Origin of the sequence: Caballeronia sp. BCC1704 (assembly GCF_902833455.1) — a bacterium.
Taxonomy (GTDB): Bacteria; Pseudomonadota; Gammaproteobacteria; order Burkholderiales; family Burkholderiaceae; genus Caballeronia.
In genome coordinates, this window is the sequence record NZ_CADFFT010000002.1 from 283,805 (window position 1) to 341,475 (window position 57,671).

At 63.7% G+C, this 57,671-nt stretch carries 47 protein-coding genes (1 of these 47 cut by a window edge); 26 read left to right on the forward strand and 21 right to left on the reverse strand.

What is annotated here, in order from left to right; all coding sequences use genetic code 11:
* From acnA to HWX53_RS11115, 7 genes are all read right to left on the reverse strand, one after another.
* A protein-coding gene (gene acnA, locus HWX53_RS11085) for an aconitate hydratase AcnA (RefSeq protein ID WP_175940898.1) crosses the window boundary here: on the reverse strand, nucleotides 1–2,652 show its 5' portion. 54 nt of this gene lie to the left of the window's left edge; 2,652 of the gene's 2,706 nt are visible here — the first part of the coding sequence; it begins with the start codon at nucleotides 2,650–2,652; its stop codon lies off the left edge, out of view.
* Nucleotides 2,653–2,721: 69 nt separating this feature from the next.
* The gene (locus tag HWX53_RS11090) at nucleotides 2,722–4,173 is read right to left on the reverse strand and encodes a bifunctional 2-methylcitrate dehydratase/aconitate hydratase (RefSeq protein WP_175940899.1); all 1,452 of its coding nucleotides are present in this window, start codon (nucleotides 4,171–4,173) and stop codon (nucleotides 2,722–2,724) included.
* 31 nt (nucleotides 4,174–4,204) lie between these two features.
* Nucleotides 4,205–4,726 (reverse strand): hypothetical protein, encoded by a 522-nt coding sequence (locus tag HWX53_RS11095; RefSeq protein ID WP_175940900.1) that lies wholly within the window; start codon nucleotides 4,724–4,726, stop codon nucleotides 4,205–4,207.
* A gap of 89 nt (nucleotides 4,727–4,815) precedes the next feature.
* On the reverse strand, nucleotides 4,816–5,988 hold the full coding sequence (prpC, locus tag HWX53_RS11100) for a 2-methylcitrate synthase (RefSeq protein ID WP_175940901.1): 1,173 nt from the start codon (nucleotides 5,986–5,988) through the stop codon (nucleotides 4,816–4,818).
* A gap of 110 nt (nucleotides 5,989–6,098) precedes the next feature.
* Nucleotides 6,099–7,091 carry an aldolase/citrate lyase family protein gene (locus tag HWX53_RS11105; RefSeq protein WP_175940902.1) on the reverse strand — a complete coding sequence of 331 codons (993 nt, stop codon included), beginning with the start codon at nucleotides 7,089–7,091 and terminating at the stop codon, nucleotides 6,099–6,101.
* A 161-nt stretch (nucleotides 7,092–7,252) separates the two neighbouring features.
* Nucleotides 7,253–8,239: a malate dehydrogenase gene (locus HWX53_RS11110; protein ID WP_175940903.1), complete on the reverse strand. Its 987-nt coding sequence runs from the start codon at nucleotides 8,237–8,239 to the stop codon at nucleotides 7,253–7,255.
* Complete coding sequence (locus HWX53_RS11115; RefSeq protein ID WP_175940904.1) at nucleotides 8,232–8,423, reverse strand: hypothetical protein; 192 nt, start codon at nucleotides 8,421–8,423, stop codon at nucleotides 8,232–8,234. The genes HWX53_RS11110 and HWX53_RS11115 overlap by 8 nt, the downstream gene beginning before the upstream one ends.
* A 406-nt stretch (nucleotides 8,424–8,829) precedes the next feature.
* Here HWX53_RS11115 and HWX53_RS11120 point away from each other — a divergent pair, with 406 nt between their 5' ends.
* The 24 genes from HWX53_RS11120 to purF all read left to right on the forward strand — a co-directional run bounded on the left by HWX53_RS11120 (nucleotide 8,830) and on the right by purF (nucleotide 32,158).
* Entirely contained in the window at nucleotides 8,830–9,636 is an 807-nt protein-coding gene (locus tag HWX53_RS11120; RefSeq protein WP_175940905.1) for a GntR family transcriptional regulator, read from the forward strand.
* A 172-nt stretch (nucleotides 9,637–9,808) separates the two neighbouring features.
* The gene (sdhC, locus tag HWX53_RS11125) at nucleotides 9,809–10,219 is read left to right on the forward strand and encodes a succinate dehydrogenase, cytochrome b556 subunit (protein WP_175940906.1); all 411 of its coding nucleotides are present in this window, start codon (nucleotides 9,809–9,811) and stop codon (nucleotides 10,217–10,219) included.
* A 1-nt stretch (nucleotide 10,220) separates the two neighbouring features.
* Nucleotides 10,221–10,589, forward strand: a complete 369-nt coding sequence (gene sdhD, locus HWX53_RS11130) for a succinate dehydrogenase, hydrophobic membrane anchor protein (protein WP_175940907.1) — start codon at nucleotides 10,221–10,223, stop codon at nucleotides 10,587–10,589.
* Between the two features lie 5 nt (nucleotides 10,590–10,594).
* A complete protein-coding gene (sdhA, locus tag HWX53_RS11135) occupies nucleotides 10,595–12,370 on the forward strand; it encodes a succinate dehydrogenase flavoprotein subunit (RefSeq protein ID WP_175940908.1) in 1,776 nt (591 codons plus the stop codon).
* A 21-nt stretch (nucleotides 12,371–12,391) separates the two neighbouring features.
* On the forward strand, nucleotides 12,392–13,093 hold the full coding sequence (locus HWX53_RS11140) for a succinate dehydrogenase iron-sulfur subunit (protein WP_175940909.1): 702 nt from the start codon (nucleotides 12,392–12,394) through the stop codon (nucleotides 13,091–13,093).
* A 14-nt stretch (nucleotides 13,094–13,107) separates the two neighbouring features.
* A complete protein-coding gene (locus HWX53_RS11145; protein WP_175940910.1) occupies nucleotides 13,108–13,389 on the forward strand; it encodes a succinate dehydrogenase assembly factor 2 in 282 nt (93 codons plus the stop codon).
* A gap of 164 nt (nucleotides 13,390–13,553) precedes the next feature.
* Complete coding sequence (gltA, locus tag HWX53_RS11150; protein ID WP_175940911.1) at nucleotides 13,554–14,855, forward strand: citrate synthase; 1,302 nt, start codon at nucleotides 13,554–13,556, stop codon at nucleotides 14,853–14,855.
* A gap of 95 nt (nucleotides 14,856–14,950) precedes the next feature.
* Nucleotides 14,951–15,163 (forward strand): type II toxin-antitoxin system VapB family antitoxin, encoded by a 213-nt coding sequence (locus HWX53_RS11155; protein ID WP_175942344.1) that lies wholly within the window; start codon nucleotides 14,951–14,953, stop codon nucleotides 15,161–15,163.
* Between the two features lie 245 nt (nucleotides 15,164–15,408).
* Nucleotides 15,409–16,818, forward strand: a complete 1,410-nt coding sequence (gene leuC / locus HWX53_RS11160; protein ID WP_175940912.1) for a 3-isopropylmalate dehydratase large subunit — start codon at nucleotides 15,409–15,411, stop codon at nucleotides 16,816–16,818.
* Nucleotides 16,819–16,842: 24 nt separating this feature from the next.
* On the forward strand, nucleotides 16,843–17,493 hold the full coding sequence (gene leuD / locus HWX53_RS11165) for a 3-isopropylmalate dehydratase small subunit (RefSeq protein ID WP_175940913.1): 651 nt from the start codon (nucleotides 16,843–16,845) through the stop codon (nucleotides 17,491–17,493).
* A 30-nt stretch (nucleotides 17,494–17,523) separates the two neighbouring features.
* Nucleotides 17,524–18,591 (forward strand): 3-isopropylmalate dehydrogenase, encoded by a 1,068-nt coding sequence (gene leuB, locus HWX53_RS11170; RefSeq protein WP_175940914.1) that lies wholly within the window; start codon nucleotides 17,524–17,526, stop codon nucleotides 18,589–18,591.
* Between the two features lie 32 nt (nucleotides 18,592–18,623).
* Nucleotides 18,624–18,884, forward strand: coding sequence for a hypothetical protein (locus HWX53_RS11175; RefSeq protein WP_175940915.1), 261 nt, complete (start codon nucleotides 18,624–18,626; stop codon nucleotides 18,882–18,884).
* An 81-nt stretch (nucleotides 18,885–18,965) separates the two neighbouring features.
* Entirely contained in the window at nucleotides 18,966–20,087 is a 1,122-nt protein-coding gene (gene asd / locus HWX53_RS11180; protein WP_175940916.1) for an aspartate-semialdehyde dehydrogenase, read from the forward strand.
* Between the two features lie 175 nt (nucleotides 20,088–20,262).
* A complete protein-coding gene (locus HWX53_RS11185; RefSeq protein ID WP_175940917.1) occupies nucleotides 20,263–22,308 on the forward strand; it encodes a FimV/HubP family polar landmark protein in 2,046 nt (681 codons plus the stop codon).
* A 1-nt stretch (nucleotide 22,309) separates the two neighbouring features.
* The gene (gene truA / locus HWX53_RS11190) at nucleotides 22,310–23,113 is read left to right on the forward strand and encodes a tRNA pseudouridine(38-40) synthase TruA (RefSeq protein WP_175940918.1); all 804 of its coding nucleotides are present in this window, start codon (nucleotides 22,310–22,312) and stop codon (nucleotides 23,111–23,113) included.
* Nucleotides 23,110–23,778, forward strand: coding sequence for a phosphoribosylanthranilate isomerase (locus tag HWX53_RS11195; RefSeq protein ID WP_175940919.1), 669 nt, complete (start codon nucleotides 23,110–23,112; stop codon nucleotides 23,776–23,778). Before truA ends, HWX53_RS11195 begins: the two co-directional genes overlap by 4 nt.
* A 46-nt stretch (nucleotides 23,779–23,824) precedes the next feature.
* The gene (trpB, locus tag HWX53_RS11200) at nucleotides 23,825–25,018 is read left to right on the forward strand and encodes a tryptophan synthase subunit beta (protein ID WP_175940920.1); all 1,194 of its coding nucleotides are present in this window, start codon (nucleotides 23,825–23,827) and stop codon (nucleotides 25,016–25,018) included.
* 7 nt (nucleotides 25,019–25,025) lie between these two features.
* Nucleotides 25,026–25,853 (forward strand): site-specific DNA-methyltransferase, encoded by an 828-nt coding sequence (locus tag HWX53_RS11205; protein WP_175940921.1) that lies wholly within the window; start codon nucleotides 25,026–25,028, stop codon nucleotides 25,851–25,853.
* A 73-nt stretch (nucleotides 25,854–25,926) separates the two neighbouring features.
* Nucleotides 25,927–26,730 (forward strand): tryptophan synthase subunit alpha, encoded by an 804-nt coding sequence (trpA, locus tag HWX53_RS11210; RefSeq protein ID WP_175940922.1) that lies wholly within the window; start codon nucleotides 25,927–25,929, stop codon nucleotides 26,728–26,730.
* A gap of 63 nt (nucleotides 26,731–26,793) precedes the next feature.
* The gene (accD, locus tag HWX53_RS11215; RefSeq protein ID WP_175940923.1) at nucleotides 26,794–27,666 is read left to right on the forward strand and encodes an acetyl-CoA carboxylase, carboxyltransferase subunit beta; all 873 of its coding nucleotides are present in this window, start codon (nucleotides 26,794–26,796) and stop codon (nucleotides 27,664–27,666) included.
* 78 nt (nucleotides 27,667–27,744) lie between these two features.
* Entirely contained in the window at nucleotides 27,745–29,055 is a 1,311-nt protein-coding gene (gene folC / locus HWX53_RS11220) for a bifunctional tetrahydrofolate synthase/dihydrofolate synthase (protein WP_175940924.1), read from the forward strand.
* A 39-nt stretch (nucleotides 29,056–29,094) separates the two neighbouring features.
* Nucleotides 29,095–29,931 (forward strand): SPOR domain-containing protein, encoded by an 837-nt coding sequence (locus HWX53_RS11225; RefSeq protein WP_175940925.1) that lies wholly within the window; start codon nucleotides 29,095–29,097, stop codon nucleotides 29,929–29,931.
* 12 nt (nucleotides 29,932–29,943) lie between these two features.
* A complete protein-coding gene (locus HWX53_RS11230) occupies nucleotides 29,944–30,477 on the forward strand; it encodes a CvpA family protein (RefSeq protein WP_175942346.1) in 534 nt (177 codons plus the stop codon).
* A gap of 133 nt (nucleotides 30,478–30,610) precedes the next feature.
* Entirely contained in the window at nucleotides 30,611–32,158 is a 1,548-nt protein-coding gene (gene purF, locus HWX53_RS11235) for an amidophosphoribosyltransferase (RefSeq protein ID WP_175940926.1), read from the forward strand.
* Between the two features lie 36 nt (nucleotides 32,159–32,194).
* On the opposite strand, the gene HWX53_RS11240 is transcribed toward purF, so the two are convergent.
* The 10 genes from HWX53_RS11240 to HWX53_RS11285 form a co-directional block, all read right to left on the reverse strand.
* Nucleotides 32,195–32,998, reverse strand: a complete 804-nt coding sequence (locus HWX53_RS11240) for an AraC family transcriptional regulator (RefSeq protein WP_175940927.1) — start codon at nucleotides 32,996–32,998, stop codon at nucleotides 32,195–32,197.
* A 9-nt stretch (nucleotides 32,999–33,007) separates the two neighbouring features.
* Nucleotides 33,008–33,349: an FKBP-type peptidyl-prolyl cis-trans isomerase gene (locus tag HWX53_RS11245; RefSeq protein ID WP_040049973.1), complete on the reverse strand. Its 342-nt coding sequence runs from the start codon at nucleotides 33,347–33,349 to the stop codon at nucleotides 33,008–33,010.
* A gap of 81 nt (nucleotides 33,350–33,430) precedes the next feature.
* Nucleotides 33,431–34,864, reverse strand: coding sequence for a hypothetical protein (locus HWX53_RS11250; RefSeq protein WP_244140074.1), 1,434 nt, complete (start codon nucleotides 34,862–34,864; stop codon nucleotides 33,431–33,433).
* 131 nt (nucleotides 34,865–34,995) lie between these two features.
* Nucleotides 34,996–37,272, reverse strand: coding sequence for a polysaccharide biosynthesis tyrosine autokinase (locus HWX53_RS11255; protein ID WP_244140075.1), 2,277 nt, complete (start codon nucleotides 37,270–37,272; stop codon nucleotides 34,996–34,998).
* A 494-nt stretch (nucleotides 37,273–37,766) separates the two neighbouring features.
* Nucleotides 37,767–38,831 carry a glycosyl hydrolase gene (locus HWX53_RS11260; RefSeq protein WP_175940929.1) on the reverse strand — a complete coding sequence of 355 codons (1,065 nt, stop codon included), beginning with the start codon at nucleotides 38,829–38,831 and terminating at the stop codon, nucleotides 37,767–37,769.
* A 23-nt stretch (nucleotides 38,832–38,854) separates the two neighbouring features.
* The gene (locus HWX53_RS11265) at nucleotides 38,855–40,045 is read right to left on the reverse strand and encodes a glycosyltransferase (RefSeq protein WP_175940930.1); all 1,191 of its coding nucleotides are present in this window, start codon (nucleotides 40,043–40,045) and stop codon (nucleotides 38,855–38,857) included.
* 43 nt (nucleotides 40,046–40,088) lie between these two features.
* Entirely contained in the window at nucleotides 40,089–41,168 is a 1,080-nt protein-coding gene (locus tag HWX53_RS11270) for a glycosyltransferase family 1 protein (RefSeq protein ID WP_175940931.1), read from the reverse strand.
* Nucleotides 41,169–41,178: 10 nt separating this feature from the next.
* Complete coding sequence (locus HWX53_RS11275) at nucleotides 41,179–42,330, reverse strand: glycosyltransferase (protein WP_175940932.1); 1,152 nt, start codon at nucleotides 42,328–42,330, stop codon at nucleotides 41,179–41,181.
* Between the two features lie 574 nt (nucleotides 42,331–42,904).
* A complete protein-coding gene (locus HWX53_RS11280; RefSeq protein ID WP_159835836.1) occupies nucleotides 42,905–43,084 on the reverse strand; it encodes a hypothetical protein in 180 nt (59 codons plus the stop codon).
* A gap of 264 nt (nucleotides 43,085–43,348) precedes the next feature.
* Nucleotides 43,349–44,614: a flippase gene (locus HWX53_RS11285; protein ID WP_175940933.1), complete on the reverse strand. Its 1,266-nt coding sequence runs from the start codon at nucleotides 44,612–44,614 to the stop codon at nucleotides 43,349–43,351.
* Nucleotides 44,615–45,246: 632 nt separating this feature from the next.
* Between HWX53_RS11285 and HWX53_RS11290 the strand changes: the two genes are divergently transcribed.
* Both HWX53_RS11290 and HWX53_RS11295 read left to right on the forward strand, forming a co-directional pair.
* On the forward strand, nucleotides 45,247–46,365 hold the full coding sequence (locus HWX53_RS11290; RefSeq protein ID WP_175940934.1) for a HAMP domain-containing sensor histidine kinase: 1,119 nt from the start codon (nucleotides 45,247–45,249) through the stop codon (nucleotides 46,363–46,365).
* A 61-nt stretch (nucleotides 46,366–46,426) separates the two neighbouring features.
* Nucleotides 46,427–47,788, forward strand: a complete 1,362-nt coding sequence (locus HWX53_RS11295; protein WP_175940935.1) for a hemolysin family protein — start codon at nucleotides 46,427–46,429, stop codon at nucleotides 47,786–47,788.
* Nucleotides 47,789–47,834: 46 nt separating this feature from the next.
* Here HWX53_RS11295 and treY read toward each other — a convergent pair whose 3' ends face one another.
* The 4 genes from treY to glgX all read right to left on the reverse strand — a co-directional run bounded on the left by treY (nucleotide 47,835) and on the right by glgX (nucleotide 57,199).
* On the reverse strand, nucleotides 47,835–50,783 hold the full coding sequence (gene treY, locus HWX53_RS11300; RefSeq protein ID WP_175940936.1) for a malto-oligosyltrehalose synthase: 2,949 nt from the start codon (nucleotides 50,781–50,783) through the stop codon (nucleotides 47,835–47,837).
* On the reverse strand, nucleotides 50,780–52,987 hold the full coding sequence (malQ, locus tag HWX53_RS11305) for a 4-alpha-glucanotransferase (protein WP_175940937.1): 2,208 nt from the start codon (nucleotides 52,985–52,987) through the stop codon (nucleotides 50,780–50,782). Before malQ ends, treY begins: the two co-directional genes overlap by 4 nt.
* Nucleotides 52,984–54,891, reverse strand: coding sequence for a malto-oligosyltrehalose trehalohydrolase (gene treZ / locus HWX53_RS11310; RefSeq protein WP_175940938.1), 1,908 nt, complete (start codon nucleotides 54,889–54,891; stop codon nucleotides 52,984–52,986). The genes malQ and treZ overlap by 4 nt, the downstream gene beginning before the upstream one ends.
* An 82-nt stretch (nucleotides 54,892–54,973) precedes the next feature.
* Complete coding sequence (glgX, locus tag HWX53_RS11315; RefSeq protein ID WP_175940939.1) at nucleotides 54,974–57,199, reverse strand: glycogen debranching protein GlgX; 2,226 nt, start codon at nucleotides 57,197–57,199, stop codon at nucleotides 54,974–54,976.
* Between the last annotated feature and the right edge of the window lie 472 nt (nucleotides 57,200–57,671).

Below are 57,671 nucleotides of genomic sequence, written 5' to 3' on the forward strand. Positions count from 1 at the left end.
GTAGTCCACTTCGATCGGCGTATCGATACGCAGCAGCACCGCCACGCGATCTTCCTTGCCGTCTTTGCGGTGAATCACCAGCGTCACTTCCTGCTGCGGCTTGAAGTCGTCGCCGAGGCCTTCGATGTCGTACGTCTCTTCGCCCGTGATGTTGAGCGACTGCACGCTGTCCGAGCCCTTGAACTGCAGCGGCAACACGCCCATGCCGACCAGGTTCGAACGATGGATCCGCTCGAAGCTGCGCGCCACCACGGCCTTCACGCCGAGCAGTTGCGTGCCCTTCGCCGCCCAGTCGCGCGACGAACCCGTGCCGTACTCCTCGCCCGCGAAGACGATGGTCGGCGTGCCTTCGTCGATGTACTTCATCGCGGCGTCGTAGATCGACAGCTGTTCGCCGCTCGGCTGGTGAATCGTCAGGCCGCCTTCCACGCGCGTGCCGTCCGCCTTCGGCGGGATCATCAGGTTCTTGATCCGCACGTTCGCGAACGTGCCGCGCATCATTACGTCGTGATTGCCGCGGCGCGAGCCGTAGCTGTTGAAGTCGGCCTTCTGCACGCCGTTGGCCTTCAGCCACACGCCCGCCGGCGACGTTTCCTTGATCGAACCCGCCGGGCTGATGTGGTCGGTCGTCACCGAATCGCCGAAGATGCCGAGCGCGCGCGCTTTCGTCACCGCGGGAATCGAATCGGCCGGCTTCATCGAGAAGTCATTGCCGAAGAAGGGCGGCTCCGCGATGTACGTCGACTTCGGCCAGTCATAGACCTGACCGGTTTCGCCCGCAATCTTGCTCCACAGATCACCTTCCTTCGTGAGCTGCGAGTAGTTCTGGCGGAACGTATCCGCGTCGAGTGCGAACTTGAGCAGCGCGTGCACTTCTTCGCTCGTCGGCCAGATATCGCCCAGGAACACGTCGCGGCCATCTTTGCCTTGGCCGACCGGCTCGGTCATCAGGTCGCGCGTGATGTTGCCGGCGATCGCATAGGCGACGACCAGCGGCGGCGATGCCAGGAAGTTCGCGCGGATGTTCGGGTGAATGCGCGCCTCGAAGTTGCGATTGCCCGACAGCACGGCCGCCGCGACGATATCGTTCTTCACGATCGCGTCGTTCAGTTCCGGCGTCAGGTCGCCCGCGTTGCCGATACACGTCGTGCAGCCGTAAGCGGCCAGCGTGAAGCCCAGCTGGTCGAGATACGGCAGCAGGTTCGTCTTCGTCAGATAGTCGGTGACGATGCGCGATCCCGGCGCGAGCGACGTCTTGATGTGCGGCGCCACCGTCAGGCCGGCTTCGACCGCCTTCTTTGCGAGCAGGCCAGCGGCGAGCAGCACGCTCGGGTTCGACGTGTTCGTGCACGAGGTGATGGCCGCGATCAGCACGTCGCCGTTCTTCACTTCGATGCCGTCTGCCGTCTTGTACGTGGCTTGCAGGTCTTCCGGCTTCTTCGCAAAGCCGTTTTCGCCGACCGGCTTCGAGAACAGGTCTGTGAACGTGCTCTTCACATTGCCGATCTCGATGCGGTCTTGCGGACGCTTCGGGCCTGCGAGCGACGGCGCGACGGTCGACAGATCGAGCGTCAGCGTCTTCGTGTATTCGATGTCGCCGGCCTTCGGCACGCCCCAGAGGTTCTGCGCCTTGAAGTAGTTTTCGAACGCCGAGATTTCTTCGTCGGTGCGACCCGTGCCGCGGAAGTAGTCGATGGTCTTCTCATCGACCGGGAAGAAGCCCATGGTCGCGCCGTATTCCGGCGCCATGTTGCCGATGGTCGCGCGGTCCGGCACTGCGATCGACGCCGTGCCTTCGCCGAAGAACTCGACGAACTTGCCGACGACCTTTTCCTTGCGCAGCATCTCGGTGATGGTCAGCACGAGGTCGGTGGCCGTGCAGCCCTCGCGCAGCTTGCCCTTCAGCTCGACGCCGACCACGTCCGGCGTCAGGAAGTACACCGGCTGACCGAGCATGCCCGCTTCCGCTTCAATGCCGCCCACGCCCCAGCCCACGACGCCGATGCCGTTGATCATCGTCGTGTGGCTGTCGGTGCCGACGAGCGTGTCCGGGTAATAGACGCCGTCCTTCTTGTGGACGCCGCGCGCGAGGTATTCGAGGTTCACCTGGTGCACGATGCCGACGCCCGGCGGCACGACCTTGAACGTGTCGAACGCCTGCATGCCCCACTTCATGAACTGGTAGCGCTCGTTGTTGCGCTGGAATTCCAGCTTCATGTTCAGGTCGAGCGCGTTCGGCTCGCGGAAGTGGTCGATCTGCACCGAGTGATCGACAACGAGATCCACCGGCACCAGCGGCTCGATCGCCTTCGGGTCCTTACCCGTGCGCTTCGCCACGCCGCGCATCGCGGCGATGTCGGCGAGCAGCGGCACGCCGGTGAAGTCCTGCAGCACCACGCGCGCGACGACGAACGGGATTTCATCGACGCGGGCCGCGTTCGGCTTCCAGTTCGCGAGCTGCTTGATGTGCTCCTCGCTGATCTTCTTTTCGTCGTAGTTGCGCAGCACGGATTCGAGCACGAGACGAATCGAAACCGGCAGGCGCTGAATGTCGACGTTCAGTGCTTTTCCGAGTTGCGGCAGCGAGTAGTACTTGCCTTTGCCGGAGCCGCTGTCGAATTCCTTGAGCGTGTTGTGGAGATTGTGGGCCATGGTTATTTTCCTAGGGCTAAACGAGGAAATAGCTTCGATGCAACGTTTCTGTATGACCGAGTCGATCGACTAAATCACGTACAGATCGACGTATTCATTGACCGGCATTGCTTCCAGCTTTGCCTGGTCCAGCGATACCGCGAGGATCGCCTGTTGTTGCCTGGTGGGAAAGCGCCGCGCGAGGTTCGTCTTGAACTTCTCGACGAGCAGCGGAATACCGTCCGCGCGGCGGCGCTTGTGTCCGATCGGATAGTCGACCGCGATTTCATCGAGCTTCGTGCCGTCGTTGAACTCGACAGTCAGCGCGTTCGCGATCGAACGTTTGTCCGGATCGAAATAATCCTTCGTGAATTGCGGGTCTTCCACGCATTCCATCTTCGCGCGCAATGTGTCGATGCGCGGGTCTTTCGCGACGACGTCTTCGTAATCGGCAGCGGTCAGACGGCCGAAAATCAGCGGCACGGCGATCATGTACTGAATGCAGTGATCGCGGTCAGCCGGATTATCGAGCGGGCCTTTCTTGTCGATGATGCGAATCGCCGCTTCGTGGGTCCGAATGGTGATCTTCGCGATGTCTTCGACGCCTTTGCCGACTTCCTTCAGCTTGTCGTGCAGCGTCATGGCCGCCTCCACCGCCGTTTGCGAATGGAATTCGGCCGGAAACGAAATCTTGAAGAGCACGTTCTCCATCACATACGAGCCATACGGACGCTGGAACTTGAACTCGTTGCCCTTGAAGAGGACATCGTAGAAGCCCCACGTCTTGGCGGTCAGCACGGACGGATAGCCCATTTCGCCGGTCTTCGCGATCAACGCGAGACGCACGGCGCGCGAAGTCGCGTCGCCCGCCGCCCACGACTTGCGCGAGCCGGTATTCGGCGCATGACGGTACGTGCGCAGCGAGTGCCCGTCCACGAAGGCGAGCGATACCGCGTTGATCAGTTCTTCGCGCGACAGGCCGATCATCTGCCCGACCACCGCCGTCGATGCGACCTTGACGAGCAGCACGTGATCGAGCCCGACCTTGTTGAACGAGTTTTCGAGCGCGATGCAGCCTTGAATCTCGTGCGCCTTGACCATCGCGATCAGGACGTCTTTCATCGTGAGCGGCTGCTTGCCGGTCGCGACGGCGTTGCGCGAGAGCCAGTCCGCGGTGGCGAGAATGCCGCCGAGGTTGTCCGACGGATGGCCCCATTCGGCGGCGAGCCACGTGTCGTTGAAGTCGAGCCAGCGGATCATCGCGCCGATGTTGAACGCGGCCTGAACCGGATCGAGCTGGAATTGGGTGCCCGGCACCTTCGCGCCGTTGGGGACGATCGTGCCGGGCACGATCGGTCCCATCAGCTTGGTGCAGGCGGGGTACGAGAGGGCTTCGAGTCCGCAACCGAGTGTGTCGATCAGGCAATTGCGCGCGGTTTCCAGCGCAAGGGCGCTGTCGACGTCGTAATCGAGAACGTAGTCGACTATGTCGACGAGTACCTTGTCCGGTTCGGGCCGGACATTGGAGATCGGTGCGGACATCGAGGATTCCTGTATTGAATACTGATGTGGCTTATTCCGCCGGCTTGAGCATCAGCGGGTTCTGCTTCAACGCTTCCGCCTGCGTGGGCGCCGTGGCGCCGGCTGCCATCTCGGCCGTCACGCACTCGTCGGCGAGACGCGAGGAGTCCTTGTCCGAGAACAGCATCGCCTTCGTCGGGATGACGACGAGGTCCATGCCGGTGGCGGCGTCGTGGAAGCGGTCTGCGCCGGTCGTGGTGTCCTGACGCGGCAGCTTGTAGTCCTTCTTGGCCCAGTTCACCGTGACGATCGCGTCACGCTTCATGTCGCCTTTCAGGTAGAAAGCCATGCCGTCCTTGCAGGACCACTTGATTGCGCCGTCGGGGATCGGGTCCGTCTTCGCTGCCGCAGCCGCTTCGGCCTTGGGCTTGCGCTTGATCAGTCGGCGTGCCGGAGCGGGGCGCTTGGCCTTGGCCGCGCTCGATTCGGTTGTCGCGGCGAAGGCGTCGGCACTCACGAACACGCTCGACGTGGCGAGCGTGCCGACGATTGCAGCGATCAGAAGTTTATTCATCGGTGAAACCTTTCAGAAACATTTGGGTTGAGTGGCGGGTGCTGCGCGGATGGGAGTCGCCAAAAAGCGAATTCCGATCGCGCAGCCCGCTATTTTCGCTTATTTATCGGCACGAACTTTAAATTCTCGGGCCCGGTGTAATTCGCGCTCGGCCGGATGATCTTGTTGTCGATGCGTTGCTCGATGATGTGTGCGCTCCATCCCGACGTGCGCGAGATGACGAAGAGCGGCGTGAACATCGCGGTCGGCACGCCCATCATGTGATACGACACCGCGCTGAACCAGTCGAGATTCGGGAACATCTTCTTCGCGTCCCACATCACCGTTTCGAGGCGTTCAGCGATATCGAAGAGCTTGGTATTGCCCGCTTCTTTCGACAGCGACTTCGCGACTTCCTTGATGACCTTGTTACGCGGATCGGAGATCGTATAAACCGGATGCCCGAAGCCGATCACGACTTCCTTGTTCTCCACACGACGCTTGATGTCGGCTTCCGCTTCGTCGGGCGTCTCATAGCGCGATTGAATTTCGAATGCGACTTCGTTCGCGCCGCCGTGCTTCGGACCGCGCAGCGCGCCGATTGCGCCGGTGATCGCCGAATACATGTCCGAGCCCGTGCCTGCGATCACGCGACCCGTGAACGTCGACGCATTGAACTCGTGCTCGGCATACAGGTTGAGCGATACATGCATCGCCTGCACCCACGACTGCGACGGCTCCACGCCATGCAGCAGATGCAAAAAGTGGCCGCCGATAGAGTCGTCATCGGTTTCGACTTCGATTCGCTTGCCATTGTGCGAGTAGTGATACCAGTAGAGCAGCATCGAACCGAGCGAGGCCATCAGCTTGTCGGCGATGTCCCTCGCGCCCGCGATGTTGTGATCTTCCTTCTCCGGCAGAATCGTGCCGAGCACGGAGACGCCGGTGCGCATCACGTCCATCGGATGCGCGGAGGCGGGAATCCATTCGAGCGCGGCCTTCAGGTTCGCAGGCAAGCCGCGCAGCGCCTTGAGCTTCGTCTTGTACGCCTTCAGTTCCGCGACGTTCGGCAGCTTGCCATGCACGAGCAGATACGCGATCTCTTCGAACTCGGACGTGGTCGCGACATCCAGAATGTCGTAGCCGCGATAGTGCAGGTCGTTGCCGGTCTTGCCGACGGTGCACAAAGCGGTATTGCCCGCTGTCACGCCCGACAGCGCGACAGATTTCTTCGGCTTGAAACCACCGGCTGCGGCTGCGTCGCTCGATACGGTGTCGCTCATTGCTTCAAGTCTCCTGTGAACGCCCGCCCCGCGGCGTCGTTTCTTTCGCTTGAAACGCGCGCCGGGCTTGCGCTCGCGTCGCGTGACCAAAGGCTCGTGTCAGCTTGCATCTAGTTCTCGCCGAAAAGCGGCGCGCACTCGTCGGGCAGCGCGTGTCCCGTCGACTTCGCCCGGCGCAGCACCGACCAGTAATAGCGATAACTCGCGCGGTCGTGCAGCGTGTCGCCGTGGCGCGTCGGGCCCCACTGCGCGCGCTGTGCCGCGAGCAGAATCTCGGCGGCCAGCGTGATTTCGTCGGCGCGCGGCAAGAAAGCCTCGACAATCGGGCGAATCTGTTCCGGATGAATGCTCCACATGCGCGTGTAGCCGAACTCGTTGCGGGCGCGCGCGGCATCGTTCGCGACGACCGCCATATCGCGCACTTCCGTCGACACGTTGTGCGACGGCACCTTGCCATGCGCGTGACATGCGGCCGCAATCTCCAGCTTCGCGCGTCGCACGAGCGGGTGGTCGAACTGACCGGGCGAGCGCATCGCGGAATCCGGAATCGCGCCGTTGTGCGCGGACACGAAGTCCATCAGTCCGAAGCTCAGCGACTCGACGCCGGGCAGCGCGGCCAGCCGGAAGACATCCGCGAGCGCGCCATGCGTTTCGACCAGCACATGACAGGCGATGGCCTTCGCGATGCCCAACTCGCGCCGCGTGGCCTCGATGAACGCGACCATCTCGGCGGCATCGGAGACGCTGCGGATCTTCGGCAGCATCACATAGGCCGGCGCCTGCTTCGCCTGACGCAGGATGATGCGCACGTCGTCGCGCCATGCACGATGCTGGAAGTCGTGAATGCGCACGCCGACGCGCCCGAAGCGGTCGTCCTCGCCGCCGACGAACGACGCCACCATCTCCGCATGTTCGGCCTCGCGACCGACCTGCGCGCCGTCCTCGCAATCGAGCGTGATGTCGAACACCGGGCCGAGCTGCGCCTGCAACGCGAGCGACTTCCTGATCAGCTTCTCGCTGCCCGCGTAGTGGTCGCAGGGCGGCAGAACTGCGGGTTGCGGCTCGCCGTCAAACAGCACGTCGGCGGGGGAGAGAGCGGGCATTGTCGGCGTCGGGTCCGAGGAAATGTGAATGCGATGCTGCTCGTGTTCTGATTCGGCCGCGCTCGCAGCGGTACGCGAGGTACGCAAGCGCGACCGGATCAGGCGCGAACCGCGAAGTCCGCGCTGAAGGGAAGCGCGTGCGCTTCCCCGTGCCGCCGTGCTTACTTGCCCAGCAGATGCGCAACGCCGTCGCGCTCTTCCAGCAGTTCGTTCAGCGTGTTGTCCATCTTCTCGCGCGAGAACGCGTCGATTTCCAGGCCTTCCACGCGCTTGTACTCGCCGTTTTCGCACGTGACGGGCACGCCGTAGATAATGTCTTCCGGAATGCCGTACGAGCCGTCCGACGGAATGCCCATGGTGACCCACTTGCCGTTGGTGCCGAGCACCCAGTCGCGCACATGGTCGATCGCCGCGTTAGCCGCCGATGCCGCCGACGACAGGCCGCGCGCCTCGATGATCGCGGCGCCACGCTTGCCGACGGTCGGGATGAACGTGTTGCGGTTCCATTCGTCGTCGTTGATGAGCTTCGTCAGGTTTTCGCCTTCGGCCGTCGCGAAGCGGAAGTCCGGGTACATGGTCGGCGAGTGATTGCCCCACACGGCGAGCTTTTCGATGGACGCCACCGGCTTGCCCGACTTGGCCGCCAGTTGCGACAGCGCGCGGTTGTGGTCCAGACGCAGCATGGCGGTGAAGTTCTTCTTCGGCAGGTCCGGCGCCGACTTCATCGCGATGTAGGCGTTCGTGTTCGCCGGGTTGCCGACGACCAGCACCTTCACGTCGCGGCTCGCGACCTCGTTCAGCGCCTTGCCCTGAACCGTGAAGATTTCGGCGTTGGCCGACAGCAGGTCCTTGCGCTCCATGCCCTTCGAACGCGGACGCGCGCCGACGAGCAGCGCGATGTCGGCGTCCTTGAACGCGACCTTCGGATCGTCCGTGACGACGACGCCCGCGAGCAGCGGGAAGGCGCAGTCTTCCAGTTCCATCACGACGCCCTTCACGGCGGCTTGCGCTTGCGGCAGATCGAGCAGCTGAAGGATCACGGGCTGGTCTTTGCCGAGCAGATCGCCGTTGGCGATGCGAAACAGCAGCGAGTAGCCGATTTGACCTGCGGCGCCGGTGACGGCAACGCGCTTTGCGGACTTAGCCATTGAAACTCTCCTGGACGGTGCGTGGAACGCTAGGGAAAAACGCCATTTTATGCGCGTTACGCAAAGCGTTGATGATGTCATGCCGGACATGCCGCCCGCGGATTGCTGAGAGCCTTCCGCCACGCGGGCCGCGCGCCGCATGGCTGCGCTTTCCCGCATGGCTGCGTGGCGGCATGACCGTCATGCCATGAATCCTTCTATGAGCGGAAAGTGCGGGACTGCGCGAGGAGGCGCATTTTCGCTAGAGTCTGACGGCAAGCGCCCATTCGAGACGGCGCTGGACGTTGCGAGGCGGTAGACAGGCAGCGGCGCGCGAATCGTGTGGCCGATCGGCGTAAGGCGAAGCGAAAGGGCGTGCCTGGCGGTTGGTGGCGTGGACCCGGCGCGCGCCCGACACTGGCGATTCCGGCGAAAACCGCCGGAAAAACCGCGCCGAACGAACGTTTCCGGAACCGTGCGACGACCCGCAAACCCTTGCTCGACAAGGAGTGTAGGATTGCCCGGAGGCAAAGTCAACACTATCTTATGTCTTATATAAGACATAGAACCTTACGTGAAAATGTGGACGGGCGACGGGCCTTTGTGTTGAAATGCGCGGCATGAATTCGAACGCGCCAAACTCGGCGGGCACGCCCCCACAGAACGGCAGCGCACAGGCGGGCGAGCCCGCGGGCGCGCCGTCGCCGACGTTTAGCCCGCTGTACCAGCAAATCAAGGCACTCATCACGCAGGGCCTCGAATCGGGCGAATGGAAGCCGGGCGAGATCATTCCGAGCGAAGTCGAGCTCGCGGCCCGCTACAAGGTGAGCCAGGGCACCGTGCGCAAGGCGATCGACGAACTCGCCGCCGACAACCTGCTCGTGCGCCGTCAGGGCAAAGGCACGTTCGTTGCGACGCACAGCGAAGATCGCGTGCAATTCCGCTTCCTGCGCCTTCTGCCCGACGATGGCGACATTCATCCCCATGTCAGCCGCCTGCTCGAATGCCGACGCCTGCGCGCGCCCGCGGAAATCGCGCGCCAGCTCGATCTCAAGCCCGCCGATCCCGTCGTTCTTATCAAGCGTCTGTTGCAATTCGATGGCGTCACCACCGTCTTCGACGAAATCTGGTTGCCGGGCGCCGTGTTTCGCGGGCTGACGGCGGAGCGCCTCGCCGACTACAAAGGCCCGCTCTACGCGATGTTCGAAACGGAGTTCGGCACGCGCATGATTCGCGCGTCGGAGAAGATTCGGGCGGTCGCGGCGGAAGAGCCGGTCGCGCAATTGCTGGATGTGCAGCCGGGCTATCCGCTGTTGTCGGTCGAACGTATTTCGTACACCTACGGCGATCGTCCGGTGGAAGTGCGGCGCGGCTGGTACGTGACGAGCGGCTATTACTATCAGAACGACTTGAGTTGAGCGCGCGGGCTTGGGTCGAGTGGTCCGCCTGGTTGGAAGCGGCCTGGCAAGGGCATTCGAGGGCGCTATTTTCGCGTGGGCGGCAACAGTCTCTTGGGCCGCTTTTCGCTGCGTTGCGGAATGAAAAGGCGCTAAAATCGCGGGTTAGTGTAATAACAAGTTGGGGTCTAGCATGGCTGAAGCCGTAAAAAAACCAAGGCCCGAGTACCGGAACATCGGGCTTGGACAGATCGCGAAGTATCGCTTGCCTTGGGCGGGCAAGGTGTCCATTTTGCATCGCATCAGCGGTCTGTTGCTCTTCATCGCGCTGCCCTTTCTGCTGTATCTGCTCGACCAGAGCCTCACGTCCGAGATTAGCTTCGACGCGTTCAAGGGCTTTCTCGCGCACCCCATCGTCAAGATCATCACGCTCGTGCTGTCGTGGGCGTATCTGCATCACTTCTGCGCGGGTATCCGCTTTCTCGTGCTCGACATGCACGTGGCCGTGAACAAGGAAGGCGGACGGCAGACCGCCATCGCGGTGCTGGTCGTGTCGCTCGTGCTGACGCTTGCCGTCGCGCTGAAACTTTTCGGAGCCTTCTAACATGGGAACGCAAAACCGGGTCGGCCCCAAGCGCCTCGTCGTGGGCGCGCATTACGGCACAGGCGAATGGCTCGCGCAACGCGTGACGGCCGTCGCCGTGGCGGTGTACACGCTCTTGCTGCTCGTGCTCTTTTTCGGCGCACATAACTTCTCTTACGAAGGCTGGGCCGGCATCTTCGCGATGCAGTGGATGAAGCTCGCCACCTTCGTCGCCTTGCTCTCGCTCTTCTATCACGCGTGGGTCGGCATGCGCGACATCTGGATGGATTACGTGAAGCCCGTCGGATTGCGCCTCGGTCTGCTGGTGCTGACCGTCCTGTGGCTCATCGGATGCGCCGGCTACGCTGCACAGATTCTCTGGAGAGTTTAAAGAACATGGCTGCAATCAAGACTTCCTTGCCGCGTCGTCGTTTCGACGTGGTGATCGTGGGCGCGGGCGGCTCGGGCATGCGCGCGTCGCTGCAGCTCGCGCGCGCGGGCCTGTCCGTCGCGGTGCTCTCCAAAGTGTTCCCGACGCGCTCGCATACGGTGGCCGCGCAAGGCGGCATCGGCGCGTCGCTCGGCAACATGAGCGAAGACAACTGGCACTATCACTTCTACGACACGATCAAGGGCTCCGACTGGCTCGGCGATCAGGACGCGATCGAGTTCATGTGCCGTGAAGCGCCCAATGCGGTCTATGAACTCGAACACATGGGCATGCCGTTCGACCGCAATCCGGACGGCACCATCTATCAGCGCCCGTTCGGCGGCCATACCGCGAACTACGGCGAGAAGCCGGTGCAACGTGCTTGCGCCGCGGCTGACCGCACGGGCCACGCGTTGCTGCACACGCTGTATCAGCAGAACGTCGCGGCCAAGACGCACTTCTTCGTCGAATGGATGGCGCTGGACCTGATCCGCGACGCCGACGGCGACGTGCTCGGCGTGACCGCGCTCGAGATGGAAACGGGCGACGTGTACATCCTCGAAGGCAAGACCACGCTGTTCGCCACGGGCGGCGCGGGTCGCATCTTCGCGGCATCGACCAATGCGTTCATCAACACGGGCGATGGCCTCGGCATGGCCGCGCGCTCGGGCATCGCGCTGCAGGACATGGAGTTCTGGCAGTTCCACCCGACGGGCGTCGCGGGCGCGGGCGTGCTGATCACCGAAGGCGTGCGCGGCGAAGGCGGCATTTTGCGTAACGCGAACGGCGACCGCTTCATGGAACGCTACGCGCCGACGCTCAAAGACCTCGCGCCGCGTGACTTCGTCTCGCGCTCGATGGACCAGGAGATCAAGGAAGGCCGCGGCGTGGGTCCGAACAAGGATCACGTGCTGCTGGACCTGTCGCACATCGGCGCCGAGACGATCATGAAGCGTCTGCCGTCGATCCGCGAGATCGCGCTCAAGTTTGCCAACGTGGACTGCATCAAAGAGCCGATTCCCGTGGTGCCGACCATCCACTATCAGATGGGCGGGATTCCGACGAACATGCACGGTCAGGTCGTCGGCACGGCGAAGGGCTACGACGATCCGGTCAACGGCTTCTATGCAGTGGGCGAATGCTCGTGCGTGTCGGTGCACGGCGCGAACCGTCTGGGCACGAACTCGCTGCTGGATCTCGTCGTGTTCGGCCGCGCGGCGGGCAATCACATCATCAAGCACGCGACCGAGATGAAAGAGCACAAGCCGCTGCCGGCCGACGCCGCCGACTTCGCGATGGAACGCCTCGCGGTGCTGGAGAAGTCGACCTCGGGCGAATACACGCAGCATATCGCCAACGACATCCGCGCGACGATGCAATCGCACGCGGGCGTGTTCCGCACCTCGAAGCTCTTGGAAGAGGGCGTCGGCAAGATCGCGGAGTTGGCCGAGCGCGTGAAGCACGTGCATCTGAAGGACAAGTCGAAGGTGTTCAACACCGCGAAGGTCGAGGCGCTGGAGCTGGCGAACCTGATCGAAGTGGCGCGCGCGACGATGGTCTCGGCCGAGGCGCGCAAGGAAAGCCGCGGCGCGCATGCGCATAGCGACTACGAACATCGCGATGACGAGAACTGGATGCGTCATACGCTGTGGTTCAGCGAAGGCAATCGCCTCGACTACAAGCCGGTGCAGATGAAGCCGCTGACGGTCGAATCGGTGCCGCCGAAGGCGCGTACCTTCTAAGGCAAGGGCAAGGATATCCAAATGGCAAAGAGAATTTTCGAGGTCTACCGGTACGATCCGGACAAGGACGCCGCGCCGCGCATGCAGCGCTACGAGCTCGACCTGACGCATGAACGCATGCTGCTGGATGCGCTGGTGAAGCTGAAGGAACTGGATGAAACGCTGTCGTTCCGTCGCTCGTGCCGCGAGGGCGTGTGCGGCTCGGACGCGATGAACATCAACGGCAAGAACGGGCTCGCGTGTCTGACGAACCTGAACGATCTGCCGCAGCGCATCGTGCTGCGTCCGCTGCCGGGGCTGCCGGTGGTGCGCGATCTGATCTGCGACTTCACGCAGTTCTTCAACCAGTATCACTCGATCAAGCCGTACTTGATCAACGACACGCCGCCGCCGGAGAAGGAGCGTTTGCAGTCGCCGGTGGAGCGGGATGAACTCGATGGGCTGTACGAGTGCATTCTGTGCGCGAGCTGCTCGACGTCGTGCCCGAGCTTCTGGTGGAATCCGGACAAGTTCGTGGGTCCGGCGGGTTTGCTGCAGGCGTATCGCTTTATCGCCGATAGCCGCGATCAGGCCACTGGCGAGCGGCTCGATAATCTGGAAGACCCGTATCGCCTGTTCCGCTGCCATACCATCATGAACTGCGTCGATGTGTGCCCGAAGGGACTCAACCCGACGAAGGCCATCGGCAAGATCAGGGAAATGCTGGTGCGGCGGGCGGTTTGACAAAGGATGATGACATGGTCGACAAGCAAGACGACTCGCATCAGTCCGACCCTCTTCGCCGTGCGCGTCTTCGCTGGCGCGCGCGGCGCGGCTTGCTGGAAAACGATCTGATCTTCGAGCGTTTTTTCAGCCGATATGAGCATGACCTCAGCGACGCCGACGTGGCCGCATTGACCCGCCTGCTGGAGCTGAGCGACAACGAACTGATGGACCTGCTGCTCGCGCGCACCGAACCGGAAGGCGATCTCGCCACGCCGGACGTGATGCGCCTGCTGCAGTGGCTGCGTTCGGTGTGATTTCGGCAGAGATCCCGGGAGTTTTGCACAATACGCGCAGCAACCGGGCCGAAACACCAAGCGACGACCAGCCTAAGCACTCGCGGCTACCCGAGCGTTGCCGCGCAGCTTCCGTCGTGCAAATTATCGAAAACCTGTATCCATACTTCGATTGAGGATGTGCTATGACCCCGTCAGATGTTAAAGCCACGCTATCGTTCAGCGACAACTCGCCGAGCGTCGAAATGCCGATCTACAAGGGCACGATGGGCCCGGACGTGATCGACATCCGCAAGTTGTACGGGCAGACCGGCAAGTTCACGTACGACCCGGGCTTCATGTCGACGGCGGCGTGTAATTCGGCGATCACGTATATCGACGGCGACAAGGGCGAGCTGCTGTATCGCGGCTACCCGATCGAGCAACTGGCCGTGAACGCCGACTTCCTCGAAACCTGCTATCTGCTGCTGAAGGGCGAACTGCCGAACGCCGCGCAGAACAAGGAATTCGTCGACACGGTGACGCGTCACACGATGGTGCATGAGCAGATGCACTTCTTCTTCCGCGGCTTCCGTCGCGACGCGCACCCGATGGCCGTGCTGACTGCGGCAGTCGGCGCGTTGTCGGCGTTCTATCACGATTCGCTCAACATCAACGATCCGCGTCACCGCGAAGTCTCCGCGATCCGCATGATCGCGAAGCTGCCGACGCTCGTCGCGATGGCGTACAAGTTCAGCATCGGCCAGCCGTTCGTTTATCCGAAGAACGACCTGTCGTACAGCGCGAACTTCATGCACATGATGTTCTCGAACCCGTGCGAAGAGTACAAGGTCAACGACGTGCTGGTGCGCGCGCTCGACCGCATCCTGATTCTGCACGCGGATCACGAGCAGAACGCGTCGACGTCGACGGTGCGTCTCGCGGGCTCCTCGGGCGCGAATCCGTTCGCATGTATCGCGGCCGGTATCGCGTGTCTGTGGGGCCCGGCGCACGGCGGCGCGAACGAAGCCGCGCTGAACATGCTGGAAGAGATCGGCTCCGTCGAGAACATTCCCGAATTCATCAAGCAGGTGAAGGACAAGAATTCGGGCGTGAAGCTGATGGGCTTCGGCCACCGCGTCTACAAGAACTACGATCCGCGCGCCAAGCTGATGCGCGAAACCTGCCACGAAGTGCTGAACGAGCTCGGCCTGCACGACGACCCGCTCTTCAAGCTCGCGATGGAACTGGAAAAGATCGCGCTGGAAGACGAATACTTCGTGTCGCGCAAGCTGTACCCGAACGTCGATTTCTACTCGGGCATCGTGCAGCGCGCGCTCGGCATTCCGACGTCGATGTTCACCTGCATCTTCGCGATGGCGCGTACCGTCGGCTGGATCGCGCAGTGGAACGAGATGATCGCCGATCCCGAGCAGAAGATCGGCCGTCCGCGTCAGTTGTTTATTGGTCAGACGCCGCGTGAGGCGAAGCCGCTGGATCAGCGTTAAGCCGATCTCACGGTTGAGGTAGCGTTGAAGGCCCCGGCGGGCGACTGCCGGGGCCTTTTGGCATGGCGGATGACAGAATCGACGGGGATACTGATATGCGAACGACTATCGCAATTGATCGTGACTTACTGACTAGAGCTCAGGCTTACACTGGTCTGACGGACGAATCCGCGGTTGTGTACGAGGCACTGAAGGCGCTCGTGCAGCGCGAAGCAGCGCGGCGGCTTGCGAGCCTCGGCGGCAGTCAGCCGGACGTTGAAGGCCCTCGCCGTCGTCGGCAAGAAGGGCATGAAGATCCGGACGCGTGATAAGCGCTTGCACAAAGTCGCGGGAGAGCTCGGCGTCAATGCAGTGCTCCAACATTGACGGCAGGGGAGCGGAAGGCTGGTAGTGCCCATCCAGGTACTGATACCACTACCATAACCCCATGTTTTCAATAGCTTTTTTGCCTTAGCCTATTACCCAAGCGGCGCGCGAAGGTGGCATAATCGTCCAACAAGCTGCCGACGAAGCGAAGCAGCGTCACCCCGCAGTCATCTGAGAAGCGCTCACCATGTCCCAGACTCTCTACGACAAGTTGTGGAACTCGCACGTCATCCACACGGAAGAGGACGGCACCTCGATCCTCTATATCGACCGTCATCTGCTGCATGAAGTGACGAGCCCGCAAGCCTTCGAAGGGCTCAAGCTGCATCAGCGTCCCGTCTGGCGCATCAGCGCGAATCTGGCCGTGTCCGATCACAACGTACCGACCACCGACCGCTCGCAAGGCATCGCCGATCCGGTGTCGAAGCTGCAAGTCGACACGCTCGACGCCAATTGCGACGAGTTCGGCATCACGCAGTTCAAGATGAACGACCTGCGGCAGGGCATCGTGCACATCATCGGGCCGGAGCAGGGCGCGACGCTGCCGGGCATGACCATCGTCTGCGGCGACTCGCACACGTCCACGCACGGCGCGTTCGGCGCGCTCGCGCACGGTATCGGCACGTCGGAAGTCGAGCACGTGCTCGCTACGCAAACGCTCCTGCAAAAGAAGAGCAAGAACATGCTCGTCAAGGTGGAAGGTCCGCTGCCGCGCGGTTGCACGGGTAAGGACATCGCGCTCGCGGTCATCGGCAAGATCGGCACGGCGGGCGGCACGGGCTACGCCATCGAGTTCGGCGGCTCCACCATTCGCGCGCTCAGCATGGAAGGCCGCATGACCGTCTGCAACATGGCGATCGAAGCGGGCGCGCGCGCGGGCATGGTCGCCGTCGACGATACGACCATCAACTACCTGAAAGATCGTCCGTATTCCCCGCAGGGCGTCGAGTGGAATCAGGCAGTCGAGTACTGGCGCACGCTCAAGTCGGACCCGGACGCGCACTTCGACCGGGTGGTGGAGATTAACGCCGCCGAGATCGTGCCGCAAGTGACGTGGGGCACGTCGCCGGAAATGGTGACGTCCATCGACGGTCGCGTGCCCGATCCCGAGCGCGAAAAAGACCCGGTGAAGCGCGATGCCATGGAACGCGCGCTGCACTACATGGCGTTGCAGCCGAATACGCCGATCGAATCGATCAAGCCGGACAAGATTTTCATCGGCTCCTGCACGAACGCGCGCATCGAAGACCTGCGCGCCGCCGCGTACGTGGTGAAGTCGCTCGGCAAGCGCGTGGCGTCGAACATCCGCACGGCCATGGTCGTGCCTGGCTCGGGTCTCGTGAAGGCGCAGGCCGAGCGCGAAGGGCTCGACAAGATCTTCACCAACGCCGGTTTCGAGTGGCGCGAGCCGGGCTGCTCCATGTGCCTCGCGATGAACGCGGACCGTTTGGAGCCGGGCGAACGCTGCGCATCGACGTCGAACCGCAACTTCGAAGGGCGTCAGGGCGCGGGCGGCCGCACGCACCTCGTCAGCCCGGCGATGGCCGCCGCGGCGGCCATCGAAGGTCACTTCGTCGACGTGCGCAAGCTCGCGTAACCCAACGGGACACAGAGACAGATCATGGAAAAATTCACCGTGCATAGCGGCCTCGTGGCGCCCCTGGACCGCGAGAACGTCGATACCGACGCAATCATCCCGAAGCAGTTCCTGAAGTCGATCAAGCGCACCGGTTTCGGCCCGAACGCGTTCGACGAATGGCGTTATCTGGACGTCGGCCAGCCTGGCCAGGACAACAGCAAGCGTCCGCTGAATCCGGACTTCGTGCTGAACCAGCCGCGCTATCAGGGCGCGTCGATTCTGCTCACGCGCAAGAACTTCGGCTGCGGCAGTTCGCGCGAGCATGCGCCGTGGGCGCTGGAACAGTACGGTTTCCGCGCGATCATCGCGCCGAGTTTCGCGGACATTTTCTATAACAACTGCTTCAAGAACGGCTTGCTGCCGGTCGTGCTGTCGGAGCAACAGGTCGACAAGCTCTTCAACGAGACTTACGCGTTCGTCGGCTTCAAGCTGACCATCGATCTCGAAGCGCAAGTCGTGCGCACCGGCGACGGCACCGAGTACGCGTTCGACGTGCCCGGCTTTCGCAAGTACTGCCTGCTGAACGGTTTCGACGACATCGGTCTCACGCTGCGCCACGCGGACAAGATCAAGCAGTTCGAAGCCGAGCGGCTCGCGAAGCAGCCGTGGCTGAACAATCGGCTCGTCGGATAAACGAAACACGCACACGTAGAAGGAAGCGACATGAAGATTGCAGTGCTCCCCGGCGACGGGATCGGTCCGGAAATCACGGCCGAAGCGGTCAAGGTGCTGAACGCGCTCGGCGAAAAGTTCGAGCTGGAGGAAGCGCCCGTCGGCGGCGCGGGTTACGAAGCGAAGGGGCATCCGCTGCCCGACGAGACGCTCGCCCTCGCGAAAGAGGCCGACGCGATTCTCTTCGGCGCGGTCGGCGACTGGAAGTACGACTCGCTCGAGCGCGCGCTGCGCCCGGAGCAAGCCATTCTCGGCCTGCGCAAGCATCTGCAGCTCTTCGCGAACTTCCGTCCGGCGATCTGCTATCCGCAACTGACGGCCGCGTCGTCGCTGAAGGCGGAAATCGTGTCGGGGCTCGACATCCTGATCGTGCGCGAACTAAATGGCGACATCTACTTCGGCCAGCCGCGCGGCGTGCGGCAAGCGCCGGACGGCCCGTTCGAAGGCGCGCGCGAAGGTTTCGACACCATGCGCTATTCGGAGCCGGAAGTGCGCCGTATCGCGCACGTCGCGTTTCAGGCCGCGCAAAAGCGCCAGAAAAAGCTGACGAGCGTCGACAAGGCCAACGTGCTGGAAACGTCGCAACTTTGGCGCGACACGATGATCGACGTCGCGAAGGAATACGCGGACGTCGAGCTGTCGCACATGTATGTGGACAACGCGGCGATGCAGCTCGTCAAGGCGCCGAAGGCATTCGACGTGGTCGTGACCGGCAACATGTTCGGCGACATTCTCTCCGACGAAGCCGCGATGCTGACCGGCTCTATCGGCATGTTGCCGTCGGCGTCGCTCGATAAGAACAACAAGGGTCTGTACGAGCCGTCGCACGGTTCCGCGCCGGATATCGCGGGCAAGGGCGTGGCCAATCCGCTCGCGACCATCCTGTCGGCCGCGATGATGCTGCGTTATTCGCTCGGCAAGACGGAGCAGGCGGATCGCATCGAGAACGCGGTGAAGAAGGTGCTCGAGCAGGGCTACCGTACGGGCGATATCGCGACGCAGGACGGCAGGACCGTCGGCACGAAGGAAATGGGCGACGCGGTGCTGGCAGCGCTGTAATGTCCGTCTCGGGAACACCCGAGTCGGTACAGTTGACGCGCAATTCGCGGCGATTTCACCGGAAAGACGGTACTTCCGACGAAAACGCCGCGTTTCGTGTATATTCTTTGGTCATGGCGAAGAACTCTCAATTCTCTACGGATTGCATCGGCCGCGGCATCGACGCTCGCGCGACCGGCTTCGCCATCGTCACGCGCATCGACGGCACCGCCAGCATTGGCGCTATTGGCACTATCGGCACGTCGAAAACGCGCATTACGAAACTCTCCATCAAAGCGATCACGATTCGCTGATCGTCCCTCGTGTCCGAGCGTCTTCCCCGCGCGGCCACGCCGGGTAAGGATGCGGGGAAGCCTCAACAAATAAGGTTAGTCATGAACGTAGGTCTCGTGGGTTGGCGCGGCATGGTCGGCAGCGTGCTGATGCAGCGCATGCAGCAGGAAGGCGATTTCGACCTGATCGAACCGGTGTTTTTCAGCACCAGCAATGCGGGCGGCAACGCGCCGTCGTTCGCCAAAAACGAGACGAAGCTCAAAGACGCGACGAGCATCGACGACCTGAAGAAGTGCGACGCCATCATCACCTGCCAGGGCGGCGACTACACGAACGACGTGTATCCGAAGCTGCGCGCGGCGGGCTGGAAGGGCTACTGGATCGACGCGGCCTCGGCGCTGCGCATGAAGGAGGACGCGGTCATCATTCTCGATCCGGTGAACCTCGACGTCATCAAGGATTCGCTCGTCAAGGGCGGACGCGATTTCATCGGCGGCAACTGCACCGTCAGCCTGATGCTGATGGCGTTGGGCGGCCTCTTCCGCGAAAACCTCGTCGACTGGATGACGGCCATGACGTACCAGGCCGCATCGGGCGCGGGCGCGCAGAACATGCGCGAACTGCTGTCGCAAATGGGCGCCCTGAACGCGTCGGTGGCGGACGATCTCGCGAATCCGTCGTCGGCCATTCTGGATATCGACCGCAAGGTGCTCGCCACGATGAACAGCGACGCCATGCCGACCGACCATTTCGGCGTGCCGCTCGCCGGCTCGCTGATTCCGTGGATCGACAAGGATCTCGGCAATGGCATGTCGAAGGAAGAGTGGAAGGGCGGCGCGGAAACCAACAAGATTCTCGGCAAGCCCGCGATGGGCCAGCCGGGTTCCATTCCGGTCGATGGCCTCTGCGTGCGTATCGGCGCGATGCGCTGCCACTCGCAGGCGTTGACCATCAAGCTGAAGAAGGACGTGCCGCTCGACGAGGTCAACGGCATTCTGGCCTCGGCAAACGACTGGGTGAAAGTCGTGCCGAACGAGCGCGAAGCGTCGATGCGCGATCTGTCGCCGGCAGTCGTCACCGGCACGCTGACGGTGCCGGTCGGCCGTCTGCGCAAGCTCGCGATGGGCGGCGAATACCTGTCGGCGTTCACCGTCGGCGACCAGCTGCTGTGGGGCGCCGCGGAGCCGTTGCGCCGCATGCTTCGCATTCTGTTGGACAAGTAAAGTAAACTACGCGCCTGAGAGCGCGGACCTCGTCCAGGAAGCGTCGCGTTATCGCGGCGCTTTTTGTTTATGGAGCCGCATTTTTGGGACTGCGAGCGAATCGACCGGTCGTACGATTGGGGCGCGCACCAGCCTTGCTGTTCGTATCAACCTTCGCCGTACCTCTGGAGCTTCAATGATTCGACGACCCCGCCGGTCCTTCATCCCGTCATCGCGTGCGGCGCTTGCCGCGGCCAGCGCCGTTCTGTGCGCGGCGTTCTGGACGAACTCCGGCGCGGCGTTCGCGCAGGCGAGCGGCGCGACAGCCGATGCCGCCGCGCCCGGCAATGCGCCTGCGCAGCGGTACGCCGTGAAGCCGGGGCAGTCGCTCAGCGATATCGCGGGCGAACTCACCGGTTCGAAAGAGCGGGCCGTCAAGGAGAAGATGGCGCGCGCGCTGTTCGACGCGAATCCGAACGCGTTCGCGGGGCACGACATCAATCGGCTGAAGCTCGGCGCGGTGTTGAACGTTCCGGCTACGGATGCCGGCGCGGCCTCTGAAGGTGCCGCAGCGCCGGCGCCAGCGCCGCAGGCAGTTCAGCCGAGCGCGCCGTCGACGAATGCGGCAAGTGCAGCGCAGTCGTCGTCGCCGGCGGTCGAAACCGCGCCGGTTCAGCCGGCGGCGTCCGCCGCCGAACCGGCCGCGAGCGAGCCGGCCACGCCGGCCACGGCTTCGGCGGCATCGCAGGCGGCGCCCGAGGCCGCCCCTGCCGTCGCACCCGTCGCGAGCGCGCCTCCGGCCGAGACCGCGCCGCAAGCGCACGGCGGCATCGATCCGAAACTGATCGCGCTCGTTCTCGCGGTCATCGCCGTGCTGCTGTTTCTCGTGCTCCGCCGCAACAAGCGCCGCGCTCAGGCCGAAGCCGAAGCCCGCCAGCAGCCGCCCGCGCCGGTTCCCGCCGCAACGCCGCAGCGTGCTGAATCGGCAGCCGATCTGGAAGGTACCGCCGTCGAGCGCGATCAATCCGAACTGAACGCCGTGGCTGCGAGCCTGGAAAGTTACGAAGCGGCGCAGTCTTTCGCGACGCCGTCGGCGGATGACGCGCCCGAGTCCGCCAGAACGCCCGAAGCGCGCGCGGACCAGCCGAATCGCACAGAGCCTGCCGAGCCGTTCATTCCGACGCCGCCGGCCGCGGCTCACGCTGCCTTCGTTCCGCCGCTTTCACATGCGGGCACGGCCGACGCGCAAACGCATGAGGCTCAGGAGGCTCACGCGCGGGAAATCGCTGCCCGCGAAGCCGCAGCGCACGAAGCCGAAAAGTGGGAAGCCGAAGAACGGGAAGCCGCCGCGCGGCAGGCCGCCGCTCGAGAAGCGGAGGAGCGGGAAGCGGCAGCGCGTGAAGCCGCAGCGCGCGAAGCACTGGAGCGCGAGCTTGCCGGGCGCGACGAGGCGTCTCGCGAAGCCGCCGAACAGGAAGCGCAGGCGCATCAGGCTCGCGAAGCGGCGGCGCGCGAGATCATCGCTCGCGAAGCCGAGTTGCGCGAAGCGCAGGCGGTTGCCGCGCGGCAGCAAGCTGCGGAGCAGCGCGCAGCGCAACAACGCGCCGTCGAAGAGCAAGCCGCGCGCGACGCCGAGCAGCATCCTGCGGGCGTCGAGGACGACGAACCGGCATCCGCTGACCGCTTCCCGATGCCCAAGTTTCCGACCGAAGCCGTCCAGGCGCTAGACTCGCTCGACATGAGCCTGCCGCCTCGCATGGAGCTGACGCTGGCTCCGCCTTCCGATGACCACGCTCCGCGCCACGACGCGCCGGCACACCGGTCGGTCGGGGACGAGCCTTTCGTTCCGCAGCCGATTGCCGAAACGAACCCTGCGCACGAGGCGCAGGCATTCGCGCTGCCGTCGGTTGCCGACGAGGATCAGTCGTCCGCCGCAGCGCGTATCGAAGCGGGAACGGCCGGCGCGCCGTCCGTTGCAGGGCTGGGCGCGACGCAGTTCGGCCCGTTGAGTCTTGACTTCAATCTTGATCTGCCATCCAGCCACACCGAACCGCTGCCCGCGCTGACCGCCGCGCAACTGGCGACCATCGCGCGCAATAAGCTGGAATTGGCGGTCGAATACATCGAATTGGGCGATCTTTCGGGCGCGCGCACGCTGTTGCAGGAAGTGATCGCATCGAACGATCAGGCGACGCGCCAGCAAGCGGCCGGCTTGCTCTCGACGCTCGCGCCGCACTCCTGATATGCGCATAGCGTTAGGCGTTCAGTACGACGGGGCCGCGTTTTGCGGCTGGCAATCGCAGCCGCATGGCAATACGGTGCAGAATGAACTGGAGCGCGCGCTCGCGGAATTCACGCAGACGCCGGTTCAGACGGTCGTCGCCGGACGAACGGACACGGGCGTCCACGGCCTCGGGCAAGTGGTGCACTTCGACACCGAACTGGACCGCACCGACTTCTCGTGGGTGCGCGGGACGAACGCGTTTCTGCCGAGTTCGGTCGCCGTTCAGTGGGCGAAGGCGATGCCCGACGACTTTCACGCCCGTTTCGCGGCCTTCGAGCGCACGTACTTTTACGTTCTGTACGTCAATCCGGTGCGTTCACCCATGCTGGCGAAACGCACGGGCTGGGTGCACACGCCGCTCGACGTCGCCGCGATGCGCGATTCCGCCGCGTGCCTCATCGGCGAGCACGATTTCTCGTCCTTCCGTGCGGCCGATTGCCAGTCGAAGACGCCGGTCAAGCATCTCTATCGGATCGACGTGCGCGAACAGGGAGATTTCGTCCACTTTCGTTTTCGGGCGAATGCGTTCCTGCATCACATGGTGCGCAATTTGATGGGCTGCTTCGTCGCGATCGGGCGCGGACGCTATCCCGCGTCGTGGATGGCCGACGTGCTCGCAACGCGCGACCGTCGCGCCGCCGCGCCGACCTTCATGCCCGACGGGCTTTATCTCGCGGAAGTCGGATATCCCGAGCGTTTCGCGGTTCCGCCGCCGCATATTGCAAGCATGCCGTGGAGCGCCGTTTGGGCCGACCAGCCATGAAAGATCAAGATTTGCACCGGACCAGAATCAAGCTGTGCGGACTTTCGACAGTGGAGCACGTCAAGCACGCCGTCGCGCTGGGCGCGGATGCGGTGGGTTTCGTCTTTTATCCGCCGAGTCCGCGCTCGCTGACCGTGTCTCAGGCGGTGGACTTGTGTCGCTACGTGCCGCCGCTCGTGGCGGCGGTTGGTCTGTTCGTCAACGCGACGCCCGAATGGGTTCGCGAGGTGACGTCGAACGTGCCGCTCTCGCTGCTGCAATTTCACGGCGACGAAACGCCCGAGCAGTGTGCAGAACTGGCCGCGATTGCGGGTTTGCCCTGGTGGCGCGCAGTGCGTGTAGGGCCTGATGCGGCCGCAAGCGATTTGGTAGAATCGTCGCTTAACTATGCGGCTGCAGGCGGTATTTTGCTCGACGCACTCGTCGAGGGCTTCGGCGGCGGTGGAAAGGTATTCGATTGGTCACTTATTCCAACAGATCTCGGGCATCGGGCCGTTTTGAGTGGTGGGTTGAACGCGCAAAACGTCAGTGACGCCATCCGGCGCGTGCGCCCGTTCGCGGTCGATGTCTCGAGCGGCATCGAAGTGCCGGGCGCCAAGGGCGTAAAAGATTCCGCCCGAATGACCGCGTTCGTGCGCGCAGTGCGCGAAGCGGACGCCGGTTGATTCCGTCTGCGAGCCAACCAAGGCTCGCCACCGAGAGAGTGACGCAATGTACAACTTGCCTGACGAAAGAGGCCACTTCGGCCAATATGGCGGCGTGTTCGTCTCCGAAACGCTTATTCACGCACTGGACGAACTGCGCCGCGCCTACGACGCAGCCCGCCAGGACCCTGCATTCCAGGCCGAATACGACTACGAACTGAAGCACTACGTCGGCCGTCCTTCCCCGATCTATCACGCGAAACGCTGGAGCGACATGCTCGGCGGCGCGCAGATTTATCTGAAGCGCGAAGACCTGAATCACACGGGCGCGCACAAGGTCAACAACGTGATCGGGCAGGCGCTGCTCGCGCGCAAGATGGGCAAGCCGCGCGTGATCGCCGAGACCGGCGCAGGACAGCACGGCGTGGCGACGGCGACCATCGCGGCGCGCTTCGGCATGGAGTGCGTGGTCTACATGGGCGCCGAGGACGTGAAGCGGCAGGCGGCGAACGTCTATCGCATGAAACTGCTGGGCGCGACCGTCGTGCCCGTGGAATCCGGCTCGCGTACGCTGAAGGACGCGCTCAACGAAGCCATGCGCGACTGGGTGACGAACGTGGAAAACACGTTCTATATCATCGGCACCGTGGCCGGGCCGCATCCTTACCCGATGATGGTGCGCGACTTCCAGCGCGTGATCGGCGACGAATGCCGCGTGCAGATGCCCGAAATGACGGGCCGTCAGCCGGATGCCGTGATTGCGTGCGTCGGCGGTGGATCGAACGCGATGGGCATCTTTTATCCGTATATCGAGGACGAAGCCGTGCGACTGATCGGCGTCGAAGCGGCCGGCGACGGTATCGACACCGGTCGGCACGCGGCGTCGCTGATGGGCGGAAGCCCCGGCGTGCTGCACGGCAACCGCACCTATCTCTTGCAGGACGACAACGGCCAGATCATCGAGACGCATTCGGTGTCGGCGGGGCTCGACTATCCGGGCGTCGGTCCGGAGCACGCGTGGCTCAAGGACGTCGGCCGCGCAGAGTATGTCGGCATTACGGACGACGAGGCGTTGAAGGCGTTCCACGACTGCTGCCGTATCGAAGGCATCATTCCGGCGCTGGAGTCGAGTCACGCGCTGGCGTACGGGGCGAAGCTCGCAAAGACGTTGCCGCGCGACAAGGTGCTGCTCGTCAACCTGTCGGGCCGCGGCGACAAGGACATGCACACGGTCGCCGAGCGATCGGGCATCCAGTTCTAAGCCGCAGATGCGCACCGTTATCGACGAACCGATGTCCGCCGGCGCGCTGCAAGGCGCCGGCATCGACATTCGGAACCGCGATTTTCTCGCCGATGCCGCCTCCGTTCCCGATGCGTCGATCGATCTGATCGTCGCCGATCCGCCTTATGGGCTCGGCAAGGACTACGGGAACGATTCCGACATGCTGTCCGGCGAGGCCTTTCTTGCGTGGACGTATCGCTGGCTGGACATCGCGATACCGAAGCTCAAGAAAAGCGGGTCGATGTACATCTTCTGCACCTGGCAGTATTCGCCGGAACTGTTCGTGTTTCTGAAGCGCCGGATGACGATGGTCAACGAGATCGTCTGGGACCGGCGCGTGCCGAGCATGGGCGGAACCACGCGCAAATACACGTCGGTGCACGACAACATCGGTTATTTCGCGGTATCGAAGGACTACTACTTCGATCTCGATCCGGTGCGCATTCCCTACGACGCAGCGACGAAAAAGGCGCGCTCGCGCAAGATTTTCGAAGGCAGCAAGTGGCTCGAGATGGGCTACAACCCGAAGGATGTGTGGTCCGTCTCGCGGCTGCATCGGCAGCACGCGGAGCGGGTCGATCATCCGACGCAAAAGCCGCTGGAAATCGTCGAGCGCATGGTGCTGGCAAGCTGTCCGCCGGGCGGCCGCGTGCTCGATCCGTTCATGGGCAGCGGCACGACCGCCGTTGCCTGCGCGCGCCACGGCCGGCTGTTCACGGGCTTCGAGATCAACGCGGACTACTGCGCCATCGCGGAAAGCCGCCTGGCGAAGCTGGATGCGCCGCTGACCGCTGAAACCGAGACCGCCGAATAAAGCGCGAGCCGCCGCATCGTCGCTGAAACGCGTCGAATGATCGACGCTAACGAATACGCTTACGAGAATTCTCATGTCCCGTATCAAGAACACTTTCGCGACGCTTGCCGCGCAAGGCCGCAAAGGGCTGATTCCGTTCATCACGGCGGGCGATCCGAACCCCGAGCAAACCGTCGAATTCATGCACGCGCTCGCCAAGGGCGGCGCGGACGTCATCGAACTGGGCGTGCCGTTTTCCGATCCGATGGCCGACGGCCCCGTCATCCAGCGTTCGTCGGAGCGCGCGCTGGCGCGCGGCGTCACGCTCAAGCGCGTGCTCGCCGACGTGGCGCGCTTTCGCGAGACCGACGGCGACACGCCTGTCGTCCTGATGGGCTACGCGAATCCGATCGAGCGCATGGGCGCGGACGCGTTCGCGCAAGCCGCGAAGCAGGCGGGCGTGGACGGCGTGCTCGTTGTCGATTACCCGCCCGAGGAAGCCAGCGATTTCGGCGCGACGATGCGCGCGGCTGGCATCGATCCGATCTTTCTCCTCGCGCCGACATCGACCGATGAGCGCGTGGCGGCGGTCGGCAAGATCGCGAGCGGCTACGTGTATTACGTGTCGCTCAAGGGCGTGACGGGCGCGGCAAATCTGGACGTTTCCAGCATCGCGAGTAAAATCCCGGCCATCAAGTCGCAGGTGCCGCTGCCGGTCGGCGTCGGTTTCGGCATTCGCGACGCAGAGACGGCCCGCGCCGTCGCGGAAGTCGCGGACGCGGTCGTCATCGGAAGCCGGCTCGTGCAGTTGCTCGAAGAGGCGCCGCCGGACACGGCCGCCGCGTCGCTCACGAGCTTCATCGCGGAAATTCGCGCGGCGCTCGATTCCGCCAAATAACATGTGCCGCCGCGGCCGTCGTCGACGGTGCGCGGCGCTGCCCCGATCAGTCAAGGAACAACGATGAGCTGGCTCGACAAACTGCTGCCGCCCAAGATCAAGCAAACCGATCCCAAGAACCGCAAGAGCATCCCGGAAGGGCTGTGGGTGAAGTGTCCGTCGTGCGAAGCGGTGCTGTACCGCAACGACGTCGAGGCGAATCTGCATGTTTGCCCGAAGTGCAGCCACCACATGCGTATCGGCGCGCGCGAGCGGCTCGACCGCCTGCTCGATCCGGAAGGCCGCTATGAAATCGGCCAGGAAATCGTGCCGGTCGACGCGCTCAAGTTCAAGGACAGCCGCAAGTATCCGGACCGCCTTAAAGAGGCGATGGAAGACACCGACGAAACCGACGCGATGGTGGTCATGGGCGGCGCGATCCATACGCTGCCGTGCGTGGTCGCATGCTTCGAGTTCGCGTTCATGGGCGGCTCGATGGGCTCGGTGGTCGGTGAACGCTTCGCTCGCGGCGCGCGCAACGCGCTGGAGCAGAACGTGCCTTTCATCTGCTTCACGGCGTCGGGCGGCGCGCGCATGCAGGAAAGCCTGCTTTCGCTGATGCAAATGGCCAAAACCACCGCCATGCTGACCAAGCTCGCCGACGCCAAACTGCCGTTCATCTCCGTTCTCACCGACCCGACGATGGGCGGCGTGTCCGCGAGCTTCGCGTTCCTGGGCGACGTCGTGATCGCGGAGCCGAAGGCGCTGATCGGCTTCGCCGGCCCGCGCGTGATCGAGCAGACGGTGCGCGAGAAGTTGCCCGAAGGCTTCCAGCGCGCGGAATTCCTGTTGCAGAAGGGCGCGATCGACATGATCGTGGATCGCCGCAAGATGCGCGAAGAAATCGCTCAATTGATGGCGCTGATGACGCGACAGCCGGCCGATTCGGTGGCTTGACGCCGTTTTGTGCCCGCGCCGCGCCGCGCGTGAACCGCGAGGTTCCGCGCGGCGTTTTTGCTTTTCCGACTACCGAACATGACCACATTTCCCACTCTCGACGCGTGGCTCGCCCATCTGGAAGCGGCGCATCCGGTCGGCATCGACATGGGCCTCGCGCGCATCGGGCGCGTCAAGGAGGCGCTCGGCCTGCGCTTCGACTGCCCGGTGATCACCGTCGGCGGCACGAACGGCAAGGGCTCGACGTGCGCGATCCTCGAAAGCATTCTGCTGCGCGCGGGCTATCGCGTGGGCTGCCATACGTCGCCGCATCTGCTGTCGTTCAATGAACGCGCGCGCATCGATGGCGTGGAAGCCACGGACGGTGACTTGCTGGAACACTTCGAAGCCGTCGAGAAGGCGCGCGTCAGTTTGCCGGATCCCGTTTCGCTGACGTATTTCGAATTTACGACGCTCGCCATCCTGCATCTGTTCGCGTCGCGCGGGCTGGATGTCGTCATCCTCGAAGTGGGGCTCGGCGGGCGGCTGGACGCGGTGAATATCGTCGATACGGACTGCGCCGTGGTGACGAGCATCGACATCGATCATGCGGACTATCTCGGCGACACGCGCGAGAAGATCGGCTTCGAGAAGGCGGGCATCTTCCGTCCGGAAAAGCCTGCCGTGTGCGGCGATCCTTCGCCGCCGCAGACGCTGATCGACCATGCTGCCGCTGTGGGCGCGGATTTGTGGCTCGTCGGCCGCGACTTCCGCTACGAAGCGCAGCCGGGCAACGAACGCCAGCAGTGGAGCTACATCGGCCGCACGCAGCGGCGCGCGGCGCTCGCGTATCCGGCGCTGCGCGGGGCGAATCAGCTCATCAATACGTCGGCGGCGCTCGCCGCGCTGGAGGCGCTGCGCGACCGCCTGCCGGTGTCCGCGCAGGATATTCGTCTCGGGCTCGCGAACGTGGAATTGCCGGGGCGCTTTCAGGTGCTGCCGGGCAAGCCGCAGATCATTCTCGACGTGGCGCACAATCCGCACGCCGCCGCCGTGCTCGCGCAAAACCTCGGCAACATGGGCTATTTCCCGTACACCTACGCGGTTTTCGGCGCGATGGGCGACAAGGACATCGAGGGCATCGTGAAGCAGCTCGCGGGCGAGATCGATCACTGGAACGTGACCGCGCTGCCGACGCCGCGTGCGGCCACCGCCGACCGCCTGGAAGCTGTCCTGCGCGATGCCGGTGTCAACGACGGCCCCGACAGCAGCGTTCTCCGATTCGAGACCCCGGCCGATGCATTTCGAGACGCGTTAAGTCGCGCGTCCGAAAATGATAGAATCGTGGTTTTCGGCAGTTTCTATACGGTGGCTGGCGTCATGGCCTACCGCAAATCGCAGCATCACTGAGACGGCAGGCCGTCTGAAGCTTCTCGCACCAAGCCATACATGGGACTTTTCTCGTTCGGCAAGAAAGACGACGCCCGCGCCGCGAGCGACGCATACTCCGATTCCCCGCGCGGCTCGCGTCATACCGTGCGCACGGAGCGCCGCACGCGCCGCACCGACCGTCCCGATGCCGACGCGATGATGCTCGACCCCACGCTTCCCGAGAAGCAGCGCGCGCGCCGCAGGCTCGTCGGAGCCATCGCGCTGGTGCTGGCGGCGGTCATTGTTTTGCCGATGGTGCTGGATTCGCGCCCGAAACCCGTCGCCGACGACATTTCCATCGATATTCCAAACCGCGCCGCGCCCGCCGCGAAGCAGTCCCGCGAGGCGAACGACGCGGACACGCAGGCAGGCGTCGCGCATGAGTCGCCTGCTGCGGCAACTGACACGGCCAACGTGGCCGCAGGCGTGACGCAGCCGCAACCGTCGGCTTCGGTGCCTGCTGCCGCTGCGCAGGCGAAGCCGGAAGCGAAGGTTGACAGCAAGCCGGCACCCGTTGCCAAGGAAGCCGCGAAGCCGCAGGCCCAAGCGGCCGCGGAAAAGGACGCCACCGCAAGCCCGGCATCGGGCGCGGCAAACACGCCGTCGTCGCCGGCCGGCAGCCGCTTCGTGCTTCAGATCGGCACGTTCGACGACGACACGGCAGCGCAAAACTGGGTCAACAAGTTGAAAGCCGCGGGCGTGCCCGCATATCTCGAACATCGTCAGCAGTCGGATGGCTCGTCCCGCGCGTTGTTGCGCGCAGGACCGTTCCCGGATCGCGCGTCGGCGTCCGCCGCGCTCGTCAAGGTGCGGCAGGCGGGCCTGGCCGGCGGCAAGCGGTCGGCGTCGAACTAAGCGTCGATGTCGATGTTCACGAGCTTCGACTACGCCGTGATGGCCGTGATCGGCCTGTCCGCCTTGCGCGGCATGTGGCGCGGGTTGCTCGCCGAAGCCTTCGGGCTGGTCGGCTGGGTCGCCGCCATTTTGATCGCGGGCCGGTTCGTGAGCGTGGTGGTGCCGTACATCCCGGCATACTGGCCGGGCGGCGCGCTGACACAGTGGCTCGTCGCGTTCCTGCTGGTGGTCGGCGCGGTACTGTTGTTGTCGAGCGTGCTGTCGGCGCTGCTCACGCGCATCACGGAAGTGACGGGTCTGCGCGGCGTGGATCGCTCGCTGGGCCTGCTGTTTGGCCTCGTCCGAGGCGCTATATTGGTGGTGATTCTGGTCGCGCTCGCAGGTCTGACCGAATTGCCGCAGAAGGATTTTTGGCGTCACGCGCTGCTGCGGCCCATGGCCGAGCAAGGCGTGCGCGAATTGAGACCGCTTCTCCCCGATACGCTCGCCGCGTATGTGCACGTCGCGCCGCAATCAGGCGACACGGCGCCAAGCGCCGCACAATAGACGAACGGCAGGCTACACGAGGAACGCGCGACGGCCAGTTGCGCCGCCGAACGCGCCCGCTCGCGCGGCTGGTTCGACGTGACGCGACGCCGGCACGCCTCTCTACCGTTTCGACTCTTTGAAGGACCATGCCATGTGCGGCATCGTAGGTGTAGTTTCCCAAAGCCCCGTCAATCAGCTCATCTATGACAGCCTGCTGCTCTTGCAGCATCGCGGGCAGGATGCGGCGGGAATCGCGACAGCGAACGGCAACAACTTCCACATGCACAAAGCCAACGGCATGGTGCGCGACGTGTTCCGCACGCGCAACATGCGCAGCCTGCCGGGTAACGTCGGTATCGGGCAAGTGCGCTATCCGACGGCCGGTTCGGCGTCGAACGAGGAAGAAGCGCAGCCGTTCTACGTCAACGCGCCGTTCGGCATCATCCTCGCGCACAACGGCAACCTGACGAACTGGATGCAGCTGAAGGACGAAATGTTCCGGATCGACCGCCGGCACATCAACACCGCGTCCGATACCGAAGTGCTGCTGAACGTCTTCGCGCACGAACTGCAACTGGCGAGCTCCGGCCTCGAACTCGACGAAGCCGCGCTGTGGAAGGCCGTCGCGGGCGTGCATCGCCGGGTGAAGGGGTCGTACGCAATCGTCTCGCTGATCGCGGGCTACGGGCTCGTGGCGTTCCGCGATCCGTTCGGCATTCGCCCGCTCGTGCTCGGCAAGCTGGAAACGTCGACGGGCGTCGAGTGGATGGTGGCGTCGGAATCGGTGGCGATCGAAGGTATCGGCTTCGAATTCGTGCGCGACATCGAGCCGGGCGAAGCGATCTTTATCGACGCAGACGGCAATCTGCACAGTCACCAATGCGCCGAAAAGCCGGTGCTCAATCCCTGCATTTTCGAACTCGTGTATCTGGCGCGTCCGGATTCGTGCCTCGACGGCGTGCCGGTCTACAACGCGCGTCTGCGCATGGGCGACTATCTCGCCGAGAAGATTAAACGCGTGCTGCCGGACGTGCCGATCGACGTCGTGATGCCGATTCCCGATTCGTCGCGCCCCGCCGCGATGCAGGTGGCCGCGAAGCTCGGCGTCGAATATCGCGAGGGCTTCTTCAAGAACCGCTACGTGGGCCGCACGTTCATCATGCCGGGCCAGGCGGTGCGCAAGAAGTCGGTGCGCCAGAAGCTGAACGCGATGGGCATCGAGTTCAAGGGCAAGAACGTGCTGATCGTCGACGATTCGATCGTGCGCGGCACGACATCGCATGAAATCGTGCAGATGGCCCGCGATGCCGGCGCGAACAAGGTGATTTTCGCGTCCGCCGCGCCGCCGGTGAAGTTCCCGAACGTGTACGGCATCGACATGCCGACGCGTGGCGAACTCGTCGCGCATGGCCGCAGCGACGAAGAGGTAGCGCGCATGATCGGCGCGGACTATCTGGTGTATCAGGACGTCGAAGACCTGAAGAACGCGGTGCGCGACATTAATCCGGCGCTGAAGGATTTCGAGGCGTCCTGCTTCGACGGCAACTACATTACCGGCGACGTCACGACCGATTATCTGGATCGCATCGAAACCGCGCGTCTCGCGCCGCAAGAGCAGACGGACCGCGACATCGCGGGCGAGGCGCTCGAAGGCGGTCCCGCGCGTTCGCAACTGCATCTACAACTGTCGGTGGAATAAGCGTTCGTCGTGGCTTCGAGAAGCCCGCTCCGTCGATCAGACGAGCGGGCTTTTTTGCGTCTGTTGCCCGCGCGGCGTCTTGAACGCGCTGCTGCGCCATTGTCCCGGCGCGATGCCGAAGCGCTTCGAGAACGCGTGCGTGAATGCGCTTTGATCCGCGAAGCCGACTTCGAGCGCGACATGCGTGAGCGAGGCGCGCGGGTCCGCGAGCAGCGTCAGCGCCGTATCCAGGCGCAAGCGATGCAGATAGCGATGCGGCGTCTCGCCGAACGCTTCGCTGAACAACTGGTGAAAGCGCCGCATGCCGAAGCCGCAATGCGCGGCGAGATCCGCGATGCGCAGCGGCTCGCACAGATGCGCACGCAGCCATCGGTCGATGCGCGCGAAGTCGAGGCCGCGCGATTCGGCATTGAGCGACGCGCTTGCATCGGCCATCAACGCGCCGCACAGATGCGTAGCTGTTTGCCAGGCCATGCGCGAGGGCAGGGCGCTACCGTCGCGATCGAGCCGTAGCGCGACGCTCGCGACGAGTTGCGTGAGAGAGGAATCGAGATCGACGGTACGCGCGCGCTCGAAGAAACGTGCGGGCACCGCGACCGATGAAGCGGGAAGATCGAGCACGAGCTGGCGATTGACGCCTTCGGCCCAGTACTCGTGACGCGCGCCGGCAGGAATGATCCACGCGCGATGACGGTCGATGAGCGATTCGCCGCCATCCACCGCCATGCCCATTGCGCCATCGAAACCGAGCACGATCTGATGGAAGTCGTGCTCGTCCGACGCCTGCACCGCTTCATAGCGGCGCAGCGAAACGGTAGGGCGGGGGACCGGCGCGTTCATGCCGCGAGCTCAGACGTCGAGCAGTTCCACTTCGAAGACGAGCGTGGCGTTGGGCGGAATCACGCCGCCCGCGCCGCGCGCGCCGTAACCGAGTTGCGGCGGGATGGTAAGACGGCGCACGCCGCCGACCTTCATGCCCTGCACGCCTTCATCCCAGCCCTTGATGACCATGCCCCCGCCGAGCACGAAGGCGAAAGGATCGTTGCGGTCCTTGCTGGAGTCGAACTTCTGGCCGTCGGTCAGCCAGCCGGTGTAGTGCACGCTGACGGTCTTGCCCGCGACGGCTTCGGCGCCTTCGCCGACGGTGACGTCTTCATACTTGAGACCGGAATCGGTCGTGACTGTCGACATTGTTTGCTCCTGGTTGCACGGCTCTACGCCGATGGTCGAAACCACCATTGTAGAGCGTAGCAACGAAGCGAGTCATGGCGATCAGGAGTGACGGCCGCGCGGATTCATGCGGCTGCCGATGCGCGGCCGTTTCGCGGTCATCGGCGAGCCGAGCCGCGCGCCGGCGTTCGGACTCACGCTCACGCCGAAATCCGGGCTGATGTACGAAGGCTCCATCGCGTTGCCCAGAACGCGGTCGCGCGTGTCGCTCCTCGCGAGCTTCAGCGCCCGCACGCGCACGTACGCCATCGCGATGAACGTCCACGGCGCGAGGTAGGCGAACTCGGGCACCGACACCATCATCATGGTCCACGTCGCCACGCAGCACTGCCGCAGCGCCATGCCGCGCGCGTCCCAGTCGAGCTTGAAGGCGGGGTAGAGCATCAGCACGCTGACGCCCACGAGACCGACCACGCCCGTGTTGACGAGCAGCGTCGAGAACAGGTCGGTGGAGCGGATATAGCCGAAGCCGATGCCGAATAGCTGGTTCAGCGGGGAAGCATGCACCCACAAGCGCAACGACTCGAAGAACAGCATGGCGCGGTCGGAGCCGGACTCGTTCTTTCCTTCGAGCTTGTCCATCACCATCTGCTGGAACAGGTCGGCGATATAGTCCTGCAACACGAACGCGACTACCGCGAGCAGGAAGAGGCCGATGAGCGCCTTTATCGGATTGATGCCGAGCTTGCGCATGCGAATGAGCGCGAAGACCGCATAGCCGATCAGCACGGTCGAAGACGTACTCATGACAAGCGAAATCCCGATGATCCACACCGGCCAGCGCAGGCGGGCCGTCGCGTTGAAGTAGATCCAGAACGGAAAGATGGACATGGCGTACATCGACGGCTCGCCGGTCAGCGCCTTGAGACGCTGTATCGACATGCCGCCCGCGCTCACGACCTGAAACGAGCTGCCGTTCACGGTGCCGTCCGAACGCACGATGCCGCGGCCGAACTGGTCGCCGAACGCGCGGTTCGAGATGAAGTCGCCGGGCGAGCCCGTCAGCACGTAGAACACCACTTCATAGATACCGTAGATGGCGAAGAGCGTCACCGCCGCGAAAATCCACTGGTCCCACGTCGGCCGGTAGTAGTAGTACACGTACGCCGCGTACAGCACCACGGCCGCCACGTAGATGGACTGCGTGAACATGCTCTTGCGCAGGATGAACGTGAGCGGGTCCTTGTCGTCGACGAGCGCAATCTTGCTGAAGTCCGGATCGAACGGCGCCATCACGTCCGCGAGTTGCGTCGTGCAGACCATCAGCAGCCAGACGAAGATGGCCGCGCCCACGAAGTGCATCCAGTTCTTGCGCGAACGGCCACCGAATAGAAGCACGAGCGGCACGGAAAGGAAGCACATGAGATAGCCGATCGTCGTGCCCTGAATCGACGGGATCACGAGGAACGACGTCACCGGCATCGCAAAGGCCCAGATGCGGTAGTACTTGTCGAGCAGCGTTGCTTTGTCTTTCATCGTAGAGAGTGTGGCTGCGTCTTTTGTTTTGCTTGCCGTTGCGTGAGAAGGCCATGCCCCTGAAACGCAACGCCGCGTGACGGGCACGCGGCGTTTCGCTCAAGCAATGTTGCCTTGCTTCGAGACGTCCATCAGTTCGCCGACTTGAAGCTGCTCGTGTAGGCCGCCGCGTAACCATACGTGCGGCGGTTGCTGCGGCGCTTCGGGATGGCGTTGAACACCGAGCCGACGAGACGTCCGCCTGCGCGCTGCACCTTCTTGACGGTCTCTTCGATTTCCTCTTCGCTCTGGATGCCGGAGCGCAGAACCAGAACCGTCGAGCCCGCATCGCTTGCGACGATGGCCGCGTCCGTGACGGCGAGGAAGGGCGGGGTATCGATGAGCACGAGATCGTACTGATCGCTCAAGCGCGCGAGCATGTCGCGGAAGCCCGGCATCATCAGCAGTTCCGACGGATTCTCCGGGTAGCTGCCGCACGACATGAACGAGAGCCCAGGCACGCCGACCTGACGAATCGCCTCGGCCGTGCCCACTTGACCCTTCAGCACTTCGGACAGACCGCCCGGATTCGACTGCTTGAAGAACGACGCGATATGGCCGCGGCGCAAGTCGCCGTCGATCAGGAGCACGCGCAGGCCGATCTCCGCGAGCAGCACGGACAGGTTCGCTGCGACGAAGCTCTTGCCTGCCGACGGAATCGGACCGGTCAGCATGACGATGTTGTTCGGCGCATTCACGAGGTCGCGATACAACTCGGTGCGCACCGCACGCAGCGCTTCGACGGCCGGATCATGCGGATAACGCGTCGCGAGCACGAAGGCGTCGCGGTCGGTATCGCCGAGATTCGGCATGGTGATGTCGTCGTGCGCTTCGCGCTTGATGTGCGGCAATGCCTTCGGCGCGCTGCCCGTCTGCATGCTCGAAGACCCAAGCGCGTGACCCACAGGCGACACCGAGATCTCGTGATCGAGCAATTGCTGCTGACGGCTGAAGAGCACCTCGCCGAGCACCGGCACCGAGAGGCGACGTTCGACGAACATCGGATCGGTGACGCCGATCATCGCGTGGCGGCGCAGGAAGATGAAGAACGTGCCGACGAAGAAGCCGAGCGCCGTGCCCGCGACGATCACGAGCGGCTTATTCGGCTTCACCGGACGATGCGGACGCAGCGCGCTATCGACGATATGCGCGCCGCCGCTCGTGCTGGCGCGACGAATCGACAGCTCTTCGGCCTTGTTCATCATGCCGAGGTAGACGGTTTCCGCGACGCGCGCATCACGCGTGAGTTCGGCGCTTTCGCGTTCGGAAGCAGGCATGCTGTCGAAGCGCGATTGAATCTGCTTGTTGGTCTGCTCGTATTGCGAGATCTGCTGGTCGAGGTTGCGGACCTGCGGGCTGTCCGGCGTGAAGCGCTGCAACGCTTGCGTGCGCTGCAGTTGCAGCATCGCGAGTTGCTGCATCGAAGTGATGCTGCCTTGCAGATACGCTTGCGCTTCATTGATCGGCTGCACCGACTGCGACTTCGCGCGGAATGCGCTCAGGCGGCCTTCTGCGTCCTTCAGGTCGCGTTCGAGGCGCGGCAGTTCCGAGCGGATGAATTCGAGCGTCTTCGTATCGTTGGCCTGACGGCTCGCGACGGCGGCGGCGAGATAGGCCTGACCCAGCGCGTTCGCGACTTCGGCGGTTTGATCGGGATCGTCGCCGTTATACGAGATCTCGACGATGCCCGTGTCCTTCGTGGACTCGGCCACCTTGATCGACTTCAGCAGCAGGTCGATGGCATCGAGCGTGTTGTAGCGCGTGACCGTGAAGTGCACGCCCGGATGACCGACCGCGCCGTCCACGAGCATCGACACGCCGTGCGCCGAAGCGGGACGGCCGATCGTGCCGCGCAGGATCACGTTGCCGTCCGGATCTTCGAGCTGATACTGATTGTTGTCGAGCAGCGTGAAGTCGAGCTTGGCGTCTTCCAGCGACGGCGGCACGTCCAGACGCGAGATGCGCAGATCTTCGCCGCCCCACGCGTATGACTTCATGCCGAACCATGCGGGCGCGAGATGGCCGCGCTCGGCGAACATGCTCGCGATCCAGCCGAGCACCGGCATGGCATGCGGCTTGACCTTGATATCGAAGTGGAACTGATTGACGACCGGCTCCAGCACCGAGCGGCTCTTCATCACCGAAATTTCTGCCGGCGCGAGCTGAGTGGCCGACATTTGCGGCTGCTGCGCCTGCATCTGGTTCTGCGGCGCGATGCCGAGCGCGTTCGGATCCGGAGGATCGACGCGCACGACGACGTCGGCCGAATAGATCGGCTTCGCGAGAAAAGCGTAAGCGGACGCGAGCGCGGCGGCCGCGGCGATGAACACCAGCAACATGCCGATGTGATCGCGCAGCAGCTTGATCATGTCGCCCGCAGTGAATTCATTGTCGTCCTTGCCAGGACGCGAAGATCCAGAGTTGACGTATAGCGTGTTCAAAGGCGGCATCCTCTGTTCGAATGTTGAGCGTGGTTTTCCGGGCCTGACAGGAACGCAAAGCCCGCGCGGTTGGCCGCGTTACGTCGTTCGTGTTGTTTGTCCGGCGTGGCCGGGAGTGTCAAAGGCTTCAGGCGGTACGGCTCGTCGAGTTGCGCTCGAACGAGGAGAGCGCGAATCGTCGAGGCGCTCTATCGATCTGCAACGGCAGGGTGTTCGCCCCACGCGTGTGTGCGAATCGACACCATACGCCCAAAAAATATGTAGCGTCAGGCTAATCTTCCAGCCTTGAAGTGCTTACGTCTGTTAAGTAGCGAACGAAATATGGAGCGTAATGGCGCGTACCGCACTTGCATGAGCGGCGTTTCGGGCGATACTTACTGATTTGGCTCGAACGCCATTCTTCATACCTAACTTTTTTTCCGTTACGGCATCGGATTCGCTTTGATGAAGTCGCGCACGACGTCGAAGCGCGGCTTGCGCGTCTGCCCGTCGTCGTGAATCACGCCATAATTTCCGTCGCCGCCGAAGCGTTCGTCGTCGTAGAGTTCGTAGAGCGTGACGTTTTGAATGTCGTACGTTTTAGCCGCCTTCACAAAGCCCGCGAGCGCGTCCTTGCCGGTCAGATAACCGCCCGGGTCCGCATGGTCCGGGCGCACGCCGAATTCCGTGATCCAGATGGGCTTGCCGTAGCTATCACGCAGACGTTCGAGCACATTGACCTTTTTCGGGCCGGCCGCCGTGATCGAACCCATGTTCGAATACCAGTGCCACGCGGTGATGTCCCATTGAGGAATGGGGTGACCTTTCGTGCCGTCCGGTTGCGTGCCCGCGAAGAGCATGTCCGTGAAGCCGTAATGCAGCCATCCGAATGACGTGAGCAGAATCTTCGCGTCCGGGTTCGCTTCGCGTATGCCTTTGATGAGGCCGAGTATCGAGCCACGCGCTTTCATGAATCTCGCGTTGTCGTAATCCGACGGATGCTCGCCGCTGCGATCCGAGCCGAGAATGGTCCAGTTGTCGTACTCGTTGCCGACCTGATAGTAAGTGACGAGACCCTTCAACACGCGCCCCGCCGTCTTGCCGAGGGCATAGCCGCGCTCGAAGGTCTCCTGCTCGTTCGCGCGCTTTTGCGGCTCGAACGGCGTCACGAGCGCGAGCACGCCGATGCAGGATTTCGCGGCCTGACGCGCGAAATCCGCGACGAGATGCGCGCTGTCTTCACTCGACACGTCCTGCGCGTACATGGTGACGCCGAGATCGCGCAGTTGCGAAATCTGCAGGCCGAAGTCGGTCGTGCGATAAGCGCCGCGATGTTCGAGATGCCCGACGACGCCGTAGAACACGCCCTTCGTGCGATCACCGCATTGCATCTTCGGCGCACCGGACGGTGCGGAATGCACCGCGCTAGTTCGCGCCTGCACCACGGCCGAGCCGCACAGCAGCACGCCGACCAACGAGATTGCGACCCACAGCCTTCGCTTCAACATTCATCCCTCACGAGAAAGCCCGATCAGCCCGGAACATCGGAGTGTTGCGGCGATGCTGGATCGAACGCGCCGCGGCACGGCATGGCGGGCAGCATGACGTTTTGCGCTTGCGCATCGAACGCTTCGCGCGAGAAGCGGCGGCGGAAGCTGTTGGCAAGCGCGGTCATCGGCACGTCGCGCGCGGCAAAGATGCGCTCGACGAACGCGTCGTGATCGCCAGGCCGGAAGAGCAGCGCATTCGGCAAGTACGAATCGAGGCCCGAGATACGCGACACGACGATGGGCCGCTCGGCCAGCACCGCTTCGATCATCACGAGCGGCACGCCTTCGAAGGCCGACGGCAACACGAGCGTATCGCTCGCGACGATATACGGCAGCACGTCGTGCTTCGGACCGACGATGCGCACGCATGCGGACAAGACCGGGCTCGCGTCGACCATCTCGGCAAGCCGCGCTGCATCCGGTCCTTCGCCCACGATCAGCACGACCGTGCGCTTGAATGCGTCGGCATGCCGCTCGATGGCTTCCATCAGAAAGTCCTGGCGCTTCTGCTTGAAGTTGATGCGGCCGATATGCGCGATGATCGTCGTGCCATCGTCCGGCAATCCCAGCGCTGCGCGCGCCGCGGGCTTCGTCAGCATGGAACGGCTGAAGCGGTCGTCGACGTAGTTTTCGAGGATCATCGTGCGCGCCTGAGGCGCGAGCGCGCGCAACTGCCCGCGCAGATGTTCGTTAAGCGTGACGAATTCATCCGGCATGCGGTACAGCACGCGTTTCACGAGCCACTTCATCTTGTCGGTGACGCCGGCGTGTTCGGGCGCTTCATCGACGAGCGGCAGATAGCTCAGGGTCGGCACGCGTGCATAACGTGCTCCTAAAAGGCCCGCGAGGCCGGATGCAATCGTGCCCTGCGCGATCAGCAGTTTCGAAAGGTTGAGCGTGCGCAGCGTCGCGGCCGTCGAGCGAATGGCGCGCAAGAGCGCGAAGAGGTCGCCTCTAATGGACTCCGCCGTGTAAGCGAGCCCGATGGTGCGCACCTTCGCATGCTGGCGGCTCAGATCGCTGACATAGCGGTAAAGGGCTGCGTTCGTTCGCGGCACGAGAATGTGGAGCGTGTCGACGCTTCCGCTCGAAATAAGCGCGAGCATGAAACGCTTGAGCATCTCCTCGTGCCCGCCGTTGATGCCCGAATCGCAATAGATTCCAACGTTCACTGTATTTCCCCTGTCGCACGCGTGGGCGCGCTTCATCGTCTGCTTATCGTCTGTTTATGAACTGCATCAGCATTCGCGCGCTCTCGGTCCAGCGGTACCGCTCCGCATGCGCGAGTCCCCGGCGTCTGAGCTCTTCGCTCAGTTGCGGCGAGTCCAGCAGTTCGCGCAGCTTCGCGGCAATGTCTTCGACCGAGAAGGGATCGCAGTAAATGGACGCATCGCCGCACGTTTCCGGCAGCGCGGCCGCGCGTCCGACGAGCGTGGGGCATCCATTACGCATCGCTTCCAGTGGTGGAATGCCGAAGCCTTCATAAATCGAAGGGTAAAGAAAGCAGGCCGCATGCTGATACAGCGCCTTGAGCTTTTCGTCGCTCACGTAGCCCGCCTGCTTGATGTTCGGTGCGCTCGACAGATCCTGCGCCTTGCCGAAGATCGTCGCATTCTTCATGCCGACGATGACGAGATCGATGGACGGATCGTTCAGGCGCATGAACGCTTCGACCAGACGCTTGAAGTTCTTCGTCGGATTCATGCTGCTCACGGCCAGCACATAGCGGTTCGGCGTGAGCTTCAGGTCGCCGATGACCGACGTATCCGGCACGATGTGATCCAGATGGTCCGCCGCGAGCGGCACGACGCCGATACGCCGCGGATCCACGCCGACGTGATGCGCGAGCCGATCACGCGAGAACTCGGAGTTCGTCATCACACAGCTCGAAGTACGCGCGAGAATCCAGAACATCACGCGGTACCACATGCGGAATTTCCACGAGAAATGCGCGGGCGTGTCGAACACCGCTGCATCGTGCATGTAGATGATCTGGTTCGGCCGGAAGATCGAGCCCGAGTTGCTGAGATTGACGATGCGCGAGCGTCCCGCGAAAAGCGGCAGCACGATCTGCTCCCAGAACACGCCCTTGCCGAATCCGAGTTCGACGGTCGGCACGCCATCCACCGGCACGAGGCCCGGTTGCGGCGGCACGGCGAGCGTCACGTGCGAGCCTTCGGGCAACTTCATCAACGCGGCGACGAGTTCGCGCGCGACGCGCTGCACGCCGGTGGTTTTCTGGCTCGTGAAGCGGCCGTTGTAGACAAGCTTGTTTGGGGCGAAGGAGGTATCCATGTCTTACGCGTCAGAACTGTGAATCGGAGCTCGTCTCATACGATGCCACTTCATTCGTGCCGAGCGGTTCGCGCGAATGACGGTCCGAGCCGAACTCGTACATCGAAAGCCACTGCCGGAAGATCGCGTCCATCGAAAAGCGCTTGCAAGCCGACGCGCGCGCTTCGGCGCCCATGCGTTCGCGCAACGGCGCGTCGTCGCGCAGACGTGCGATGTAGCCTGCCATCTCTTCCTCGCTCTTCGCGACGAAGCCGGTCACGCCGTGCTGAACCACGTCGCGGTTTCCCACCACGTCGGTGACGACTGCCGGAATGCCCGCCACCTGCGCTTCGATCAGCGCGATAGGCATGCCTTCCCAGCGCGACGTCTGCACGTAGATGTCCAGTTCCGATGTCAGTTCGAGCGCGCGCTCGCGCGTCACCCAGCCGCTGCATTCGACCGCGCGCTTCGACTGGCCCGGCAGTTCTTCGACATTGCCGCCGATCCATAGAAACCTGACCGATGGCGCGTGCAGATCGGTTGCGAGCTTCACGAATGCCTCGTGATTCTTCTGGTACGAGGCGCGGCCGCTCATGCCGATGACGAGCTCGCCGCTCGTCTTCTGGATGCGAGGCGGAATCTCGGCAATGTTCACGCCGTTCTCGATCATGCGCGCGTCGGGCGGCCTGACCTTCGTTTCGATCTCGCGCAGTTCGCTCATCGAACACGCGACGATGGTGCCGCCCATGCGCGCCGCGATGCGCTCGAAGGTGAGATACGCGAACTGCTTGGCAGGCGATACATCGCGACGCAGGAACGAGAGGCCATGCGGCGAATAGAAGACGCGCGCTTGCGGCGCGGCGATGCGAGCGGCGACGCGGCCCAGCACGCCGGCCTTCGAGGAATGCAGATGCACGACCGACGGATCGCATTCGCGCAGCGCGCGCGACAGATCGCGAACGCCGACGCAATCGTTTTTCGGATGTACTTCGCGGCACATGTTGACGTGCCTGAGTCTGACTGCGGGGTGGAACAGCTTCTCGAAGTTGTCCGGGGTTTCCTGCCTGATGGAATGAAGGATCGTTACGCCGACTCCTGCGGCTGCTGCGCGGTTGGATAGCTGGGTGAGCATCGAGAGAACCCCGCCTCCGAACGCTTCTGTTATATGGACGATCTCTTTCATGTTTGACTCTTCGAATAGCGTATTACCGTGCGCCCCGCGGCAATCGCAATGGAGAAGAACAGCGGTCTTGTCGTTATCAATGGTCGGTGACCCACATATCGCCATGTGCAGCATGCTCTGACGGCAAGGGCGCATTCACGTTCAAAGGAAAACACAAAAAACAGAACTAGGCGCGCAGCATCGCTAACCGAGTGTGGTTTCGACCACTCGGTCGGGATGCACCCCTACGCACGCCGCTGCCATCGCAAGGCATCGTTCTGTCTTCCATGAATCCCCGGACATCCGCGAGATGCGCCTTCCCCGTCAGGATTCGCCCGTTTGTCCGGGCGGGCGACTCCAGTGAAGCTCCAACTCATTCTTTCGTGACAGATAACGCAGGCCCGTTTGCGCGAACGAATCGCCGCGCAACCGATGATTTTCGAGTCTGCTTGAAAAATCCGTACGGAACGTAAAGCCCATTTGTCATGCAATCAGTCGAGACCGGCCGGCTGAGAACGCGCATGCTGACACGCCGGGGCATGTTGCGCATTCCCGTGCCGGCCGACTCACGCGGGCTTTACTGATGATGGCGAAGTCAATTGACTTCGGGTTCTGTCTTGATGTCGGACATGGTCCGTTGTGCAAACGCTATTTCGCATACGTCCAGCAGGATTCGAAGATCCTTGACCGGCACCGCAGCGGATTGCATGCGCAGATTTTCAGCGCGCTCAACCAGCCTCTGCACGCGTTCGAACGATAGGTCGTCTTGTTTCATGCCACGGCTCACAATAAGGATTGATACCTAGTACCTTAAGCCCCCAAATGTCATCCGTCCGTGCGCTCGCCCACATACACCGGTGCAACTTTCGGAGTAGCGGCCAAGCAAGACACAAAAGCTTCACAGGGCGACGTGCAGGTTTGGCATGTCGTCCGTGAAAGTTCTATAGCAGGACAAAAGCAGGCAAGGTCGGGGTGCGAAGAAAAACCGGGGCTGTCAGGCTAGACAGCCCACGTGAAGATGCAGGAAACGGGCCAGGTCTCAACCCGCCCCGCCGGGCGTCATGGGGCGCTTGAGCAAGGGCACGCCTTCGAGGTGCAGCGTGAAGGCCATGGCGGCCGCAATGGCCGTCTCGACGATAAGGACGGTGGCCGCCGCGCCCTGTTCTCCGAAGAGCACCGCCAGTACCGCGAGCAGGCTGAAGTTCAGGATCGCGGAGCCGATCAACACGCGGCTGAAATGCGACTTCATGCCGAGCGGAAGCATGGTCTGAACGCCGAAGAGGTCGGTCAGTCCCGACATCAGCGGCACGAAGGCCATCCAGCGCAGCACGTCGACGGTCGGCCCGAACTGCGGACCGTACAGCAGCTTCACGGCGAGCGGCGCGCCGAAGAAGATGCCTACGGAGATGAGCGAAACGATGGTGCCTTGAACCACGAACATCTTGCGCAGGAACGCGAAGGCATCTTCGCGTGCATGGTGCATGAGGAAGCTCACCCGCGGATAAGCCGCCGTCTTGAGCGGCCTCAGCATGTTGAGCGCCGCGCGAATCAGCTTGTCCGCCGCGGCGAAGTAACCGCCCGCGACGTTGCCCGAGATGAACGTCAACAGCACGATATTGCTCGACGCATAAATGTCGACGAGCGATGTCGCCATGAAGACGCTCCATCCGTCTTTGAGGCGATCGATGACGGTCTTGAGCGAGACGTGAACGAAGTCGATATCGCGCCGGAAGTACAAGTAAATGCAGATCGCGATACCCGAGCCGAGCGGCACGAGCGTATTGACGAGCATGGCGTTGTTCACGTCGTCGTGATGACGCACGAACAGATACATCGCGGGGATACTGAGCGCGCGGCCCACGAACACGAGCGCGCTGATCACGCCGAGATCTTCGACGCCCTGAAAGTACCACGTGGGAATGAGCATCGAGCCGATGGCCATGCCGAAGCCCACGAGCAGCAACTGGCGATTCTCCGCGAGCGTCGGCACGACGAACGTCAACACGAGCAGCACGAGAAAGCCAGCGACCGAGAGCGCAATCTGCGCATACATGGTCTCCCAGAAGATCTGGGACCGCACCGCGCGGTTATCGCGGTTGATGGATATCTTGGGTGTGGCGGTGAGTGAGAAACTGAAGTTCGTGAGGGTGATGAAATAGGCCGTGAAGGCCATCGCAAACGAAAGCCGGCCATACTCGCTCGGACCCAGGACGCGTGCGAGCCACGGCAGCGTCAGAAGCGGTGCGAGGTAGGTCGATACCTGCAACGTCATCAGAATCGTGAAGTTCTTTCGAAAAGATGCCATTGAGCGATTTTTCCCGGCTTGAATGCTGCGCTTGATTTCGATGACGCAAAAAATGCTGACTCATACGTGCCTCGTGCATGTTCGCCCTGTCGGCGAGCCATTGCCAGACAACGCATCGGACGAATAGTTTCGTCGGACGCGCGGATCGCAACGGCAGGACGTAGGCCGTAGAGGGTGAAGCACCCGCGTCTTGGCCTGACAGCGAGTGAGCGAAGGAACATGCGAGGTAACGATGCAACGACATGACGGCGTCGCCTCAGTATCGCACCACGGGGCGCGAGTATGACGCGGACACAAGTAATGGGTATTTAACAGGAAAAAAAAGAATTGTTCAGTGGGTTGGCACACGAACGAATTGGCGCGCGTGTGCATGCGCGGCGTAGAGAACGAAGAGTCTGGCGTGTCCTCACGCACGCGGTTTGCTCCATCGCGAAAGACGGCCGCGAGCCGGGGTCGAGCGGTGGCGCTGTTTCGCCCCGCATGCGCGTTCGGCGCTCACCTATAATGCGCTGACGATAAGGCTACATGATCGGCAACACGGCTTGCATCGCTCAGGGCGCTCATGGGCGACCGGAACGCATCGGCTAAAGCGTCATTCACTGCAACATCGATACATGCAAGGACTAACAACCGTGACCACGTCTTTCTCAAGTACGGTCGAACGCACAGGCGCCCAGTCCGGCGATCCGGTCGTCGCAGGAAACGACGGCGTTCTGGTCCTCGATGCCGCCCTGCGCTGCATCTCGGCCGACGCCACCTTCGCCCATCTCTTCGAACTGGATGCCGCGGCCCTTGCCAACCGCGCGCTCGCCGACACGCCGCTGCCCAAGCCGCTCGCGGCCGCGCTCGGCGAAGCCGCGGACGCCGCGCTCGCCGGTCACCGCTTAAGCCGTGCGCGGGTGACGTTCGATGACGATGCCGCCTCGCGCAGCTTCACCATTCTCGCGCTGCCATCGGCAGGGGCGGTGACGGTCGTGGTCTCGCCATCGGCCGATGCGTCGGAGGAAGTGGCGCCCGGCCGCATCGCGCATCTTCGGGCGGAGGCCGCGCTCTTCATGCGCGATCACGTGCTGTCCATCGTCTCGCATGACCTGCGCGGGCCGCTCAACGCCATTCACAGCTGGGGCTACGTGCTCGAACGCAAGGTCGACGCGAAAGATCCCGCCGCGCAACGCGCGCTGACGGGCATTCGCTCGGGCGTCGAGCAGCAGGTCAAGCTGATCGAGCAATCCGTCGATACCACGCGCGCCGAAACGCGTGCCGTCGCGCTCTCGCTGGCGCCGGTGGCCGTGCGTCCGCTGCTCGACAAGAGCGTCGCGCTCGCGCGTGCGAGCATTGCGCGCTCGCGTGGCATCAGCTTCGCGGTGGAGTCGTCGTTGGCCGAGGAGCAGGTCGAAGGCGATGCCGAGCGTCTCACTCAAATGCTTTGGCTCATGCTCACGTTCGCCGCGGAAGCGAGCGCGCGCGACGCGAGCGTGCAGGTGTCGAGCGTCATGGAGGGCGGCATGTGGCGCACGGACGTGCGCTTCACGACATCGGCGCAGGCGCTCACCGATGCGTCATCGCCGCACGCGCTCGAAGCGTTCGCGCGCAGGCAGGCGCTCGAGCCGCGCGAGGCCGGGCGCATTGCGTGGGGGCTCGCGCTCTGCAAGCGCGTTGCCGAGGCGCACGGCGGCGGCTTCGAGCACGCGAATATCGTCGACGGCCAGGAGGCCGTGCTGTCGGCGCGTATCGCGGTCGCAGGAATGTAAGTTGACTTTCGATTACCTGTCGCCCATATACTGACGCTTTCCATTTTCGAAGAGAGTTGCTTTGGCTCAGGTTGTCGCGCTCGTCGGCGCATTGTTGTTGGTCGCCCTCAACGGCTTCTTCGTTGCGGCGGAATTCGGCCTCGTCAAACTGAGGGCGACGCGCGTCAAGGCCATCGCGCGGACCAACGGCTTGCCCGGCCGCTTGCTCGCCAAAGTGCACGGGCAACTCGACGCCTATCTCTCCGCATGCCAGCTCGGCATCACGCTGGCATCGCTCGGCCTCGGCTGGATCGGCGAACCGGCATTCGCCGCGTTGCTGCATCCGCTGTTCGCGCTCGTCGGCGTGCATTCGGAGCAAGTGATCGAGTCCGTCTCGCTCTTCTTCGCGTTCTCCGTCATTTCGTTCCTGCATATCGTCGTCGGCGAGCTCGCGCCCAAGTCGTGGGCCATTCGCCGCGCGGAACAAGTGGGCTTGTGGCTCGCCACGCCGCTCTACGGTTTCTATTGGCTGATGTACCCGTTCATCTGGGTGCTGAACACCAGCGCGAATCTCGTGCTGCGGCTTTTCGGCATGTCCGCTGAGCACGGCCACGACGCGCAGTATTCGACCGACGAACTCAAGCTGATCCTGCGCGGCCGGCGTCATGGCGGCGCGTCGTCGTATAACGCGGACGAGTGGAACACCATCGCGCATTCGCTCGATTTCAGCCGCATGACGGTCTCCGATCTGATGCGGCCCGCGCACGAACTCGTCGGCCTGCGCAACGACTTGCCCGCTCGCGAGAATCTCGCGATCATCTCGCGGCATCGCTTCAGCCGCTATCCGCTGTATGCGGACGCTTCCGGTGAGCGCGTGATCGGCATGGTTCATCTGAAGGACTTGCTGCTGGATCGCGGGCTCGCGAGCCGCACGTTCAGCTTCAGCATCACGAAGGACGCGAGCAAGCTGGAGAAGCTCTCGCGGTATGCGCGGCCGGTGCAGTACGTCGCGCCGAATCTGTCCGCGCTCGAACTCTTCCGGCGCTTTCGCAAGGGCGCGCCGCATCTCGCCATCGTCGGCAGAAAGGGCGCGAAGCCGATCGGCTTCATCACGCTCGACAATTTGCTCGGCGCGCTCGTCGGCCAGATTCACGATGAATTCCGTCAGGGCGACGCGGACTGGTCGCGTATGGACGACGGCACGCTGATGGGCAAGGGCTCGTTGCCGGTGGTGTCGCTGGAACGTGCGCTCGGTATCGATATCGACGAAGGCCGCGCGGAGTCGGTCGGCGGGCTCGTCATCAACGCGCTGGGCGATCTGCCATCGGAAGGGCAGCGCGTGGGCTTCGACCACTTCGATATCGTCGTCAAGAAGATGAACGGGCCGAGAATCGTGCTCGTTCGCGTGTATCCCCGCGAAGAGGCGCTCGAAGGGGCCGAATAACGCATGGCCGCGAGCGGGCGCCCGCGGCCATCGCAACATCGACCTATCAACCGCCCGGAACGCCTTCCTCCACGAGCAACGCCACCGGCATCACGCCGAGCACGTCGCGCACGAACAACCGCTCGCCATCGGCCTTCGGCGCGTTGGGACTGAGCCAGTCGAAGAGCGCGCGCGAATGCAGCGCTTCCGGCAGCACGATCGACGTATCGCCCCAGACCGAAGGTTCGACCAGCGGCACATCGCGCTTATCGCCGAGCAACCGCGCCGCATGCCGCGTCGCGACGACGATCGCATACGCGCTGCCCGCATGCCGCGCATAGGCGATCACATGCTTCGCGTGTTCGCCCTGCACGGTGAGCGGCACGTAATCGCCCTGCGCGAACAGCGACTCGCAGTGCTTGCGCAGCGCCAGCGCGCGCCGCACGAGCCCGAGCTTCACGCGGCCGTCGCGCCAGTTTTCCATCTGCTCGGACGGCGGTCCTTTTTCGTCGATCTCTTCGAGCCACTTGCGGCGCAGCGCGTAGTCCACCGGACGCCGATTGTCCGGATCGACCAGACTGAAATCCCACAGCTCGGTGCCCTGATACAGGTCCGGCACGCCCGGCGACGTGAGCCGCAAGAGCGTCTGCTGGAAGCTGTCGATGGCGCCGAGCGGCCCGAGGCGCTCGACGAACTTCGATAGCTCCTGAAGAAAGCCGCTGCGGCGCTGCGGCGCGACGATATCGAACAGGAAGTCGCGGCACGCCTGCTCGTACGCTTCGTCGGGCGCGAACCAGCTCGTGCGCAGCTTGCCTTCGCGCAATGCCTTCAGCTGCCATTGCGCGACGCGTTCGGCGAGTTCCTGCACGCCCGCTTCGTCGTCCGGCGAGAGCGTGAGCGGCCAGCAGCCGACGAGCGTCTGATACAGCATCGATTCGGCGGCGGGACCGGGCGCCCAGTCGTGGCTGTCGCTCGTTTCGTTGTGGCCGCCGTTCGGCCCGCGCCGCAACGGCGCGTTCAGCGTGGACCACGCCTTCTGCGTCGCGGCCCATTCGTCGGGAATCTCGCTCAATGCGGCGATGCGCGCGCGCACGTCCTCGCCGCGCTTGTGGTCGTGCGTCGCGGTGCAGAGCATCGCGTGCGGGAAGGAGGCAAGCCGCTCGCGATTGGCCTTGTGGAACTCTTCGAGCGACAGCGAAAACTCGCCCGGATCGGCGCCCACTTCGTTGCGCGAGATGAGGCGGCCATAGCGATAGCACGCGGTGTCCTCGACCGCCTTCGCCGCGACAGGCGAGGTGAGTTGCGAGAACAGCGTCTGCGCCGCGCGCCGCTGCGATCCTGCGGATGCCTGCGGGTTCTGATTCGGGTTCTGGCCTTGCCCCGCGTGAACCTGCGCGTGATTGCGGTCGCGATTGCGTTCGGCTGCGCGATCCCGCTGACGGTCGTTCTTGTCGCCGCGCTCGTGTTGCGCGCCGTCGTCGGGCAGCTTGCCGCCGAGCCATTGCGCGACCTGATCGAGAATCTGATGATCCGCAGGCGCCAGCGACGCGCGCGCGGCTTCGAGTGCCTGCGAGAAGTAGCGTTCATCCTCGGGACTGCGCACGCCGCCGACCGGATAAATGCGATACACCGGGAAATGCACGACGAGTTCCGCCACCACGCGGCGAATCGACGTGAACGTGTAGTCGCGCGTGGTCTGCGCATCGCGTGCAATGCGATGCAGCGCCCGCGTCACGCGATCCAGTTCCGCCGACAGGTTCTCCGCGAGAATCTTGCGGCGCGCGATCAGCGCCTCGTCCGCGAATTCGCTGCTCTTGCCCGTGATCTCGGCCCACAGCGCGGCAAGCGGCTCCGCGCCCGCCGGATCATGCAGGAGCGCGCCGACGTCGTTCATGAAGTCGTAGCCGGTCGTGCCGTCCACCTGCCAGTCGCGGCGCAACGGCTCGCCGCGCGCCAGAATCTTTTCGACGACGAAATACGTGTGGCCATTGCCGTTGCGCAACGCTTCGGGCCGCTCCGCCGACAGTTCTTCGAGCCGCGCGCGCAGGCGCTGGCAATACTCGCGCGGTTCCGCGAGACCATCGACGTGATCGATCCGAACGCCGTCGATCAGCCCTTCCGTGAAGAGCCGGAAAATCAGCGCATGCGATGCCTCGAACACTTCCGGCCGCTCGACGCGCACGCCGCCCAGCGTGCTCACGTCGAAGAAGCGCCGCCAGTTCACTTCGTCCGCTGCCGTGCGCCACCATGCGAGCCGGTAGTGCTGGCGCTCCAGCAGCCGGTGCAGACGCTCGCGGCCCGCCGGCGTTTCCGGCGAATGCGCGGCGAGCACCGCTTTGATCGCGGCCCGGCCGCCTTCCGTGTTCGCGATGGTCACGAGCGCCGTGCGCGCGTCGGCGGCGCGCGGCTGATCGACGGGCTGCGTCGTCAGGCCGGCGAAGCGTTGCGCAAGCTCGGGCGCTTCCTGAAGCACGGCGGGGTAATCCACCGGACACACCGGGAACACATGCGAGTAATACTCGATGACGAAGCGCCCTTCCTCCTGACGATACGCGAGCTTGATCTTGCCGCCTTGCAGCTCTTCGCCGTAGGCCGCGCCGAGAAAAGGCGCGAGCACCTTGCCGCGCAGCGCGGGATCGGGCGAGTGCCAGTCGACATCGAAGAAGCGCGCATGCGCCGCGTGGCGTCCCCATTCGAGGATGTCCTGCCACCACGCGTTCTCCGATCCGCCGACGCCCATGTGGTTCGGCACGACATCGACGATCAAGCCCATGTCATGTGCGCGCAGTTTTTCGACGAAGCGGCGCAAGCCTTCCTCGCCGCCGAGCTCGGGGTTGACCTTCGTGTAGTCGACGGTGTCGTAGCCGTGCGTGGAACCGGAGGTCGCGGTCGTGATCGGCGACGCATACGCGTGGCTCACCCCGAGCGACGCGAAGTAGTCCACTTGCGCGGCGGCGTCGTCGAAGGTGAAGTCCTTGTGAAGCTGAAGCCTTAGCGTGGAGCGCGGTACGGTCATGGTGTTTCGGATTTGGGTGTGTCTGAGTTGTCAGGGCGCACGGCGCGCTTGCGGGCTGAATCGACGGCGAGCAGACGGTCGCGGAACGCATCGTCGTTCATCATCTCGTCCACCGGCAGCGCGAGACGCCGCCTCCAGTTCGGATGCTCGTCGATGGAACCGGGCAGATTCGGCTGCTCCACGAGTCCGAGCAGGTCTTCGAGCGGATACGTGACGAGCGGCGCGGGCGTCATGCCGACGAAGGCCAACGCCTCGTCCACCGGCGCGTTGTGGACGGAAGGCGGCGGCACGTCTTTCGGCGCAATGCCGGCTTCCTGAAACGCCTGCCACAGATGCCCGCGATCGACGCCGCGCTCTTCCATCGCCGCCTCGACCGGATCGCGGCCATCGGCGCGCGCCATCGTCTGGCCGATCTTCGAGCGCCATTCGATGTCTTCGCCGCGCCACCATCCGTTGACGGTCGGCAGGTCGTGCGTCGTCGTCGTTGCCGTCACGCCATCGCTCCATTCGCCCGGCGGCTTGAATCCTTCGCCATCCTGAGCACGTTCGAACCAGAGTACTCGTATGCCTAGCAAACCCTGCTCCTGCAAGCGCTCGCTGAAGCCCGGCGGCACGGTGCCGAGGTCTTCGCCGACCACGATCGCGCGATGCCGCCACGATTCCAGCGCGATCAGCCGCAACAGGTCTTCGAACGGATAGCGCAGATAGGCGCCGTCTTTCGCGCTCTCGCCTTCGGGCACGAGCCAAAGGCGGCGCAGCCCGAGAATATGGTCGATGCGAATGCCGCCCGCGTGCGCGAACGCGGCGCGCAGCATGTCGATGAACGCGGCGAAGCCCTGCATGCGCATGGCGCGCGGCGAGAACGTCGTGAGTCCCCACGACTGCCCGGCCTGATTGAAGAGATCGGGCGGAGCGCCGACGGACACGCCGGTCAGCATGTCGTCGCGATACGACCATGCGTGACTGCCCGCGCTGTCGCAGCCGACCGCGAGATCCGCCACGAGACCGACCGCCATGCCGGCATCGCGCGCGGCGTGCTGGGCGTGCGCGAGTCCCTTGGCCGCGAGCCATTGCGTGAAAAGATAGAAGTCCACTTCGCGCCGATGCGCCTCGGCGAACGCGGTCACCGCTTCGCTGCGCGGGTCGCGCAGTTCCTCGGGCCAGTTGCGCCAGTGACCTTCGCCGTTCTGCGCGATCTGTTCGGCTTGCAGCGCCTCGAAGCGCGCGTGGTCTAACAGCGCGCGGCCGCCTTTCTCGACAAACGATGCGAAGTCCTTCGCAAAGGGCGAATCGTCGTCTTGCGAGAAGCCGTCGAAGAGGGCGCGCAGCACGGCCACGCGCGCTTGCATCAAACGCGGCCAGTCGATCAGCGGCAGTCCTTCGAGCGCGGCGAGTTCATCGGCGACGCCGGCTTTCTCGATCGCGGCGCGCGCAGCCGGCGCGCCGAGCACGGCGGCCGGATCGATATGCGCGATGTTGACGAAGAGCCGCGACGACGGCGAGTACGGGCTGCACTTGTTCGGCTCGGCGGTGAACATGGCGTGCATCGGGCTGATGGCGAGCGCGTGGCTGCCTTGCTTCGCCGCCTGCGTCGCGAGCGATGCGAGCGCGGTGAAGTCGCCCACGCCGCCGTCGCCGTTGCGGCGCAAGCCATACACTTGCGCGGCGATGCCCCAGAGCGGCGGCGCGACTTGAGCGTCGTCGGCGTCGTCATGCAACGCGCGCCATGCGTCATCGACCGTATAGCAGCGCGTCGGCGCGACGGCGAGCGTCGTGCGATGGTCGTTGATGACGAGCGTGTGATAGCCCGGCTCGGCAATCGGCGCGAGCAGCGCGGTCTCGCCTTTGGGCGACGTGAAGCGCCCGTCGATGATCTCGCCGTTCTCCAGCTCGACGCGATAACGCGCGCCCGACTTGGCCGCCGCCGCCGGCAGCGCGATGCCGCGATCCACTTCCGCCGTGATGAGCGGCGGCAGCTTGCGGCCGCTCATTTCGGCATCGACGGCCGCCATGCTCTGCTTGATCTGCGTGGCGTTGCCGCACGGCAGGCCGAGCTTTTCGAGCAGGATGCGCAGCGTGTTTTCCGGCACGCGCTGCGTCTTCTTGTGCGCGTCCTGCCACTCGACTTCGAAACCCGCGCGCTCGGCGAGGGTTTCGATCGACGAGCGCGGGCGCTCACTTTTGCCTTGATTCGCGGCGCTCACGAGCGTTGTCCTTCAGTCGGTTCGAAGCGGCGCGCGTCGTGCGCGGTCGCGTATTCGTTCACTTCGCCGGTCAGCCACGCGACGAACGTGCGGCCGCCTAGTTCACCCTTGGCCGTGCGATCCTGCGCGCGCGGCGGCGTTTCGAAGATCACCTTGCCCTGTGGTGCATCGGAAGGCGAGTCGGAAAGGGCGACGGGCGCATCGGCCAGATTCAGCGCGATGGTGAGCGTCTCGCCGTCGCCGAGCTTCCAGCGCGCGACGAGCGCCTTCTCGCCGAGCACGTTCGCGCCGAGCGCCTTCGCGCCCTTCAGACGCGGCGTGATGAGCTTCGCGCGCACCGTCAGCCCCGAGCGATAGAAATGCAGCCATTCGAGGCGATCGAGTTCGTCTTCCTTGTTCGCGATGTTCGGCGACGACATCTCGAAGGTGCGCTTGTCGTTCGGATCGGGAATCTGCGCACGGCGCTTTTCATCCGTGAACGCGGAGAACTTCGCGAATTCCTTGCGACGTCCTTCGCGCACGGCGTCGGCAAGTTCATCGTGATAGTCGGTGAAGAACAGGAACGGTTGCTTCGAGCCGTATTGTTCTTCCATGAAAAGCATCGGAATCTGCGGCGATAGCAGCAAAAGGCCGGTGGCCGCATAGAGCGATTCGTCGTCGGTCAGCGCGCGCAGGCGATCGCCCATCGCGCGGTTGCCGACCTGATCGTGATTCTGCAGAAACATGACGAAGGCCGTGGGCGGCAAGTGACCGCTCGGCTCGCCGCGCGGCGCGCCGTCGTGGATCGGCGACGGATCGCCCTGATACACGAAGCCTTCGGACAGCACGCGCGCGAGCTTCTGAATGGGCTCTTCCGCATACGCGCCGTAGTAGCTTTCGTTTTCGCCCGTGAGCAGCACGTGCAGCGTGTTGTGCGCGTCGTCGCTCCACTGCGCGTTGAAGTGGTTCTCGAGCAGGCTCGCCGTGTTGTGCTCGTTCTCCAGCACAAGATGCACGTGACGCCCTGCCTCAACGGAACTGCGCACGCGGTCCGCGAGCTCGCGCAGCCATTCGTCGTCGTTGATCGCATGCACCGCGTCGAGGCGCAGGCCATCGAAACGGTACTCGTTGAGCCAGTACAGTGCGTTGTCGAAGAAGAAGTCGCGCACTTGTGGACGTTCGAAGTCGATCGCCGGGCCCCACGGCGTGTTCACGCCTTCGCGGAAGAAGGTCTTCGCGTAGGCGTGCAGATAGTTGCCGTCCGGGCCGAAGTGGTTATAGACGACATCGAGAAAGACCATCAGACCCAAGCCGTGCGCGGTGTCGATCAGTTGCTTGAGTTCCTCCGGACGGCCATACGCGGAATCGGGCGCATACGGCAGCACGCCGTCATAGCCCCAGTTGCGCGTGCCGGAAAAGTCGTTCAACGGCATCAGTTCGATAGCCGTGACGCCGAGTTGCGCGAGTTCCGGCAGACGCGCGGTGACGCCCGCGTAACCGCCCATCGCGCCGACGTGCAGTTCGTAGAGCACGGTCTCTTCCCACGGCCGGCCGTGCCAGTTGGTATTCGTCCAGCGATAGGCGCGCGGATCGACCACTTCGCTCGGACCGTGCACGTCTTGCGGTTGAAAGCGCGATGCCGGATCGGGCACGGCGAGGTCCGCATCAAGACGATAGCGATACAGCGTGCCTGCGCCGCCATCGGCTTCGGCTTCGAACCATCCGTCGCCGGCCGGCTGCATGTCGACGAGGTCGGGCGTCGTGTTGCCGGGGCGTTGAATCTCCACTTGAACGTGGTCGCGCGAAGGCGCCCAGAAGCGAAAGCGCGTGCGCGGATTGTCGCCCGCCGCGCCGGTGAGATGCGCGCCGAAAGGAAGGCAATGCGCGTGTTGATGCTGATGAGGATCGATCGGACGTTCGGACATGATTGAGTGCCAGGTTTGCTTGTCGCATTGCCTACGGTGGAGCGTGCCGCGCGAGCCTCGACGTCGTGCGTCCGACGTGGCGCTACTGCGTCGAATCGGTCTCGTGTGGCCGGTTCGACGGCAACGTGCCGGGGTCCGGCGGCAGCGCGGTCAGAAGTCGCGGGCCCTGATGCGCGCCCGCCATCCAGACAGCCTGCCAGTCCGCTTGGCCCGACGGCTGCGCCAGCAGCACGACGATGCTATGCGCTTCCAGCTGCAGTTCGCTGCCCACGAGCGGCCGTTCGACGGCGTCAGGTTCCGCGCTGTCTAGCAGCACGTTCCATTCCAAGTGCGGCGCGGGCGGCGCGAACGCGAGCGGGGTCGCGGAGCCGTTGATCATGATGAGGATGACGTCGATTTCGCTGTGGATGCCGGGTCCCGCGCGACGCAAAGTCAACGCGCGGCCTTCGGGGTCCTGCCACGCTTCGATGGCGAGCGCGTTGCCGCGTTCGTCGAACCAACTGACGTCGTAGAGGCCCGGCAGTACTTCGCGGTCGCCGTAGAGAAAGCGCGTTTCGCGCAGCACCGGGTATTTTTTGCGCAGCGCGATGACGCGCGCGACGAACTCCGTCATCTCCACGCCGCGCGGGCTTTGCGCCGCGTCCCAGTCCATCCACGACAACTCGTTGTCCTGACAGTACGCGTTGTTGTTGCCGCGCTGCGTGCGCAGGAATTCGTCGCCGCCCAGGATCATCGGCGTGCCGAGCGAGAGCAGCGTCGTCGCGATCATCGAACGCGCGAGACGCGTGCGGATGCCGAGGATCTTCGGGTCGTCGGTCGGGCCTTCCACGCCCCAGTTCGCGCTGCAGTTCTCGTTGTGGCCGTCGTTGTTGCCTTCCTGATTCGCTTCGTTGTGCTTGTGCGTATAGGCGGTCACGTCGGCGAGCGGGAAGCCGTCATGCGATGCGACGAAATTGACCGATGCCCACGGCTTGCGAAAACGCCTGTTGAAGAGTTCCGCCGAGCCCGTGAGACGCGCGGCGAGATCGGGCCGCATGCCGGCGTCGCCGCGCCAGAAGCGCCGCACGCCGTCGCGGAACTTGTCGTTCCATTCCGCGAAGCCCGGCGGATGATTGCCGACCTGATAGCCGTCCGGCCCGATATCCCACGGCTCGGAAATCAGCTTGCGCGTGGAGAGAATCGGGTCTTGGCGGATGGCGTCGAAGAAGCCTGAGCCCGGATCGAAGCCATGACCTTCGCGCCCAAGCGTGACGCCGAGATCGAAACGGAAGCCGTCGATGTTGAACGCGGTGCACCAGTAGCGCAGCGAATCCATCACCATTTGCAGCACGCGCGGATGCGAAAGATTCACCGTGTTGCCGCAGCCGGTCTCGTTGATGTAATGCCGTTCGTCGCCGGGAATCAGACGATAATAGCTGGCATTGTCGAGCCCGCGCCACGACAGCGTCGGCCCGAGTTCGCTGCCTTCGCAGGTGTGGTTGTAGACGACATCGAGTATGACTTCGATGCCTGCCGCATGCAGTTGCCGCACGGCGATGCGCAATTCGTTGAGCCGATGCGTCGACAGATACGTGGGCTCGGGCGCGAAGAACGCGGCGGTGTTATAGCCCCAGTAATTGCGCAGTCCGCGCTCGATGAGGAAGCGGTCGTTCAGAAACGCGTGCACCGGCAGGAACTCGACGGCGGTGATGCCGAGCTTCTGCAAATGCTCGATGAACCACGGCGAGGAGAGCGCCGCGAACGTGCCGCGTTCGTGCTGACGAATATCGCCGCGCAGCATGGATGCGCCGCGCACGTGCGTTTCGTAGATGATGGTTTCGCCCCAGGGCGTATCGGGGCGCACGTCGCGGGACCAGTCGAAGGCGTCGTCGGTGACGATGCACTTGGGCATCGCGGGCGCGGAATCGCGGCGATCCATCGACATGTCGAGCCGGTTCGAATGCACGCGATAACCGAAGAGCGCATCGGACCATCGCCACGGGCCGACGAGCTTCTTCGCGTACGGATCGAGCAGCAGCTTGTGCGGATTGAAGCGATGCCCGTGCTGCGGCTGATACGGCCCGTGCGCGCGAAAGCCGTACACGGTGCCGGGATGCGCGCCCGGCAGATAGCCGTGCCAGATTTCGTCGGTGCATTCGGGCAGGTCGAAGCGCATCAGCTCCTTGCGGCCGGTGCTGTCGAAGAGACACACCTCGATGCGGTGCGCATTCGACGAGAACACGGCGAAGTTGACGCCCAAACCGTCCCAGTTGGCTCCGAGCGGGTACGGAGCGCCCGGGAGCAACTTTTCGGGGAGTGCGTTCGGCATAATTGGTTTTTTGAGCTTCGCTCAGGGGTACTTGGTTTCTTTGTCGGGGAACTTGATTTCTTGTCGGTCTATTAGCGTTGCCCCTCCCCGGGGCGGGGGTTACTTTCTTTGCTGCTGCAAAGAAAGTAACCAAAGAAAGCAGCTTTTTTTAGCCCGAAGCAGTAACAGTGTGGTCACTCCGCAGCAAGTCATTGGCACTCAGTTTGAACCAACCCTGAATCACCCTCCACGCCCACTGAACACCACGTCCTCCGAGCCCCTTGGCTCGTCAAAACCTTCGGGAACATCGCGCATGTCGTTCCTCTCACGTTGCCCAGGCTAATCCGTGTAGCACGCGACTGCCTCCAACGCCTGAAATGGAATCCGCGCGACAGATGCTGCACGCGCCGAGCCGGACAAGCACGCAATGTAGTTCAACACAGGCACTTTCTTCTTCCATGCGACACGCGAAAACACGCGTTGGTGTTAACGA

What these genes read in the sequence shown, in the direction of transcription:
- trpA (WP_175940922.1), top strand. Translation starts at nt 25,927, where the DNA reads ATGTCCCGTATCAAGAACACTTTCGCGACGCTTGCCGCGCAAGGCCGC.
- HWX53_RS11225 (WP_175940925.1), top strand. Translation starts at nt 29,095, where the DNA reads ATGGGACTTTTCTCGTTCGGCAAGAAAGACGACGCCCGCGCCGCGAGC.
- HWX53_RS11240 (WP_175940927.1), bottom strand. Translation starts at nt 32,998, where the DNA reads ATGAACGCGCCGGTCCCCCGCCCTACCGTTTCGCTGCGCCGCTATGAA.
- HWX53_RS11120 (WP_175940905.1), top strand. Translation starts at nt 8,830, where the DNA reads ATGCGCGGCATGAATTCGAACGCGCCAAACTCGGCGGGCACGCCCCCA.
- HWX53_RS11195 (WP_175940919.1), top strand. Translation starts at nt 23,110, where the DNA reads ATGAAAGATCAAGATTTGCACCGGACCAGAATCAAGCTGTGCGGACTT.
- HWX53_RS11145 (WP_175940910.1), top strand. Translation starts at nt 13,108, where the DNA reads ATGGTCGACAAGCAAGACGACTCGCATCAGTCCGACCCTCTTCGCCGT.
- HWX53_RS11260 (WP_175940929.1), bottom strand. Translation starts at nt 38,831, where the DNA reads ATGTTGAAGCGAAGGCTGTGGGTCGCAATCTCGTTGGTCGGCGTGCTG.
- HWX53_RS11155 (WP_175942344.1), top strand. Translation starts at nt 14,951, where the DNA reads ATGCGAACGACTATCGCAATTGATCGTGACTTACTGACTAGAGCTCAG.
- HWX53_RS11245 (WP_040049973.1), bottom strand. Translation starts at nt 33,349, where the DNA reads ATGTCGACAGTCACGACCGATTCCGGTCTCAAGTATGAAGACGTCACC.
- leuB (WP_175940914.1), top strand. Translation starts at nt 17,524, where the DNA reads ATGAAGATTGCAGTGCTCCCCGGCGACGGGATCGGTCCGGAAATCACG.
- HWX53_RS11250 (WP_244140074.1), bottom strand. Translation starts at nt 34,864, where the DNA reads ATGAAAGACAAAGCAACGCTGCTCGACAAGTACTACCGCATCTGGGCC.
- HWX53_RS11275 (WP_175940932.1), bottom strand. Translation starts at nt 42,330, where the DNA reads ATGAAAGAGATCGTCCATATAACAGAAGCGTTCGGAGGCGGGGTTCTC.
- HWX53_RS11140 (WP_175940909.1), top strand. Translation starts at nt 12,392, where the DNA reads ATGGCAAAGAGAATTTTCGAGGTCTACCGGTACGATCCGGACAAGGAC.
- HWX53_RS11205 (WP_175940921.1), top strand. Translation starts at nt 25,026, where the DNA reads ATGCGCACCGTTATCGACGAACCGATGTCCGCCGGCGCGCTGCAAGGC.
- HWX53_RS11230 (WP_175942346.1), top strand. Translation starts at nt 29,944, where the DNA reads ATGTTCACGAGCTTCGACTACGCCGTGATGGCCGTGATCGGCCTGTCC.
- sdhC (WP_175940906.1), top strand. Translation starts at nt 9,809, where the DNA reads ATGGCTGAAGCCGTAAAAAAACCAAGGCCCGAGTACCGGAACATCGGG.
- HWX53_RS11115 (WP_175940904.1), bottom strand. Translation starts at nt 8,423, where the DNA reads ATGACGGTCATGCCGCCACGCAGCCATGCGGGAAAGCGCAGCCATGCG.
- leuC (WP_175940912.1), top strand. Translation starts at nt 15,409, where the DNA reads ATGTCCCAGACTCTCTACGACAAGTTGTGGAACTCGCACGTCATCCAC.
- purF (WP_175940926.1), top strand. Translation starts at nt 30,611, where the DNA reads ATGTGCGGCATCGTAGGTGTAGTTTCCCAAAGCCCCGTCAATCAGCTC.
- treY (WP_175940936.1), bottom strand. Translation starts at nt 50,783, where the DNA reads ATGACCGTACCGCGCTCCACGCTAAGGCTTCAGCTTCACAAGGACTTC.
- truA (WP_175940918.1), top strand. Translation starts at nt 22,310, where the DNA reads ATGCGCATAGCGTTAGGCGTTCAGTACGACGGGGCCGCGTTTTGCGGC.
- asd (WP_175940916.1), top strand. Translation starts at nt 18,966, where the DNA reads ATGAACGTAGGTCTCGTGGGTTGGCGCGGCATGGTCGGCAGCGTGCTG.
- gltA (WP_175940911.1), top strand. Translation starts at nt 13,554, where the DNA reads ATGACCCCGTCAGATGTTAAAGCCACGCTATCGTTCAGCGACAACTCG.
- HWX53_RS11185 (WP_175940917.1), top strand. Translation starts at nt 20,263, where the DNA reads ATGATTCGACGACCCCGCCGGTCCTTCATCCCGTCATCGCGTGCGGCG.
- sdhA (WP_175940908.1), top strand. Translation starts at nt 10,595, where the DNA reads ATGGCTGCAATCAAGACTTCCTTGCCGCGTCGTCGTTTCGACGTGGTG.
- prpC (WP_175940901.1), bottom strand. Translation starts at nt 5,988, where the DNA reads ATGAGCGACACCGTATCGAGCGACGCAGCCGCAGCCGGTGGTTTCAAG.
- sdhD (WP_175940907.1), top strand. Translation starts at nt 10,221, where the DNA reads ATGGGAACGCAAAACCGGGTCGGCCCCAAGCGCCTCGTCGTGGGCGCG.
- leuD (WP_175940913.1), top strand. Translation starts at nt 16,843, where the DNA reads ATGGAAAAATTCACCGTGCATAGCGGCCTCGTGGCGCCCCTGGACCGC.
- glgX (WP_175940939.1), bottom strand. Translation starts at nt 57,199, where the DNA reads ATGCCGAACGCACTCCCCGAAAAGTTGCTCCCGGGCGCTCCGTACCCG.
- HWX53_RS11270 (WP_175940931.1), bottom strand. Translation starts at nt 41,168, where the DNA reads ATGGATACCTCCTTCGCCCCAAACAAGCTTGTCTACAACGGCCGCTTC.
- HWX53_RS11285 (WP_175940933.1), bottom strand. Translation starts at nt 44,614, where the DNA reads ATGGCATCTTTTCGAAAGAACTTCACGATTCTGATGACGTTGCAGGTA.
- HWX53_RS11095 (WP_175940900.1), bottom strand. Translation starts at nt 4,726, where the DNA reads ATGAATAAACTTCTGATCGCTGCAATCGTCGGCACGCTCGCCACGTCG.
- HWX53_RS11090 (WP_175940899.1), bottom strand. Translation starts at nt 4,173, where the DNA reads ATGTCCGCACCGATCTCCAATGTCCGGCCCGAACCGGACAAGGTACTC.
- HWX53_RS11105 (WP_175940902.1), bottom strand. Translation starts at nt 7,091, where the DNA reads ATGCCCGCTCTCTCCCCCGCCGACGTGCTGTTTGACGGCGAGCCGCAA.
- trpB (WP_175940920.1), top strand. Translation starts at nt 23,825, where the DNA reads ATGTACAACTTGCCTGACGAAAGAGGCCACTTCGGCCAATATGGCGGC.
- treZ (WP_175940938.1), bottom strand. Translation starts at nt 54,891, where the DNA reads ATGTCCGAACGTCCGATCGATCCTCATCAGCATCAACACGCGCATTGC.
- HWX53_RS11280 (WP_159835836.1), bottom strand. Translation starts at nt 43,084, where the DNA reads ATGAAACAAGACGACCTATCGTTCGAACGCGTGCAGAGGCTGGTTGAG.
- accD (WP_175940923.1), top strand. Translation starts at nt 26,794, where the DNA reads ATGAGCTGGCTCGACAAACTGCTGCCGCCCAAGATCAAGCAAACCGAT.
- HWX53_RS11110 (WP_175940903.1), bottom strand. Translation starts at nt 8,239, where the DNA reads ATGGCTAAGTCCGCAAAGCGCGTTGCCGTCACCGGCGCCGCAGGTCAA.
- folC (WP_175940924.1), top strand. Translation starts at nt 27,745, where the DNA reads ATGACCACATTTCCCACTCTCGACGCGTGGCTCGCCCATCTGGAAGCG.
- HWX53_RS11255 (WP_244140075.1), bottom strand. Translation starts at nt 37,272, where the DNA reads ATGATCAAGCTGCTGCGCGATCACATCGGCATGTTGCTGGTGTTCATC.